This is a genomic window from Deinococcus maricopensis DSM 21211 (assembly GCF_000186385.1).
GTDB classification, from domain to species: domain Bacteria; phylum Deinococcota; class Deinococci; order Deinococcales; family Deinococcaceae; genus Deinococcus_B; species Deinococcus_B maricopensis.
Map to the genome: position 1 here is coordinate 645,001 of NC_014958.1, position 55,248 is coordinate 700,248.

Consider the following 55,248-nt stretch of genomic DNA (forward strand, 5'->3'; position numbering starts at 1 on the left):
TCGTCGTGCGCGACGTCAACGGAGTCAACGTCTACCGTTACATCACGCGTGGTGGCGTCTACACGCTCGGCACTGGTGAAACCATTGTTCGTGGCACCCCTGTGGTTGTAAACGGCGTGCCTTCCACGACCGTCTTCACGGGTCTCCCTGACAACACCTACTACCGTGGTGTGCGCGCGCAGATCACCCCGGTGGGCGGCCTGACCTTCGGGGCGCACGTTGCGCAGGAAGGCGAAGATGCCTTCTCCAACTACGCCCTCTACCCCTACCGCGACGTCACCGCCTATGGCGCCGACCTGCACGGCAGCATCAGCGGCTTCACGGTCGACAGCGAGTTTGCGCGCAGCAACCTCACGGCGCAGGACGGCACGGTCACCAACGCCCAGGCCTTCTACGCGAAGACCACCGGCAAGGTTGGCCCCGTCACCATTAACGACCTGAACTACCGTGCGATCAGCAGCAACTATGACCTCTTCGCGGGGATCAATGAAGCTGCGCCGCGTGACACGGCCAACGGCAGCACCGCTCCTTACGGTCGTAACCAGGTTGGCTTCGGCGTGAACGTCTCCACCACTCTCGGCCCCGTGTCGGTCGGTGGCTACTATGACCGCCAGACCAAGTGGGCGACGAACTTCACCACGTCCACCGAGCCTACCCTCAAGGTCGACCGTGGCGTCGCTGCGAAAGTCAACCTGTTCAGCATCGCCAGCATCCGTGGCGGCTACTACGAGTTCATGGCCAACGAAAACGCGGCCCTGAGCTACGGTACTGGCGCCAATGCAGCGACGCGCGCGACGGCCCGTGCTGACATTACCCCTGGCCTGGGCATCACCATCGGCGCGTACTACCGTCAGCTCAACCTCAACGGCGTTCTCAGCGAGGATGACAACGAGTACTTCCGCAACAGCAAGTACAACAGCTACTTCGATAGCGCCAATGCCTTCAAGAAGCAGGATGGCTGCGGTGACCAGCACCCCGGCTTCGACGGCACGGACACGGACGGCGTGGGCAGTGCCCTCACCTTCAGCACGGCGGACAGCACCGATGCGACCTGCTACACCGAGTACGGCGCAGAAATCGCGCATAACGGTACGGACGCAGCGGCACTCGTCAAGAACCTGGACCTGCGCTTCGGTTACGCGAACCGTTACAGCAACGCGACCACCAGCTACAGCAACACCTTCACGTACGGCAACGCGCTGTACAACGCCAAGCTGGGTCTGGCCAACGTTCAGCTGAAAGGCGTGTTCGCGCGCAGCACCTTCGATCTGACGCGTGAAGCTGCCACCGTCAACAACAACACGGTGACTGCGGCGGGTATCCGCGTGACGACCGATCCGCTCACGAGCCTCCCCTTCAACCCCAGCTTCGAAGGTGCGTTCGGCTACTACAGCAACAGCCACGACTTCGCGGCTGCAACGAGCGACTACACCAGCACCGCCATGAAGTACGTGGCTGGCGTGAAGCTCAACCAGTTCCTGCTGCCCAACACCAAGCTCGCCGTGTACTACGCGGGCCTGAACAGCACGAACCGTGAATACGTGCCCTTCGTCTACGCGGCGGCACGCACCACGGGCGCGTACTCCCGTTACCAGACGCCCTTCACGGCGGGCGGTACGAACGATGCTGGCTACTTCCAGGATGCCAACAACGGTGCGCGTATCAGCCAGAACGGTCTGTACGTGGAAGGGAACTACTACGACCTGGCCTTCGGCTACGGTATGTACAACCTGAGCGTCCTTGATCCTGCTGGCAACCAGATCGGCAGTGGGCTCGGCGACGGCAAGGCCGCCACCGGCCAGAGCTTCAAGATCAGCTACAAAGTCAACTTCTAACCCCGGTTGACCCCCGAAACCCCCGCCAGCGGCGGGGGTTTTCTTTTACACTTGTGGGCATGGTTGCTGTTTTTGGTCACTTGAATCCGGATACGGACGCGATCACGTCCGCGTTGGTGTACGCGAACTTCCTGCGCCGCACAGGGGTGGACGCCACGGCGTACCGCCTTGGCGAACTGAACCGCGAGACGGCCTTCGTGCTGAGTGAGGCGGGCGTGGTGGCTCCTGAGGTGCTGCCCGAGTTGCCGAAGGGTGCCCCCGTAGCCCTGGTGGACCATAACGAGGGGGCGCAGTCCGTCCCTGGCCTCGCGGATCTGACGGTGACGCGCGTGGTGGACCACCATAAGCTGGGGGACCTGACGACGAGCGTGCCGCCGTACCTGCGGTTCGAGCCGGTCGGCTGCACGGCGACGATCCTGACGAAACTGCACCGGGAGGCAAACGTGAGCGTGGAGCCGCAAGACGCTCGCCTCATGCTGAGCGCCATCCTCAGTGACACGCTGCACTTCCGCAGCCCGACGACGACGCCCGAGGACCGTGAGGTTGTGGCGTACCTCGCGGCCATCGCCGGCATCACGGACGTGACGGCGTACGCCCTGGCGATGTTCGCGGCGAAGAGCGACCTGGGGGACACGCCCGCAGATCAACTGCTGAAGATGGACTACAAGGTGTTCCCGTTTGGCGAGGCAAAATGGGGCATCGGCGTGATTGAGACGACGAACCCTGCGTACGTGTTTGGCCGCGCGGAGGCGTTGCGGCAGGCGATGGACGCGGAAAAGGCGAATGCGGGCCTGAATGGGGTGCTGCTGAGCGTCGTGGACATCCTGAACGAGACGAACCGGACCCTTGTGCTGTCTGCGACGGAAGAGAAGGTGCTGCGCGAAGCGTTCGGCGCGGAGAGTGCCGGGGGCGTAGCTGATCTGGGGGCGCGCATCAGCCGCAAGAAGCAGATCGTGCCGGCTCTGGAAGCGTACTTCGCGCAGTAAGAACCCCAGGACAAGAGCAGGCCCAGGAGGATTCCCCTGGGCCTTGCTCCTGTGAGCCGAGGCACGCGCCTGTGGATGCGGCGGGCGGTATCGTGCGGGCGTGAATGAGCAGGTGGCGTGGTTGGTAGGGCGGCAGCGGTTCGGCATGAACCCAGGCCTGGAGCGTGTGGAGGCCCTCCTTTCGCGACTGGAGGAGCCTCAGAGGTCGTTCCGGGTGGTGCTGGTGGGCGGCACGAACGGGAAGGGCAGTACGGCGGCGACGCTGGCGGCCATGCTGGAGGCGAGCGGGGAGCGGGTGGGGTTGTTCACCAGCCCGCACCTGACCCGGTTCGGGGAGCGGTTCCGCGTGAATGGCGTGGAACGTCCCAGCCCGGAAGTTGAGGCGGCCCTCGCGGTGGTGCGTCCGCATGCGGAGGCGTTGGAGGCCACCTTCTTCGAGGTGGTGACTGCGCTGGCGTGCCTGCTGTTCGCGCGTGCCGGTGTGGGCACCGCCGTGATGGAAGTGGGGCTGGGGGGGCGGTGGGACGCCACCAATGCCCTCAGCCCGGCGCTCAGCGTCATCACGAATGTCGCGCTGGACCATACCGAGGTGCTGGGCGACACGGTGGAGGCCATCGCCCGTGAGAAGGCCGGGATTCTGCGCGCAGGGCGTCCCGCCGTGACTGGCGTGGATCCCGGACTGTTGCCCCTGCTAACGCCTACTGGCGCTGACCTGTGGGCGCTGGGGCGTGAGGCGAAGCTGACATCGACCTCGCGGGGCTGGCAGGGCTGGCGCGTGCAGCTGCAGGCCCCGCAGGGGGCGTGGACGTTCCAGACGCCGCTGCTGGGGGAACACGGTGCCCGCAATGCCGCCCTGGCGGCCCTGGCGGCCGCGCGTCTGGGCGTTCCCGTGGACGCCATCGAGCGAGGCGCAGCGGGCACGGTGTGGCCGGGACGGCTGGAGCGCCTCACCTGGGGTGAACGTGAGGTGCTGCTCGACGGCGCGCACAACCCGGACGGCGCCAGGGCCCTGCGCCGCGCCCTGGCGACCCTGGGCGTGGGGCGTGTCCCTGTGGTGTTCGGCGCCACGGCGGATAAGGACGTCGCCGGCGTGGCGGGGGAGATCGCCGCGTTCGCGTCGGAGGTGGTGCTGACGCGCGCTGTCCTCAGTCCCCGCGCGGCCCCGCCGGTGACGTTGACGCGCTGGTTCCCACGCGTGCCTGTGCGCGTCGCGGAAACGCCCGCCGAGGCGCTCGCCAGCCTACCGCCGGGGCTGAGCGTGGTGTGCGGTAGCCTGTACCTGATCGGGGAGGTGCGCCCACTGCTGCTGGGCGAGGCGCCCGAACGTATGGAGCGCTGGCAGTGACGGCCCGTGCCGGTAGGCACAATGGCGGGGGTGGACGGGCCGGGCGGGCCGCGCGGTAGGCTGGGCGCGTGACACAACTGGATGACCTGAAGACGCTGCTCGGTCAGGTAAGTGACCTGAGCGCCGCCGCGAGCCTGATGAGCTGGGATCAGGAGACGTACATGCCGCCCGAAGCCGCGCGCGTCCGCAGCCTGCAGATGGCGACCCTCGCCGGCCTGTCGCACGAGACCTTCACGAACGAACGCACCGGCCAACTGCTGGACGCCGCCGAACGCAACACGCTCAGCGACACGGACGCCGCCATCGTCCGCGTGGCCCGCCGCGACTACACCAAGGCCACGAAACTCCCCACCAGTTTCGTGGAGGAGCTGACGCGCGCGCAGAACGAGGCGCACCACGCCTGGATCGAAGCGCGCAAAACCGACAGCTTCAACACCTTCGCGCCGTACCTGGAGCGCATGTTCGACCTGGCGCGCCGCCAGGCGGACCTTGTGGGCTTCGACGCGCACCCGTACGACGCCCTGATTGACGACTACGAGCCGGGCGCCCGCGCGGAACACATCCGCAGCGTGTTCGCGGACCTGCGCGACCGGACGCTGCCGCTGCTGCGCCGCATCACCGCTGCGGGGGACGCTACGGACTACGGCGTGCTGTCCCGTCCGTTCCCTGCGGAGGCGCAGCGGAACATCGCGCTGCGCCTCGCGGAGGAGGCCTTCGGGCTGAAGCCGGCGTTCTCGCGGCTGGACGTGAGCGCCCACCCGTTCCAGACGAACTTCAGCCGCTCGGACCTGCGCATTACCACGCGGTTCGACGAGACGTACTTCCCGACGAGCCTGTACGGCGTATGGCACGAGACGGGCCACGCCATGTACGAGCGGGGCGTCGGGGAACGCTGGGAGCGGACGCCCGTGTCGCGCGGCGCGAGCCTGGGGGTCCACGAGAGCCAGTCGCGGATGTTCGAGAACCTGTTGGGGCGCTCGCGGGCGTTCTGGCAGCGGTACTTCCCAACGCTGCAGGCCATCGCGCCCGACGTGGCCGCCGGTGTGGACGCCGAAGCCCTGTACCGCGCCGTGAACCGCGTGCAGCCCAGCCTGATTCGCGTGGAAGCCGATGAGGTCACGTACAACTTCCACATCATGCTGCGCTTCGAGCTGGAGCTGGCGCTGCTGGAGGGGACGCTGAAGGTCGCGGACCTGCCTGAGGCGTGGAACGCGAAGATGGGCGAGTACCTGGGGATCACGCCGCCGAACGACGCAGACGGCGTGCTGCAGGACGTGCACTGGTCCGCGGGCTTGATCGGGTACTTCCCGACGTACACGCTCGGAAACCTGCTGAGCGTGCAGTTGCTGAACACGGCGCGTCAGGACGCACAGATCGCGGCGGGGGTAGACCGCGCGGAGTACGGGCCGCTGCTGGCGTGGCTGGCAGAGCACGTGCATCAGTACGGGCGGAGCCTGACGCCGTCTGAGCTGACGGTGCGCGCGACGGGCCGTGAACTGCAGGCCGATGATTACGTGGCGTACCTGCATGCGAAGTACGAGGACATCTACGGCCTGAAGCCGGAGTGACGTGCGGAAAGACGAGGCCACCTCATCAGCGGCCTCGTCTTTGGGTTGGGCATCTGAATGTGCCCTCCTGCCGATGAGGGCGTCAGGGTGACGTGCTCTGGGGTCAGACGGCCTGTTTGCGGGTGGCGTTGACGAGCAGGTATGCGCGGGTCGCGTCCAGCCAGGTGCGGGCGACGTGGGTATGGGGGTGCTGGCGAGTCTGCAGGGCGTCGGCGCTGCGGCTGAGCTGCCGCTCAAGCTGACGCAGGGCGCCGCTGCCGCCCTGGTTCTCGGTTTCGATGAGGGTGTTCAGGACGACGGTGTGGTGCGCCTGGCCGGTGCGGATGGTCTCGGCGATGCATTCGAGGGTCCGTTGGTTGAGCGTGTGCATGCGTGCCTCCAACAAGGAAGACTTCCATTTTGGAAATTCCTGATCTGATTACGATCTTAGCGTACTCGTTTGGGGTTTGCAAGAATCGCCCCCGAGGAATTCTGTATTGACCGGATTGCGGGCCGGTGCTACACTCCGAGCCAGGGTGGGGGATTCTGCAAATACCCAACAGCAGCCATCCCCCCTTTAGGCGACCCGACACCACCCGGTCCGGACCTCGCCGCAGCCTAGGAGGTGAACCATGAAACTGCACGAACGATTGCGTGAACTGCGCAGCGAACGCGGGCTGCGGCTCAAAGACGTCGCGGAAACCGCTGGCATCAGCGTCCCGTACCTCAGCGATCTTGAGCGCGGCCGCACCAACCCCAGCCTCGACACCCTGCAGACCCTCGCGGGCGCGTACACCATTACCGTCCACGACCTGCTCGAAGGCGTCGAATTCTACGGCCAGGGCACCGACGGCAGCATGCCCAAGGGCCTTAGCGACCTGATCGCCGACCCCGTGCTCGGCGGCCAGATCACGCCCGACTGGGTGCGCACGCTTTCCCGCATCGAACTGCGAGGCAAACGCCCGCGCGACAAAGGTGACTGGTACGAAATCTACCTGCACCTTAAACGCATCCTCGACTAACCCAACCTCAGAGGGCGGGTCTTGATCATGAGATCAAGGCCCGCCCTCCACGCTTTTTGTCGATGCCACAAATTCGCTCTAGGAAGACTCGATCTCATGCTACCTTTACAACTGGTGAGATGATGATGAAGAAATTAAGTGTAATGCTGCCAGTAATGGCATTGATGGGCGCGTGCGCACCTGTAACTGCCGGGACTCAAGTTTCTGCACCTTTGGTTCAGGAGACTCCTTTTGCTCCTGTGGTGCTTGTGCCTGGACAGACCATTTACGTGCAGTATACGTATCCTGCCGGAATGTTGGGGATCCAGGATAAGTATCTTAAAGATTTGAAAATTGATTTTAATAACCGCGATAACGGAAACAATGTGCGGTCTGTCGAAAAATATGCAAGCTGGTTGATGATGACGCCGGAGAAGCTGCCGAAAGGTGTGGAAGTCAAGCTTGACCAAGCGTACTTGGTCAAAGACGTGACTGAAACAGATAACACACGTGACGCTACGGAGATTCGTTTTTTGGAGAAAGTACGTGTCATCTTAAAAATTACGGCAGCCGTTGATGCCGATCTCAAAGGCGTCGATCTTTTGACTTTGAAATTTATGAATGACAATGTTACCAAGGACATGTCTCTATTCCTGACGACAGAGTCTACCAAGGAATAAGCTTCCACCAAAAGCAATGGATGCGACAGAATCTACTTTATTCTGCCGCATCCACTGCGCTTTACAGGATCCGTTGGCCGAGCAGGCTGGCGGCCATGCCGACCATGACCTGCGCGGTTTCGTTGCGGACGTCGAGGATGGGATTGACTTCCACAATGTCCATGCTGGTGACGCGCTGGGATTCGCTGAGGAGTTCCATGAGCAGGTGGCCTTCGCGGTAAGTGAGGCCGCCGGGGACGGGCGTGCCGACACCCGGGCAGACGGTCGGGTCGAGGGCGTCCGCGTCGAAGGAGACGTGGAGGCGTTCGACGCCGAACAGGCGCTCCAGGGTTTCCTCGGCGATGCGGGTGATGCCGAGCTGGTCAACTTCTTTCATGGTGTAGACGGTGATGCCGTGCTCGCGGATCAGTTCGCGTTCGCGGGCGTCGATGCTGCGGATGCCGATCATGACGATGTCTTCGGGGTGGGCGTGCCAGCCGCCGCCGATGCCGGCGAGGCGGGCGTCGCCAAGGCCGGTGAGGTGCGCGACAGGCATGCCGTGAATGTTGCCGCTGGGGCTGCTGTCGGGCGTGTTGAAGTCGGTGTGCGCGTCGACCCAGATGACACCGGTGCGTTTGCCGCGCGCGGCGCCGGGGACGGTGCCCATGCTCATGCTGTGGTCGCCGCCCATGCTGATGCTGAAGGTGTCGTCGGGGAGGGCGCGCAGGCGGTCGTACGCGCCGGTGCAGGCGTCGAGGATGCTGTCGAGGAACACCAGGCCCTGCTGGGAGAGTTTGTCGGCGGTTTCGGGGATGGCGACGGGGACGTCGCCGAGGTCCGTGACGGTGTGGCCGAGGTCGCGGAGGTGGTGGGCGAGGCGCGCGTTGCGTAGGGCGCTGGGGCCCATGTCGACGCCGCGGCGGCCGGCGCCGAGGTCCATCGGGATGCCGAGAAGCGAGATGTTCATTGGCTTTCAACGTAACACCAGGATGGGCGTATGCCTTACGTCTGCAACTCTATTTTCGGGTTGTGCGGAGAACACGAAGGCCATGAGTATGCGCGTGAATATTCACTCAGGGGTGGACATTGCGACGCTTGACCTTCAGGGGCCTGTCAGGGCGCTCTATCATGCAGGCATGACCCTCACCGAACCCCGCATCAACCTCAGCGCGCTGCTCCGCGCGCCCGGCGACGCCAGCATCCGCGGCGAAACGCCGAACCTGCGCTACGAGCAGGGCGGCGAACTGCAGACCCTCACCTTCGCGGTACCCGCCCCCTTCCGAGTGGACGTCAACACCCTTCAAGGCAACGAGTTCTACCTGCAGGGCCGCTTCCAGCCGACCCTCATGATGGAATGCGCCCGCTGTCTGCGCCCGGTGGAAGTCCCCCTCGACGTGCCCCTCGGCACCCTGATGCGCTACGCGCCGAGCGTCGAGGAGCCGTACCTCGAGGAAGCGGACACCGGCGAGGAGATGCTGGTGTTCGGCCACCCGGACCTGGACCTCAGCGCGTACCTCGCGGAAACGACGCTGCTGGTCGCGCCGCTCAGCGTCCTGCACGACGAGGCCTGCAAGGGCCTGTGCCAGGTGTGCGGCACGGACCTGAACGAAAGCACCTGCGCGCACCAGGCGCGCGTGCCCGTCGAGGCGCTGCAGAGTGACATGGACGGCGACCCGAACGTGCCGCATGCGACCAGCCACCCGTTCGCGGCGCTGCGCGACCTGGACCTCCCGGACGAATGAGCGAGCGCGACGCGCCCGGCGCCACCCCGGAACTCACGCACTTCCGGGACGGCGCGCCGCGCATGGTGGACGTGACGGACAAGGCCGCCACGCACCGTGAAGCGACGGCCGAGGCGTGGGTGCGGCTCCCCACGGACGCGCGCCGCGCGCTGGAAGCCGGCGCGAACCCCAAGGGGGACCCGCTGGGCGTCGCGCGCCTCGCGGGCCTGAGCGGCCTGAAACGCACCGCCGACCTCGTGCTGCTGTGCCACCCGATTCCCGTGACGGGCGCGAAGGTGGACGTGCAGCTGCGCGAGCAGGGCGTGCACGTGACCGCCACGGTGCGCACCACCGCCCCCACCGGCGTGGAAATGGAGGCGCTCACGGCCGTGACGGTCGCGGCGCTCAACGTGTACGACATGCTCAAGGCCGCGAGCAAAGCCATCGAGATTACCGGGGTGCGCCTGCTGCACAAGAGCGGCGGCAAAAGCGGCGAGTACCACGCGCCCCGACCGTGAGGCGGATGCCCCCGCGCCGCGCAGTATCCTGAGGGCGTGAAGGTTGGACTGCTGGATTCATTTGGGGCGCGCGCCGTCCCGTACTGGGAGGCGTTCCTGCGCGCCCTCGAACTTGAGGTCGTGCGTCCCGCGCTCAGCGCGGAGGAAGCGTACGCCATCGGCCGCGACAGCCTCCCCGACGAGCCGCCGCACGTGCAGCTCGCGCTGGGCCGCGTGCTGGAACTCGCCCGCACCGACGCGGTCGTGCTGCCGGGCTTCGCCGGCGTGCACGGCGACCCCTGGGGCGAGGACTTCGCGGACGTGCTCACCCGCCGCGTGAGCGTGCTGCCGCCGCTCGTCACGACGCCCGCGCCCGGCACGGACCTGGCGCCCGTCGCCGCGGACATCGGGCAGCGCCTCACCCGCAATGCGGGTCGCGTGCGCCTCGCGCTGGACCGCGCGAAACTCTACGCCGGCACTGGCCGCGGCGCCATGCCGCCCCTGACGGCGGCGTCGCGCGCGACGGTCGCCGTGATCGGCCCGGACGCGCTGCTCGCCGACCCTTTCCTGAGCGGGCCGCTGCGCGCGCGCCTGCAGGACTTGGGCCTGCACGGCGTGTTCGCCAGCGACCTGCCCCGCGATCAGGTGGTCGCGCGCGCCGCGCGGTTCGAGGCGCGCAGCGCCGGCGAGGCGGAACTGCAGGGCGCGCTGGGCCTGTTGGAAGGCAAGAGCCCGGTGCGCGGCGTGGTGTTCGTCGCGCCCGCGCGTGACGCGGCGACACGCACGTACCTGAAAGGCCTCGCGGACCGCGTGCGCAAGCCCACACTCCTGCTGGACCTCGACCCGGACGATCAGGGCACGCTCGCGCCGCTGGACGGCTTCGCCGGACGGGTGCAGGTGGGCGCCAGCACCCGCGATGTGCACCCCGAGGACGACGCGTGACCTTCTGGCGCTGGCTCACCACACCGGACCCCTCGCCCGGCCTGAACGCCGCCAAGCTCGGGAAGCTGCTGCTCAAAGCGTTCCTGTTCGCGCTGGTGATCGTGGTGATTCAGGCGCTGCTCCGCGCGCTCGGCCTCAAGTTCGTGGACACCTGGTGGGGGTCGGCGCTGCTGGTCATCGCGCTGTACCTGCCGTTCGCGCGGTACCTGGCAGTGGACATGATGCCGCCCGCGCGGAGCACTGGCGCGGGCGCGGCGGGTGCGCGCAAGGGCGGCCGGGTGGACGCCCGGAAGTTCGCGGGCGTGAAAAAAGGCCCGCCGCGGCAGCGCCGCTGAGGGGTGCACGAGGGGGAAGCCCTGTGCTATACTCCCTCCTGTTGTCTCGCGCCCCGGCGCGAGAAGAAGCCGCCCCGCCCCAGCCGGAAGAGCGAAAGCGGCCCGAGGAGTGAACTGACATGGCCAAGCACCCCGTCCCCAAGAAGAAGACCAGCAAGAGCAAGCGCGACATGCGCCGCAGCCACCACGCGCTCGTCGCCCCCAACCTCGTCGAGTGCCCCCAGTGCCACAGCAAGAAACTGCAGCACCACGTGTGCGGCAGCTGCGGCTACTACGACGGCCGTCAGGTCCTGAGCGTCTGACGACGCCGAACGCGCGGGAGGGTATACACCCTCCCGCGCTTCTGTTTCCACTGTTTCCACCATGCGCACCGTCTACGGCACGCCCCAACCCCTCGACTGGCTCTGCCTCGCCCCCCATCCGGACGACGCCGAAATCGGCGCGGGCGGCACCCTGATCCGCCTCGCCCGCGCGGGCCGCGCAGTCGGCATCCTCGAACTCACGCGCGGCGAGAACGGCACCCTCGGCACCCCCGAACAGCGCGAAGCCGAATGCGTGGACGCCGCTCGCATCATGGGCCTCGCGTGGCGCGGGCAACTGGACCTGCCCGACGGCGGCCTGATGGACACGCCCGAGCAGGCCAGCACCCTCGCGCGCGCGCTGCGCCTCACCCGCCCGCGCGTGCTGGTCATCCCGCACCACCACGACCGCCACCCGGACCACTTCGGCGCGTACCACCTCGCCAAGCGCGCAGCGCACCTCGCCGCGCTGCGCAAAGCCCCCCTGGACGGCGACGTGCACCGCGTCAGCACCACGCTGCTGTACCAGGGCAACGGCGACATCAACGCCGACCTCGTCGTCGACGTCGAAGCGCACCTGCACGACTGGGCGACCGCCATCCGCGCGCACGTCAGCCAGTTCAGTGGCGAAACCGTCAGCGAAACCGTGACGCCCGAAGTGATCGAGCGGCGCACCGCCCGCCTGATGTACTGGGGCACCCTCACGCGCCGACGGTACGCCGAGGCCTTCGAACTGGACGCGCCCCTCACCCTCGACCCACTCAGCCTGTAACGCCGTGGGCGTTAACAAGGGGCGCGTGAGCTCCAGCGCGCCCCCCAACGTACGAAGTTCGCCACTCGAACGATCGGCCCGCGTCGAACAGGCGCGAGCAAAGCGGCTGGCACCTTCGTGATCCACACGCAACGCTTCGGGCTGTTCCTGAACACCCCGAGCACACCCGCCCTGAGGCGTCAGGTGATCGACGCCGTGCACGCATGCTGGTCCTCCACACGCACGCCGACGGGAACCTGCCGGGCGTGATCTCACCAGCGACGCCTGCGCTCGCCTGGGGCCCGCTCAGGCGAGCGCGTGGCGCCGGACTGCTGGTCTGCAGATGTGACCTTGTTCGACCCTGACGTGACGCTCCTGGGCACCTCGCGCTCCACAGCGGCGCCCTGACCCTCCAGGTGCTCCTGCTCCCCACGCCCGGGCACATGCCCGACCGCGTGGCCATGTGAATTCCGGAACTGTGCACCGTGCGCGTCGCCGAACGTTCGCGGCGGCGCGCCGCTGGACACCATCCGGGCGTCCATGGAGCATCTGCCCGCCCTCAATACTCACCCGCAACGCCGCGGACTTCGGGCGGCTCTGTGCGCACCTCCGCGCCCTGCCTGACCCGGATGGGTGGCTGGACTGCTGACGCTGCCGAGGCGACGGGCATCACGGAGGCGCAGGTGCTTGCTGAACGGAACGCCCACGTCCGGGCCAGGCTTCTACCGCGCGTTCCAGTGGTGACGCGCTCCACGCGGGCTTGGGGGCCCTGCGCACCACCGGCTGGACAGAGCCGCTCAGCTCAGCGGCTCTGCCTGCGCCTCCAGCACCTCCCCGCGCGCGAGTGCTTCATCCAGGGCTCGCAGCGCCGCCGGGAACACTGGCAGGTCCGGCAGGGCCGTCACCGGCACCCACCGGAATGCGTACGTGTTCCGCGCGCTCGCCCGCGCCGCTTCCGGGCTGTCCGGGTGCAGGGCCGCCTCGCCGCTCGCGGTCGCCAGGAAGTAGTGTTCCGTGCGCGCCAGATCCGGCACGTGCACCCGCGCCGCGAGGCGCACCAGCGTGACGTCCAGTGACAGTTCCTCGTGGGCCTCGCGGACCGCGGCGGCCTCCGGCACCTCCCCGGCCTCCAGTCCACCGCCCGGCACGATGTAGTACGCGCCGCGCCGGTACGGGCTGTGACGTTCCAGCAGCAGTACCTCCAACGCCGCGCGCTCCGCCGGCGACACCGGCTGCGTGACGTCCGGTAGCGGCCCCGAGGCCGCGCGGACGACCAGTACGCCCGCACGGTGCCGCCCGGGGCGTGGCAGCAGCCGCAGCTCCCCGTCACGCCACACGCCCGCGTCGCCGTCGCGGAGCTTCACGTGGTCACGGCCCCGCAGGCGCGCGCCCATGAACGCGAAGTCCGGCTGATCCGCATGCGGCCACGCCCGGCCCGGCCACAAGTGCCAGCCGTCCACGTTGCGCCCCTGATCGTCCACGCCGTCCACCCCGGCGAGAATGGCGCCCGCGCTGACGCCCACAAACACGCCCCCGCCCTCCACGAGCGCGCGCACGCGCCTCAGCAGTGCCGACCCGCGCAGCGCGTCCGCCAGCGTCCGGGTGTCCCCACCCAGCACGTACACGCCGCCCACGCCGTCCAGCGCGCGCAGCACAGCGGGGTCGTCCGCGTCGTCGTGCGTGCCGACCGGCAGCAGGAACGCCTCCACGCCGAACCCGGCAAGGTACGCGATCAGGTCCTCCACGAACCCCGTCAGGTCCGGACGCCCCCACGACGCCGTCGGCACCACCGCCACCCGCGGAGCGGGCAGCCATGCCGTCCACACCCGCTCCACGTGCGCCGTCTCCCCGCGCGCGGGGAGCCCCCCGCCGATCAGCACCACTGTTCCGGTCATCCGCGCAGCATACCGAGCCGCCCGGGCGTGGGGACGCTCAGGTGCCGGTGGGCGCGACCTGCTCGCCGGCCGCGATGACCGCGCCGTCCGCCACGGACGCCCCCTCGCCCACCACGACCAGGTCCCCCTGCGCCGCGCCTACCCGCGCGCCCGCTCCGATGCACGCGTCATTGTCCACGATGGCGCGTTCCACGGTCGCGCCCGCCCGCACCGTCACGTCGCGCAGCAACACGCTGCCGCGCACTGTCGCGCCCGCCTCCACGATCACGCCCGGCGCGAGTACGCTGCGCTCCACGGTGCCCGCCACCTCGCACCCGTACGACAGGATGCTGCCCCGCACCACGGCGCCATCCTCGATGCGCGCGGGCGTGCGCGGAATGCCTGCCGTGAGGATCGGCCAGTCCGGGCGGTCCAGCACCACCGACTGCCGGTCGAGCAGGTCCATGTGCGCGCGCCAGTACGCGTCCGGCAGGCCCACGTCCCGCCAGTACCCGTCGAACGCCCACGCGTACGCCCCGCCCCCCTCGACGAAGTGCGGCACCAGCCGCTCCCCGAAATCCCCCAGCGCCTCCGCGCCACCGTCCTCCGCGAGGGCCTGCAGGGCTGCCAGCAACGCCCGCGCGTCGTACGCGAACACCTCCGTCGTGACCGTGTCCGAGATCGGCTTATCCGGCTTGTACGCGAACTGCCGCACGCGCCCGTCCTCGCCGACCACCACGTTCCCGAACCGGGACGCGCGCTCGCCCGGCGGGACCGGCACCGTCACCATCGTGAGCTGCGCCGCGCGCGCCACGTGCGCGCGGATCACCTCGCCGTAATCCAGCGCGTACACGTGATCGGCACTCAGCACCAGCAGCACGTCCGGGTCGAACTCCTCGATCAGCTGCCGCTGCAGCCACAGCGCGTGCGCGTTCCCGCGCGCGAAGCCGCCCTCCTCGTCGCCGCCCGTGTACGGCGGCAGCACCTGCAGCCCCCCGTGCGTGCGGTCTAGGTCCCAGGGGCGCCCGTTGCGCAGGTGATCGTTCAGGGAGTGCAGTTCGTACTCTTCCACGACCCACACGTCCGACAGGCCGCTGTTCACGCAGTTGCTGAGCGCGAAATCAATCAGGTGGTACGTACCGCCGAACGGCATCACCGGCTTCGCGCGGTCCTCGGTGAGCACGCCCATGCGTTTCCCCTGGCCGCCCGCCAGAATCAGGGTCAGCACCGACTGGCCATCAACGCGGGTGCCGCGCGCACGTGGGGAACGACTCGCCATGCCCTCCAGTGTGCCGCGGGCACGTGCGAGCCGCCCTGCGTCCCGCTTAACGGCCCTTCACGCGCCGCACGCCCCGTTCGGTCGCGAGGAACGCCACTGGCACGTCATGCGCCGCGCGTGGCACGTCCGGCAGCACCAGCGCCTCCGGCGTGACGCCCACGGTCGGCACCGCCCAGCCCGCGAGGAGCCGGTCATAGAAGCCGCCGCCGTACCCCAGCCGGAACCCCACTTCGTCGAAGGCGAGTGCGGGCAGCAGCACCGCGTCCACGCGCGCGCGGTCCACGCGGGGCGCGTCTGCCGGGGGCTGCAGAGCCCCGAACCGGCTGCGTTCCGTTGCGGTTGCCCACGGGTGCAGCGTCAGGTGCGGCGCGGGCCGCCAGCGCGCGCGCGTGGTGAGCAGCTCGAACGCGTCCGCGAGGTCCCCCACGTCCACCTCGCCGGGCAGCGCCCGGTACGCGAGCACCACCCGCGCTCCCCGCGCTCGCAGGAACGCGCGCAGGTGCGCCGTCACCGCGCCGCTCACGTCCGGCAGTGCCGATCGCTCTGCCCGCACCCGCGTTCGCCACGCCGCCTTCGCCGCTTCCGTCACCCTCGCAGGGTAACGCGCGCGCTACCCTGGAGCGCGTGACCGCCAAGTACTTCCGCACGAACGCGCACCTGCTGGTGTGTCAGCACACCAACTGCGCCAGCCGCGGCAGCGCCCTGCTGCACCGCGCCCTGTGGAACGCCCTGGAACGCGACGGCCTCGCGTACTACAAGCGCGGCGGCAGCGTCCGCCTCACCAGCAGCGGCTGCCTCGGCGCGTGCAGCCACGGCCCCGTCCTGTGCGTGTACCGCGACGCCGGCGGGCGCCTCGAGGAGGGCTGGTACGCCGCCGTGGACTTCCCGCTCGCGCTGCAGGTCGCGCGCGCCGCGCACGAAGGTGCGCCCCTGCCCGCCGACCGCAAGTACGGCCCCGCCGAGTAACCCGTCAGGAAAGGGCCGCCCTTGGGGCGGCCCTTTGACGCGTCCGGACGCTCAGTTGCTCTTGTAGGTCAGGTCGTAGCCGGTGAGCGGCTGGTTCTGGACGGTGCCGTCCGCGCGGCGGATGTTCCAGCCCTGACGGTAGCTGGCATCGTTCGCGGTTTTGAACACCAGGCGTTTGCCGCCGTCGTCGCTGACGATGGTCTCGCCGACGTTGTACTTGCCGTCCTTGTTTGCGTCGAGGAACGCGATGACGGTGTAGTCGCCCGCCGCGAGGTTGCTGGGCAGGTCAAGGGTGTAGCCGTTCAGGATCTTGGCGTCCACGATCTGCGTGGGGCTGGAGTCCACGGTCGTGAAGTTGTTCAGGCTGCGGCCCGCCAGGGCGAGGCGCACGCTGCCGTCGGCGGGGAAGCCGCCGGTGAGTTTGCCACTCACGTCGGGGTTGTTGGGGTTGCCGAGCAGGCTGCAGCTGCTGAGCGCCACGGTCGCCGCGGCGGCCAGGGTCATCATCTTCTTCATGAGGTACCTCCTGAGCGTCAATGTAGTGGGCGGCGCATGACACGCGCAAAAACCGCGCGTTACGGCCCCTCTCACTCACCCTTCACGGTAGTGGCCGCGCGCATGTGAAGCCCGCGAGGTTCCTGACGCGGCCCTCATGGCCCGTATAGTGAAGGGGTGCAGCGCCCCCCCTTTACAGCCCTCGCCAGCGTGTACGACGCCATCATGGCCGACATCGAGTACGACGACTGGGCGGAGTTCGTGCTCACGTACCTGCGCGCCGAAGGCGTCACGCCGCGCCGCCTGCTCGACCTCGCGTGCGGCACCGGCGCGAGCAGCGCGCCGTTCGCCGCGCGCGGCCTGGACGTCACTGGCCTGGACTACAGCGCGGACATGCTGCGCGTGGCGCGCGAACGGCACCCGCACCTCACGTTCGTGCAGGGCGACCTGCGGGACTTCCAGGTGGACGGCCCGTTCGAGCTGATCACCTGCATCTTCGACAGCCTCAACAACCTCACGGACCCCGCTGACCTGGGCCGCGCACTCGCGCGGGCGCACGCGCACCTCGCGCCCGGCGGGTACCTCGCGTTCGACGTGAACACCCGCGCGGGCGTCCGCGACCTGTGGGAGGGCGACACCATCGAGGGCCTCACCGAAACGCCGGACGGCCGCGAGGTCCACTACCACTGGTCGCACCACTACGAGCCGGATACGGAACTGGGCGTCGTGCAGGCGTTCGTGCGCGTCGAAGGCGACGAGTTCGTGGAAGTGCACCGCGAACGCGGGTACGACCAGGCGGACCTCGACCCGCTGCTCGCCGCAGCCGGGTTCGCGGAGTGGACGTTCGTGGAGTACCCGGATTACGCGCCGCCCGCGCTGGACGCCACGCGCGTGTGGGTGTTCGCGCGTGTGGCGCCGGAGGGAGCGGGCGCGTGAGCGTGCTGGTGCTCGGCGCGGGCGGCTGGGGCACGGCCCTGGCCGTCATGCTCGCCCGGCACGGCACGCCCGCCACGCTGTGGGCGCGCCGCGCGGACTTCGCGGCGGAACTGCGCGGCGCGCGCGAGAACCGCGCGTACCTGCCGGGCGTGCCGCTGCCCGACGCCGTGACCGTCACGGAGGACCTGGGCGTGGTGAGCGCCTTCGCGTGGGCGCTGGTGGTCGTCCCATCGCGCGGCGTGGAGGAGCTGCTGGGCAACCTGCCGCGCACCCTCGGCGTGGTCCTGTGCGCCAAGGGCCTCGCGGAGGACGGCGCGCGCCTCACCACGCTCGCGGCGCGGCTCGGGTTCACGCGCGTGGCGGTGCTGAGCGGCCCGAACCACGCCGAGGAGGTCGCGCGCGGCCTGCCCGCCGCGACCGTCGTGGCCAGCAGCGACGCGGCGTTCGCGCAGGACGTGCAGCGCGCCCTGATGACGCCGTCCTTCCGCGTGTACACGAGCGCGGACGTGGTGGGCGTGGAACTGGGCGGCGTCCTGAAGAACGTCATGGCCGTCGCGGGCGGCCTCGTGGACGGCCTGCGCCTCGGAGACAACGCGAAGGCCGCGATCCTGACGCGCGGCCTGCGCGAGATGGGCCGTTACCTGATCGCCAGCGGCGCCGACGACGACACCCTGTACGGCCTGAGCGGCCTGGGCGACCTGATCGCCACGGCCACGAGCGTGCACTCCCGCAACCGCGCGGCCGGTGAGGCCATCGCGCGCGGTGAGCCGCCGGTGCAGGGCGGGAAGGTCGCGGAGGGCGTGCGCACGGCGGGCCTGCTGGCCGACTGGGCGCAGGCGCACGGGCACGACCTGCCCATCACGCGGGCGGTCGCGCGCGTCGTGGCGGGCACGTGGACGCCGCCGCAGGCCCTCGCGAGCCTGATGGAGCGCGGCGCCAAACCGGAGTAGGGCGCCGCGCCCCCCGGTCCTCAGCGGCCTTTGAACTCGACCGGGCCGGTGTTCATGGTGAAGGTCCCGTCGGCGTTCAGGGTGGGGCTGCGTTCCGTGCCGATGCGTGAGTAGCGCTCCACGTGCCGGATGGTGGGGCCGCTGGGGCTGGTGAAGTCGATGCTGGCGAGCGCCACCCAGAAGCTGAAGTGGTTGCGGTTCAGGACCGGCACGTCCACGCGCTGCGCGCCGCCGTCCGTGACGACCGCGCGCGGCTGGTAGCTCGCGAACGACCCGAGGCCGTTCTCCACGGCGCTGTACGCGCTGATCAGCACGTGCCGCAGCGCGTCCGGGCGGTGAATGACGATCTCCTCCCGGCCGGGCACGCGGCTGTCACCGGACAGCGTGATGTACGGCGCGCGGTCCTTGTGGCCCAGGTCGCGGTAGTACACCTTGCCGCTGGTGCCGTCCGCGAGGACGTAAAAGGCGTACAGGTCGAGGTCCCCCTGGCCTTTCCATTCCAGCGCGGCGCGGAGCGTGGCGGCCTTCTGGAGCTGCACGGCGCCATTCTTGCGCAGGCTGACGGCGGCGGTGGGCGCGGGCCGCGGCGTGGGCGCCGCCGGCGGCTGGAGCTGCTGCCAGGCCTTCCACCACCCCGCGAACTCGCTGAGCATGCGGTCGTACAGCACCTCGTCCGTGACCTGCGCGATGTCGTCCACCGCGAAGAAGCCGCTGTTGTCAATCACGCGGCCCTGCAGCGTGTCGAGTTGCCGCAGGATGCCGTAGTTCGCGTCGCCCAGGCCGATGAACTGCCAGAACAGCGGCTCGCTGCTGCTGCCTTTGATGAGCTGCGCGATCTTCTTGCTGCTGCCGCTGATGCCGCCGTCCGTGAGGAACAGCACCAGCGTCGGCATGATTCCCACGCCGGCCGCGCGGTCCTCCGCCTGCGCTTCGCGGTGCTGGCGCAACACGTCCTCCATGACGGGCGGTTCGTTGTTCCCCCCGCCGATGCTGTGCACGTGCGCCGGGAGGAGCGGGTTCTTCTGCGGCATGACGTCGCCGACCAGGCCGACGACGCTGTGCTGATCGAGGTCGCCCATCTGCGCGAACCGCTCCGCGTAGTACCAGAACTCCATCGCCTCGTTGTCATCGAGTTTCAGCGCCACGGGAATCAGGCGCTCCAGGGTGTCCTGCACGACGCCGTTCCGGTACAGGGCGCGCATGCTGCCGGACGCGTCCATCACGACCATCACGCGCGCCTTGACATGCTCGATGCCGGCGCGTTGCAGCACGGCCGTGACCTGCTGCTTGCGCAGGCTTACCTTTTCGGCGCTCGGTTCCGGCAGGGTGTCCGGTGCGGGCGCGGGAGCCGGGGCGGCCTCCTCGGCCTGACCGCCGAAGTGCTCTAGCAGGGCCTGCAGGCCACCGCCAAAGCCCTGCCCGACGGCGGCCACGCGCCACTCGCCGTTGTGGCGGTAGACTTCCGCGACCATCACGGCACGCTCCGCCCCGAAGTCGCTGCCGGCGTACGTGTACTGCGCGGCGGTCCCGCCGGCGTGCGTGAGGGTCCAGGTGCCCTGCGCGGCGGCGCTGAACGGCGTGTCGTCGTGCGTGGCGACGAACATCAGGCGCGTGATGGACGCTGGGAGGGCGCCCAGGTTGACCTCGAAGGTGCCGCCCGCGCTGCTGGGCTGCGCGGTGGTGGTCAGCGCGCCGTGCGGGCTGCGCGGCTGGTTGTAGAACACGAAGTACTGGTCGTCGCGCAGCTGGCGGTCGTCGTCCAGGCCGAACACGCTCACGTCGGCGCCGCGTAGGCCCGCGTCGAACTGCACGGTGAATGTCGTGGTGACGCCCAGATCGCCCAGGCGGCGTTTTTCCCCTCGTTGGAGCAGCATGGCCGCATTGTGGCGGCTGCCGGGCGCGCGCGGGTGCAGAGTTGCGCGCCCGGCAGCGCTCAGGCGTTCACTTCGCGGAAGCGCGCCTGCAGGTTCGGGAGGTCCGCCTGCACGAGCTGCAGGCGCAGGGGCGTGCCGACCGGGTGGGCGCTGTGCAGCGTCGTGTCGAGGGCGAGGTCGGGGATGAGCGCCACGGCCTGCGGGCCGCGGCGCTCCACGATGACGGCGTCCCAGACGCGTTCTGGGTGGTTGGCGAGGTGCTTGAGGGTCCAGTGGCGGCGGCTGGCGCGTTCGGCGGCGCGGACGGCGTCGGCGCTCATGTTCGCCTCGGCGGTGCGGGCGGCAATGTCGCGCCCGGCGAGGGGCTCGTCGCCGCGCAGGACTGCGCGGAGCTGCTGGTGCACGACGAGGTCGAGGTAGCGGCGCATGGGGCTGGTGGCCTGCGCGTACAGGTCGAGGCCCATGCCGCGGTGCGCGGCGGGCGCCGTCTGGAAGCGGGTGCGCGCGAGCGTCTTGCGGCGGGCCCAGTGCGCGGCAAGGGTGTCGCCGCGCACGTCGCGGTGCGGGGCGTCCTGCGCGGCGTAGGGGAGAGGCACTTCCTGGTCGTCGGCCCAGACGGCGGCGGCCCACCCGGCGAGCATCATGCATTCCTGCACGATGGTGCGCGCGGTGAGCGGCGGCAGGGGCGTGATGTGCACGTCGCCGTCCTGCGCGGTCACTTTCACTTCAGGGAGGGTGATGGTGACGGCGCCGCCGTCCTCACGGTACGTGCGGTGTGCGCCCGCGAGGGCGGCGAGGTCCACGAGGAGCGGGTCGCCCGCGTCGAGGCGGGCCTGCGCGTCGCGGTACGTGAGGCGCGTGACGCGCACCGTGGTGGCGACGACGTCCACGACGGTGGGTTCCCAGTGCCCTTCAAAGTCGATGCTGATGCTGAGTGCGGGGCTGGTGTCCTGCAGACCGAGGCCGAGGCGTTCCACGACGGCGGGGGGCAGCATGGGCACCGTGCCTTCGGGGAGGTACAGGGTGGCGCCGCGCGCGCGCGCTTCGAGGTCGGCGGGGCTGTCGGGGGGGATCAGGGCGGCGACGTCGGCGACGTGCACCCACAGGCGGCGTGTGCCGTCCGGGAGGGTTTCGAGGCTGAGGGCGTCGTCCGGGTCTTGGTTGCCGTCGTCGTCGATGGCGAGGGCGGTGAGGTGCGTGAGGTCGGTGCGGGCCTCGTCGGGGAGGTCCGGGAGATCATGTTGCGGGGGGGTGAGCTGGACGCCGCCGCGTTCGGGGTGAGGGTTGTGGTGGGTGGTCCAGAGGCCGAGCTGGAGCAGGAGCGCGTGGGCAGCTTCGGGCGTTTCGGGCAGGCCGCGTTCACGGAGGGTGCGGCTTTTCTGTTGTTTGCCGCGCGCGATGAGTTCCAGGTCGGTGCGCTGCGCGGCGGTGAGGGCCTCGGCGGTCATGTCGTCAGGATACCGCCCGCTCAGTCAGGCCGACGAGCTGACGATCTGGAAAGCTGAACTTGATATATAGAAAATGATATTTGACAATCTGTGATACCTGGGTTTACAACTAGTGACGAAGGAGGCACCATGACCACCCCCGAGGACTTCAACGCCCACGTCCGCCGCCTGATCGACGAAGGCAAACTCACGCCCGAGGATGCCCAGGCCCTGCTCAGCACCCCTGCTGCGCCCCACGCCCCCACCCCCCCACTGCCACCCCTCTCCCCGGTCGCCCCGGACGCCCCGCACCCCGAACCCGTCGCCGTCATCCACCCCGAACGCGTTCCCCTCGAAGGCGACGCCGAAGGCACCCCCGACGACCTGCACCTGCGCCTCAGCGGCTACGGCCTGCACGTCCTCATCGACAGCGCGCTCACCGTTCCGGAACTCACCGCCACCCACGCGCACCTGCTGCGCCTGTGCGCCACCCCGCAAGGCTGGCTCGTGGAACGCACCGAACAGCGCCCTGGCGTGCTCAGCGGCCTGCGCGCCACCCTCCGCCTCCCGTTCACGCCCCGGCACGTGCGCGCCAGCGTTGCCGGCGGCAGCCTGCACCTCCCCGACGTGACCGGCGACGTGTCCGTCGACGTCGGCGGCGGCAGCGCCACCCTGCGCGACACCGGCAGCCTCATCGCCAGCGTCGGCGGCGGCAGCCTCACCGCGCACAACACCCACGGGCCCGCCCGCATCACCGTCGGCGGCGGCAGCGTCCGCCTCCACGACGCGCACCCGCTGACCGCGCAGATCGGCGGCGGCAGCCTGCAATGGGCGCCGCGCCTGAACGAAGGCGACCACCACATCAGCGTCGCCGGCGGCAGCGCCAAGCTGCACCTGCAGCCCGGCAGCAGCGTCCGCGTGGACGCCAGCATCACCGCCGGCGGCTTCAGCGCCGACTTCCCCACCACCAAAAGCGGCAACTTCATCACCAGCACCCACACCGGCACGCTGCGCGACGGCGCCGCGTCCCTCACCGCCACCGTCGCCGGTGGCGCCCTGAAAGTGGTGAGCGCATGACCGAGCACCTGCACGGCCGCGTCCGCAAGATCCTCGACCTCGCCGCCAGCGGCAAACTCGCCGACGAGGACGCCGCGCAGCTCCTCGGCGCCCTCCACCCGCGCCTCGCGCCCGAAGGGGACGCCGTCACACACGTCCTCGCCCTCGCCCGCACCCCCGACTTCGGCCCGGACCTCATCGCCGGCCTGCTCACCGACCGCGCCCTGCCCGGCGCCCGTCGCCCGCCGCGTCCGCCCGGACCGCCCAGCTGGAACGGCATCGACGACTTCGTGGACCGCGTGACCACCAGCGTCGAAGGCGCCCTCGACTTCGCCCTTGACGGCCGCCGAGGCGGCAAGCGCGGCACGCCCGGACGGCCCGGCACGACCCTGCGCGTCGAGGTGGAAGACAGCCACGGCAACGACTACCGCCTGAACCTCCCGCTGGCCCTTGCGGAACACGCGCCGCGCCTGTTGCCGCCCGCCGCCCTCGGGGCCATCGAACGCGCCGGCCTGAACGAACACGCGCTCACGCTGCTGCTCAGCAGCCAGCCGGCGCCCGGCGAGATTCTCAGCGCCAACCTCGACGACGGCACCGAAGTGCGCCTCGTGGTCCAGTAAAGGAGCCGAGCCATGCCGCACCCCTCCTCGCCCGCCCGCCCCACTGGCCTCGCCTCGCGCCTCCCGCCATGACCCCCGCGCAGCGCTACACTGCCCGCATGCCCCGCCCGCTGCCCCTGCCCTTTCCCGGCGCGCAGGACGCCCCTATCGTCACCGAGCTGGAGTTCCGTGATGCGGGCGCCACCGTGCGCGGCGAGTTCACCCTCAACGAGTTCGCCACGCTCACCCCGGACAACCTGGAGTTCCTGCGCCTGTACATCAAGGTGCGCGGCAACCTCAAGGAAGTCGAGCGCGTCCTCGGCGTCAGCTACCCCACCGTCCGGGCACGTTTCGACACGCTGCTGCGCGCCATCGGGTACGAGCCGGAACCCCAGGACCCCCGCGACGAAACCCTCGCCCTGCTCGAACGCGGCGAGATCACCCCGGAAGAAGCGACCCGCCGCCTGCGCAAATGAGCGCCACCAACGCTCAAGACTCCATGAAGGTCAGGGCCTGCGTCGACTTTACCCCGACCAGCACGAGCTTTTCCGCAGCCTCGCCCTATACTCCTCATGAGATACTGCGCATTTTTGCGAACGTTTTAAGACGCGCCCGGTAAGGTCAGGGCATGCCTGCCCGCTCCACCCTCCTCGCGTCTGCTGTGCTCACCGTGTTCGGGATCGTCGGCCTGACCGTCGTCAGCGACGCCCGCCCGCTGCGCGCACCGACCGTGGTGCTGCTCGACCAGATGTACCACTCCGCGCCCGTGGTCGTGCCCACCCAGCCCGCCTGGCTGCGCACCAGCCACGACTGAACGCCCGACCAACGTCCGGAGGAACAGCCGGGCCCCCGCACGGCGCGTTGCCGTGCGGGGGCCCGGCCGCATGGACCCTCAGGGCGCCCGGACCGCGTTCAGCATCGCCCGCGCGTACGCGCGGCCCACGCGGCGCTGTACGGCGCGCATCACCGGCGCCCCCAAGTACGCTAGGGTCGCCTGAGGCCGCGAAAAGGCCAGCAGCGAAAACCGTACCGCGTCGTCCGCGCCGTGCGTCACCGAGAAAAGCTCCTCGCCCGCCGCGACGTGCCCGTGCAGCGCGCCGTACGCGAACCCGAACCGGCGCGGCTCATCCACGACGTACACCACCCGGTTCGCCACCAAGCTGTACACGCCCAGCGTCCGCACCCGCAGCACAACGGTCACGCCCGGCGCCACCGGCGCGGGCGTCCCGCACAGGGCCGGCCACCCGCCCGCGAACGGCGCCCACCCCCGCAGGGCCCGCCGCGCCCGCGCGAACACCGCCTCGCCATGCCCGAGCACCACCTCACGCCGGTCCAGGAAGTACCCGCGCACGGGCCCGCCGGCGCGCGTGCCGCCCACCGGAGCGTACGACCAGCCCGCCGCCTCCGCACGCGCGCGGAACGCCGCGACGCGCGCAGCCGTGGGGCGGCGCAGGCTGAACATCCCCCCAGTGTACCGGGCGGCACGAATTGACGCCCGCCTGGAGGGGGGCGGGCGTCTCGTGGAAGGGTGAGGTTAACGGACGAGCGTGACCTTGTCGATCGCGGCCGTGCCCGTGTAGGTGGTCTGCGCGTTCAGGTAGCCTTTCAGGACGACCTTCCAGGTGCCCGCCACCGGGTTCGGGATGCTGACGCTCTCGCCGGTGCTGGTGCCTTGCGCGCTGGAGCCGACCAGCACGCCCTGCGGGTTGTAGACCTCGAGGTCCAGGTCGTACGCGGGGTTGCCCCAGTCGGTCGAGACGCGCAGCGCTGACGCGCCACTCGGGACGTTCAGGAGGTGCTCGTCGTGCGCGGTCGTCACGCAGTTCACGAGCGGCGCGCACGCGCTCGTCGCGACCGTGCTGCTCCAGCCGGGCAGCGCCGTCGTCGTGACGGTGGTGCGGTTGGGGTTCAGGCGGGCCGCTTCGCGCACGGCGGCGTTCGCGTCTACGTACCCGTACCCGACTTCCCACAGTTCGCGTTTCTTCGTGATGACCTGACTGGGGTTCAGGCCGTCGTCCGCTGCGACGGTGTAGTACATGGGCCGCGAGGTCTTCTGGAAGATGCTCATGACGCTGTCGAGGTTCAGCTTCGGGTTCGCTTCGAGCATCAGCGCGACGACGCCGCTGATGTGCGGGGTGGCCATGCTGGTGCCGCTGATGGTCGCGTACAGCGGGTTGTCGGTGTCGGGCACGGTCGTCGCGGCGGCGCCGAGCGTGGCGCGCGCAGCGCTGATGTCCACGCCGGGCGCGGTGACGTCCGGGTGCACGTTCGCGTCGCCGGCGCGGCCGCGGCTGCTGAAGTCCGCGAGGTAACCCTTCTTGTCGCCGGCAGCGACACTGATGACGCACGGGCTCGCGCTGTACGGGTTGAGGGTGTTCGCGTCCGGCCCCTCGTTCCCGGCGGCGAACGTCACGATGACGCCCTGGTCGTACGCGCGTTTCGCGGCGAGGCTGATGGGGTTGTACGGCGCGAACTCGCCGCTGCTGCCCCACGAGTTGCTGATCACGCGGATGTTGTACGTGTCCTTGATGTCCGGCTTGAGCGCGAAGTCGAAGCCCTGCAGCGCGTACAGGATGCTGAGGCCCTCGCCGGCGCCGATGCCGACCAGCGTCGCGCCCGGCGCGACCCCCTGGCGCATGCGCGTGCTGCCGGCGGACGCTGCGCCGCTCCCGCCGATGGTGCTGGCGACGTGCGTGCCGTGCCCGCTGCTGGTGTCGCTGTCCGGCACGTCCGCGTACAGGTAGCCGCCCACGCCGACGTCCGTGACCGGCCCAATGATCTTGACGTTCTTGCCGACGTTCTTCAGGTCGGGGTGCAGGCCGTCCAGGCCGCTGTCGATGATGGCGACGCCCACGCCCTTGCCGTTCACGCCGTACGTGGCGCGCGCGGCGTCCGCCTTGATGTACTTCACGCTCTCCGCGAGGTTGTAGTGCAGGGGCGCGTCGGCGTACACGGACACGAGGCCCGGCAGGTTCGCCTGCAGCGTCTCGACGAGTTGCGGCGTGACGACCGTTTTTAGGGCGATGATCGGGAGGTTCTCCAGCGCGCCGAGGCCGCGCCCGAGGTCCACCGGGAGTTGCGCGTCCATCCAGTCGATGGCGCGGCCTTTGGTGACGTCGTCCGTGAACGACAGGATCAGCGTGCCGACCTGACCGTACCGGAGGTTGCTGTCCACCTGCACGCCGCTGGGCGCGGTGGCGTACAGGGCGCTGCACGCGGAGGTCGTGCTGCTGGTCGTCTGCGCGGCGACGGCGGCGGTCCCGGACGGGGTGGTAGGGGTGCTGGTGCTGCACGCCGCGAGCAGCAGGGTCAGACCGAGCCCGAAGGTGGACGTCTTCTTCATGATGTTCCTCCTGATGAGCGGCATTAGAGCAAACGCCTCTCAAAAAAACCGCAAAGCCTTCACATCGTCTCCTTCCCTTCAGGGACGCTCAAGGTGAGGTGCTCTTAACGGGAGGCGAACTCATGAAAACCGCGTGGCTTTCCATATCGCCTTCACCCCACGACAGGAGGCTCATGAGGGCGTGCTGGCATCACCGCCGGACGCGCCCTAGATTGATGTATGGTTTTGCTTCCCGCGCGGGTGCGCGCCCGCCTGGCCGTCCGGCCAACCGTGGTGGTTGCCCCCGTCGGCGTCGGGTTCGCGCAGGACGCGCTGCTCCAGTGGGCCACCGCGCACGGGTACACCGTCACCCGCGACCTCACGGGCGACGAAACCGGCCTGACCGTCTGGTGGCCCCGCTCACGCGGCGCCTTGGAAACACTCGGCAACCACGCAGACCCGCGCGCAGCCCTGCTGCTGGAGGAAGCGGACCTCACCTACCACCTGGAGGACTGGGCGAACGCGCTGCCCGGCCTGAGCGCCGACAAGGCCGCGGACAGCCACGCGCAGGCCGAAGGCTGGCCGGCGGCCCTCCCCCTCGCCGCGGCGCTCGCCGACCACCCGGCGACGGACCTCGCTGCGCACCCCCTCGCGCCTGCCCTGCTCGGACCGCTCCTGCCGCCCATGCCGCTGCGCTCGGCGTTCGAGCGCCTCGCGCCCGCCCCGCTCGTCACGCCCGACGTGGCGCGCCTTCTGGGAACCAGCGCTGACGACGTGCGCGCCCTCGTGGACGGAGGCTGGCTCACACCCATCCCGGGCGGCTGGCGAGCGCCGACGCTGCTGCGCCACCTCGCCGCACCCGCCGCGACCGCGCGCACCGCCGAACGCATCGCCCGCGCCCTGCACGACGCCGGCCACACCGACGCTGCCCTCGGCGCGCTCGCCCACGCGGGCGCGTGGCGGGCCTACCTGCGCCTCCTCGCCGCGCACGCCCGCGCGCAAGACGGCGAAGCGGCCCTGCGCGCCCGCCTGCGTCCCCTGCCGCCCGCCTGGGCCCAGCACCCCGACCGGCTGTACCTCGCGGGCCTGCTCGCCCGCGCTTCCGGCGACCTCGACGGTGCTGACGCCCTGTACCGCGCAGCCCGGCGCGGCGCCCGCGCCGGGCTGCGCCCCACCCTGCTGAACGCGCACGGCGTCGTGCTGGCCCTGCTGGACCGTGCGGACGAGGCGCTGCTCGCGTTCGAACAGGCGGAACGTGGCGCGCTCGGCGTTGTCGCCGGGGAGGCCGCGCACAACCGCGCCGGGCTGCTCACGCGCCTGGGCCGCCACGCTGACGCCGAAGCCAGCCTGCGCGCCGCCGTGGGCGCCTTCCGCGCGGCCGGGGACGCCACCCGCGAGGCGCGCAGCCTGGAGGTGCTAGGCACGCTGCTCACCGCGCGCGGCCTGCTCCGCGAGGCGCTCACGCCGTACGAAGGCGCCCTGCGGCTGCTGGACGCGCAGGGCGCGCACGCCAGCGCCGCGCTCGCGCGCGTGAACCTCGCGGAGGTGCACGCGCTGCTGGGCGACCCGGGCGCCGCCGAGCAGCACCTCGAGCGCGCCGACACGCCCGCAGGCCGCGACACGCACGGCTGGGCGGAACGCGGGCGCGCCCTCGTCGCCCTGCTGCGCGACGACCATGACGACGCCGCGCGCCGCCTCGCCGCCCTGCGCGCCGCAGCGCCCGCAGACCGCGCGCTGCGCGCCGAAGTGGCCCTGCTGCTGGCCCGCACGCACCGCGAACGCGGCGACGAGGCCGCCGCCCGCGCGGCCCTCGCAGACGCCCGCCCGCTCGGCTGGCGCGCGCGGCTCGAAGCGGCGCTGCTCGGCGACGGCGACCTCACGGCCGCCATTCAGGAAGCCCGCGCCGCGGACGCCCGCCACGAACTCGCGCTCGCGCTGCTGCACCGCGCGGACGGCGACGACCTGCACGAGGCGCTCGCGCTCATCCGCACGCACGGGTACGCCACGCTGCTGGGCGGCCCGCTCGCCACGCGCCTCGCCGGCATCGCGCACACCGACACGGCGCTGCGCGCGCTGTTCCCAATCAGCGTGGCGCTGCTCGGGCCGCTCACCGTGCGGTTCGCCGGGCAGACGCTGCGCCTCGCGGACTTCCCCACACGCAAGAGCGCAGCGCTGCTCGTTGCGCTCGCCGTCGCCGACCACCCGCAACCGCGGGAGGCCCTCGCGGACCGCTTCTGGCCGGACGCCAAAAACCCCCTCGCGAGCCTGCAGACCGCCGTGTACCACCTGCGATCCGCGCTGGGCGCGCCCGTCGTGCAGGGCGAGCGGGGCGTGCTGGCCCTCAGCTTCCCCGCGCGCGTCGACACCCGCCACCTCGAGGACGCCGTCGCCCGCGCGGACCTGACGGCCCTGCTGACGGCCCTGCCGCGCGGCCCTGAGGTGCCGGCGGTCCTGCCGGACCTCCCCGCGGACCTGGCCCGTGAACGCGAGCATGCCGAACGCACCCTCACAGACGCGTACCGCCTGCTCGCCGCCCACAGTCCCGCCAGCAGCGACGCGCGCCGCGACGCACTGCGCGCCCTGATCGCTGGCGACCCCTACGACCTCGACGCGCGTGAGCAGCTCGCCGCCCTGCACGACGCGCGCGGCGAACGCGAGGCCGCGGCGCAGGAACGCGCGCGCCTGCACGCGGCGCGCCACGAACTGCGCACGCGGTAGGGCCCGGCGCGTGTGGCCGGGCCCCGGTGGGTTTCAGGCGACGTCGTCCGGGTCCAGGTCCGGGACGTTCCCGATGGGCAGGCGCACGTGCACGGTCGTGCCGACGCCCACCTCGCTCTCCACCCAGATCTGCCCGTGGTGCGCGTCCACGATGCTCTTCACGATGGCGAGGCCCAGGCCCGCGCCGCCCTGATCACGCGAACGGGACTCCTCCACGCGGTAGAACCGGTCGAACAGCCGCCCGAGGTGTTCCGGCGCGATGCCGGGGCCGTCATCCTGTACGCTCAGGCGCACGCTGGGCGGCCCGGACGGGTTGGGGTCGCGCGCGCTGCGCAGCGTGATCGCGTGCGACCCGGCCTTCAGGGCGTTCGAGACGAGGTTGATCAGCACCTGCCGCAGGCGGTCCGGGTCGCCCTGGAAGGGAATCTCCTCGCCTTCGGGCGTGAGCGTCGCGCCCTGCGCCTGCGCGAGCGGCCGGAGTTCACGGGCGATGTCCTGCAGGAACAGGCACGACAGGACCGGCTGCAGGCGCAGCTGCAGCACGCCGCTGTCGCTGCGCGCGAGTTCCAGCAGGCTGCCGATCAGGCCGGTCAGGCGGTCCGCTTCGCTTTTGATGATGCCGAGGCTCTCGCGCTGCTGGTCGGTGGGTTGCGTGCGGCGCAGCAGGTACCCGGCGTGCCCGCTGATGGCCGTGACCGGCGTACGCAGTTCGTGGCTGGCGTCCGACGTGAAGCGCCGCTGCGCCTCGAAGCTGGCTTCGAGGCGGTCGAGCATGCCGTTCAGGGCGCGCGCGAGCGATTGCACCTCGTCGCCGGTGTCGGGTTCCGGCACGCGCTGCGCGAGGGTGCGGCCGCCGATGCCTTCGGCGGCCTGCTGCACCTGCCGCAGCGGCTTGAGCGCCTGCCCGGAGAACACGTACGCGCCGACGCCCGCGCCGAGCGCGCCGATCAGGAACACCACGAAGGTGATCAGGCGCAGGTTGTCGATGGTTTCGTAGACGTTCGTGAGGTCGCGCGCGACGTACACGACGGCGGTGGTCTTCTCGCTGCCGCTGCCGAGGCTGGCGCTCGGCGCGTAGGAGTAGTCGCCGAGCGCCACGAAAATCCGCACAGGCCGCGCCGCCTGCTGATACAGCGCGGGGAGCGCCGCCGTGAACTTCAGGTTCCGTTCCGGGCTGCGCTGCAGCTTCGTCCATTGCGGCCCCGTGAGCTCGATGGGGCGGTCCGGGTTGATCTGCCACAGCTGCCGGCCCTGCCGCGCGATCTGCTGCAGCAGGTCCACCGGGAGCGTCCGGACCGATTCGACGCTCTGGCCGATCAGGAGGTCCACCTGCAGGGGCGTGGCGGGGAAGGACGACTCGCCGATCTGCTGCAGGCGCGTCTGGTCGTCGAGCGGCTGGAAGGGGTTGCCGTTGGGCGGGCCGTAGGTGGGCTGGCTGGCCAGGTCGTTGAGGCGCATGAACTGGCCGTACGTTTCGAGCAGGTCGCTGTCGACGTTGTCGAGCAGGCGGCGCTGCATCACGCCGGTGAGGCTGACGCCCAGGACCACCAGCAGCGTCGTCACCAGCGTCGCGTAGAAGAACGTGAGTCGCCAGCGCAGGGTCATGCCCCACAGTGTAGAGCGGGGGGCGCGGTGCGCCGCGGAGTCTGAAGGTCACCCCGCGCGGCCCTCAGGAACGCTGGGGCGCGCGCGATATCGTGCGGGCCGAGGCCACCTGGCCCCGGCCCGGCGCGCGCATTTTATTCCTCGCGCAGGACGTAGCCGACGCCGCGCACGGTGTGGATCAGGCGGCGCTCGCCGCCCTCCTCGAGCTTGCGGCGCAGGTAGCCGATATACACGTCCACGACGTTGCTGCCGCCGGTGTACTCCGGCCAGACCTTCTCCTCGATCTCGAAGCGGGAGAAGACCTTGCCGGGGTTGCGGGCGAGCAGTTCGAGCAGCTCGAACTCCTTGGCGCTCAGTTCCACGCGGCGGCCCCCGCGGAAGATCTCGCGGCCGTCGAGGTTCATGACGAGGTCGGCGACGCGCACCTCGCCGGTCACGGCGGGGTTCACGCGGCGCAGGTGCGCGCGCACGCGGGCGAGCAGTTCCTCGATGCTGAAGGGCTTGACGAGGTAGTCGTCGGCGCCGCTGTCGAGGCCTTCGACCTTGTCCTGGATGTTGTCCTTGGCGGTGAGGATGATAATGGGAGTGTTGCTGGTCTTGCGGATGCGGCGGGCGACCTCCAGGCCGTCGAGGACGGGGAGCATGAGGTCGAGGATCACGAGGTCGGGGTTGACTTCGCGGAATTTGCTCAGGCCGGTCACGCCGTCGAAGGCGACTTCGGTGGCGTAGCCTTCGGCGGCGAGCTCCAGTTCGATGAAGCGGGCAATATCTTTTTCATCCTCGATCACGAGGACCAGGGGCTTGCGTTCCATGCTGCCCAGTCTATGGACGCTTCTCATGAGAAGACCCCCCGTTCACTTAACTGCTGTTCACTTGAGCCTGGACGCGCTTCCGCACGTCACTACGCACTCTCATGTGAACGGCAGGGACCGTATGGGCTCAGACAATCTTCATGTGAGATGAGTTTTGCAACCCGGTCACGCTCACGCCACTCGCGCTGGCCCGGTACGACAGGCACGGCTCCGGGAAACCGCGCAGCGGCAGCGGATCGGACGGCGTGAGCTCCGCGTGCGGTGCGTACAGCGGCGTGTTCGCGCACGTCAGCGTCCATCCGCGCTGCCCGGCATCGCACAGACGCCGCGCGAGGTTCACCGGCAGGCCGTACGCCGCCTCGATCCCGCCGATCACGCCCATCATGACCTCCCCGCACGCCACGCCGCAGCGCAGCTGCAGGTGCTCGCCGAGCAGCCGGGCGAGACTCAGGTCCGCGGCACGGGCGTGCGCCGTCAGGGCCGCTTCCAGCGCGTACGGCGTGTCCTCGATGTCCCACAGGCAGATGACCGCGTCCCCCTGGTGCTGCAGCACGTGGCCGCGCAGCATCTCTAGGTGCAGGTACAGCACCTGCATCAGCTCGCCCATCACGGCGGTGTAGTGCTCCAGCGGCAGCCGGTGCGCGAGGGACGTGCTGCCCGCCAGATCCACCACCACGGCGCAGACCGGGCGGCGGGCGCTGGGCGCACCAGGGGAGGAAGGCAGGAGGAGGGTCGTCATGGTGCGTCGCCGGAGCAACTCCTGCCTAGTCTAAAATGCCGCGGCGCGCAACACCAAATCCTCTAACAGAATTCTTACAAACGCCCCGCGGGCGCCTGTCATCCGCCAGGTGTCCCCCGTGCAGGCACACCTTCGGCCAGGAACCCATGCAGCGGCGGCTCCGTCTCGAACGCCACCCAGTCACCCACGCTTACGCCCGCCGCCCCGCCCAGCACGCCCAGCACCAGCGGCAGGCGCGCCTGCACCACCAGCACCTGCCGGGCCACGCTCAGCACCACCCCGACCCCCTCCACCGCCGACACGCCCACCGCCCCGAGCGCCTCCTCCCGCGCGTCCGACAGCGCCCAGCGGCGCGCCACGCCGTGCACGACGACGCGCGCAGGACCCGGCCGGGCCGCGTACGGCCCGGAACGGTCAAACAGGTACAGCACCCGCCCGCCCGCCGTGAACTCCAGCAGCGGGCTGCCTTCCGGCTGCGGGTACACCACGCCCTGCGCCGCGAACGCAGCGAACCGCGCCGCGAACTCTTCCGGAGTGGACTCAAGCGTCATGCCGCGCAGTGTACCGGACGCCCGCGCCCCCACGCCTCAGGGCAGGGGAGCGGCGCCGCCCAGCAGCGTCTCCAGGTCCGGACGCGGCCAACCGTGCGCGTCCAGCACGGCGTCCGCCCGCTCCAGCGCGAAGGTGCCTTCCACCTCCCGCAGCATGTGAATCAGCAGCACCCCAACCGCCCGCTCCAGCAGCGCCCACCCCGGCGAGCCCGGCACCTGCGCGTCCCGCGCGTTGCGCAGGCGTGCGAGGGCCGCGCGCTCCTCACCCGCCGCGAACGCCGCCCGCGCCGCGGCTGGCACGAGCGCCTCCCACCCGGCGGCGTGCGTCACGTCAGGTGAGCGTCCGGTACGTCACGTCCGCGATCACGCCCGCCAGCATCGTCAGCGCCAGCCACATGTTCGCGTCGAAGAACGCCACGTTCGCGCGCGTCAGGTCGTTCGGGTTCACCAGGCGGTGCTCGTACAGCAGAATCCCGCCCATCACCAGCACCGCCACGTAATACAGCGCGCTCGCGCCCACCACCACGCCCGTCGCGACCAGCAGCGCGAACGTGAGCGCGTGACTGCCCGCCGCGATGCCCAGCCCCCGCGGAATCCCGAAGCGCGCCGGAATGCTGCGAATCCCGTTCGCGCGGTCAAACGCGTAATCCATGGTCGCGTAGATCACGTCCAGGCCGATCATCCAGAAAATCACGACCGCCCACAGCAGCCACGCGCCCGGCGCGAAATGCCCTGTCACCGCAATCCACCCGCCCGCCGCCGCTGCGCCGTCCGTCACGCCCAGCCACGCGTGACACAGCCACGTGAACCGCTTCGTGTACGGGTAACCGATCAGGAACACCAGCGCGAGCGGCAGCAGCACCAGGCACAGCGGGTTGAGCTGCCACGCCGCGAACGCCATCACGACGACGCTCACGATCACCAGCGCCCACGCCTGCGCGGGCGTGACCTTCCCGCTGGGAATCTCCCGGCCCGCCGTGCGCGGGTTGCGCGCGTCAATGGCCGCGTCGATCACGCGGTTCGCGCCCATCGCCGCCGTGCGCGCGCCCGCCATCGCGAGCGTCACCCACAGCAGCACCTCCAGGCCCGGCCACCCCGTCCCGCGCGACTGCAGGCTCGCCAGCAGCATGCCCGCGTACGCAAACGGCAACGCGAACACCGTATGCTCGAACTTCACGAGGTCCAGGTACTTCTTCACCGCACCACTCTAGCGCCGCGCCGCGCGCGCAGGCCCGCCCGGGCTCACGCTTCCCGTGCGCTAAGATGCCCGCCATGCCGGACGCGCAGGTGCTGATCGTCTCCAACGGCGTCGCCGAAGACCTGATCGGCGCGCGCCTCGCCCACCACCTCCGGGGACGTGGCCTGCACGTCCAGGCGCTCACGCTCGTCGGCGCGGGCGGTGCGTACGCGGACGTCGCCGAACGCGTCGGCCCGGCCCTCGCGCTGCCGTCCGGCGGCTTCCCGTTCGGGAGCGCCGCGAACCTCCGCGCGGACCTGCGTGCCGGACTGATCTCCGCGTCGCTGCGGCAGTGGGCGGCCGGGTGGCGCGCCGGGCACGCCGCGCGCGGCGTCATCGCCGTTGGCGACGCGTACGCCCTGATGGTTGCGCGTCTCGCCGCGGGCGCCGCGCCCCTGTACCACGTGCAGCCGCTCGTCAGCGTCCACTACGGCGAGGGCATGACCGTGCGCGCATACCTCCGCGAACTCAACGCGCTCGGCGCGAACGCGTTCATGCCGTGGGAGGTCGCGCTGGCCCGCCGCGCCCGCCGGGTGTACACCCGTGACGCCGCCAGCGCCCGCTTCCTGTTCGCGCGCGGCGTGAGCGCCCGCCACTTCGGCAGCTTCGCCCTGGACGTCCTGCCCGATCCCGAACTTGACCTCACCCCCCTGCGGGATGGCCGGCCCGTGCTGGCGCTCGTACCCGGGTCGCGCGCCGACGCGCCCCTCAGCCTCCCCGTGATGCTCGCGGCCGCCACGCACCTCCCGGACCTGCAGGCGTTCGTCGCCTGGGCGCCGCCCTTGGACGCCCTGCCCATCCCGGACGGCTGGACCCGCGCCGACCGGAGCGCCGCGCACGTGACCCTCCAGCACGGCCACACCCGCGTGGAGGTGCTGCGCGGCGCGTTCGGCAGCGTCGCGCGCGCCGCGCGCGTCGCGCTCGCCACCGCGGGCACCGCCACCGAACAGCTCGCGGGCCTCGGCGTGCCCTCGGTCGCGTTCGTTACGGGCGGGCCGCAGTTCACGCCGACCTTCGCGGCCCGTCAGGCCCGCCTGCTCGGCGCGGCCCTCACGCTTACCCGCCCTGATCCGCACGCCCTCGCGCGGGCCGCGCAGCACCTCCACGCGCACCCGGCCGCGCGCGCCGACGCTGCCCGCGACGGCCGTGCCCGCATCGGGCAGGGCGGCGCCCTCCCGGAACTCGCCCGCGAAATCAGCCTCGACCTGCTGGGCCGCTAAGCGGAGGCGTGGGCGACCAGGGCCCCTTGCCCTGGCCGCCCACGCCTCCGCTCAGGCGGTGGACGTAGCCGTCCGGAAGCGGCTCAGGACGTACATCAACGCCACGCCGAACAGCAGCACGCTCGCCACGACGAACGGTCCGCTCAGGCCGAACTGGTCGTACGCGACGGCGCCCAGCAGCGGCCCGACACCCGTCCCGATGTTCTCCGCGCTCAGCACCGCGCCCCACGCGGTCGCGCGGTCCCGTTCCGGCAGCATGCGCGTCAGCAGCCCGCCCCAGCCGGGCACCAGGCCCGCGTACCCCACGCCGACCAGCGCGGCAATCGCGAAGTACGCCCACACCGGCGGTTTCAGCGCCAGCGCCGTCATGCCTGCCCCGGCCAGCACCAGCCCCACGATCAGCACCAGCCGCGGGTCGCGGCGGTCCGCGAGGCGCCCCGTGAAGTTCAGCAGCCCGTACGCCGCCGCGCCGCCGACCGCCAGCAGCGCTGGCAGCCCCCATACGCCCAGCGTGGACAGGCCCGAGTCATGCTTGAACCCGTCACTCTGCAGCAGCGGCCCCACCAGCGTTAGCGCGAGCGTCTGCACGACCGCGGCCGGCAGCAGGAACAGCAGCGTCCGGCGCACGCGCGGCGGCGCCTGCAGTGCCGCGTCCGGCGCGGGCGGCGCCTCCACCACGAGGTGACGGGGTGCACCCAGGGCCGCCAGCGTCGCCAGGCCCTGCATGACCATCAGCGTCAACCACGCGATGGGCAGGCCCCCGTGCATCTGCAGTTTCGTGAGCGGCGCGAGCGTCAGGAACGCCACGCCCGTGAACGGCGCGACGGCCATCGTCGCGAACCCCACGGCGCGCGCCTGCTCGCCCGCCTGCGCGCGCAGCGACGCGGTGGACAGCGTGCCCGGCCACAGCGCGCTGAAGCCCAGGCCGTGCAGCGCCGCCAGCACCAGCACCATCCACGGCACCGGCACCTGCGGCACCAGCCATACGGCCAGCAGCCCCAGCAGCCCACCGGCGAACGCCACGCGGTCCAGACCGTACTGCGTCACGAGCCGCCCGCCGAGCGCGCGCCCTACGGTGTCCGCCCCGAAGTGCACCGTCCACGCGAGCGCCACCAGCGACAGACTCATGCCGTGCCGCGGACCGTACGCGTACAGGAACGACGCGTACAGCCCGGTCCGCACGAACTCCGACAGGCACAACACCGCCAGCGCGGACGCGACCGTGCGGCGCGTGCCGTTCGGCCACGGCAGGGCGCTCACGCGCGCCGCCCGCATGCAGGTACGCTGAGGGCGTGTTCAGTGTCGTGGTGCCCGCCCGTAACGAAGCCGCCCACCTGCCCGCGCTGCTGCGCGCCCTCGCGGCGCAGACCCTGCCGCCCGCCGAGGTGATCGTCGTGGACAACGGCAGCAGCGACGCCACTGCCCGCGTGGCCCGTGCGGGCGGCGCGGTCGTCGTGCCGTGCGCCACGCCCGGTGTGGCCCGCGCGCGTCAGGCGGGCCTGGACGCCGCGCGCGCCCCGTGGATCGCCACGACCGACGCGGATTCCCTGCCGCGCCCCGACTGGCTGGAGCGACTCTCCGCGCACACGTCCGGCGCGGTCGCGCTGTACGGCCCCATGCGTTTCTCGGACGCCACGCCCGTGGACGCCGCCCTCAGCGAGGCCGGGTACCGGGTGTTCCTGCGCGCCGCGCACGCCCTCGGGCACGCGAACCTGGCCGGCGCGAACATGGCGTTCTCCCGCATGGCCGCGCACCTCGCCGGCGGGTACCCGGACGTGGAGGCGCGCGAGGACATCCTGCTCGGCGCGGCCCTCGCGCAGCTCGGCCCGGTGCGGTACGTGCCGGACGCCCTGGTGCTCACCAGCGCCCGCCGCATGCACGCGGCGGGCGGCTGGGCGCCCTTCCTGTGGCGGCACGTCAGGAACCTCGGCGGCCGAACAGCAGGGTACTTCGACGGGCGGTAACGTCGGGCGAGCGGTCCGTCCAGGGGCGCGCGCTCGCCCGCCAGAACGCCTCGGCGTACACGTCCAGCATGCGCGCCGTGACGCCCTCCACGGTGGACGCCCGCGCGAACGACCGCGCGCCCGCCGAGAAGGCCGTGTGCAGCGTGGAGCTGCTCAGCAGCTCGTGCGCGTGCCGCGCGAGGCCGGACGCATCGCCGGGCGCGACCAGGAAGCCGCTCTCGCCGTTCCGCACGCCGTCCAGCGTGCCCTGCGCGCCCACCGCGACGACCGGGACGCCCATGACCTGCGCCTCGTGCAGCACCAGCCCCTGCGTCTCGGTGTCACTGCCGAACAGGAACAGTTCCGCCTGGCGGTAGTACGCACCCATGTGCGCGAGCGGCACCGGCCCTACGAACGTCACGGCGTCCGCCACGCCCAGCCGCGCGGCGAGCGCGCGCAATTCCGAGGCCTGCGGGCCCTCGCCGATGATGGCGAGGTGCGCGTTGTGCTGCGTGCGCAACTGCCGCAGCGCCTCCAGCACCACCTCGAAGCGCTTCTCGTGCCCGAGCCGCCCCACTGACAGCAGGCGGCGCGTCCCGGCCGGCCAGGGGCCGGACAGCGGCGGCGCCGCTTCCAGCAGGCGCGGGTCGATGCCGGTCGGCACGACCCGCACGGGCCGCGTGACCCCGTACCCCTGCACGACGCGCGCGCTCTCGCTGCTGGGCGCCACGAGCACCTCGGCGGTCTCGTAGAAGCGCCGGGCGAGGCGCTGCACGGCCCGCACGCGGCGGTCCAGGCGCGACAGGCCCGGCACGTAGTGCGTGTACGCCTCGAGGTGCGTGTGGAACGTCGCCACGTGCGGCGCCTCCCAGCGGCTCGCGAGGCGCGCGCCCCACCAGCCCGCCACCCACGGCGTGTGCGTGTGAATCAGGTCAAAGCGGCCCAGCAGGCGCCGCTTGCCGGGCACGGCCATGCGTTGCCGCGGCAGCGCCGGGTTCGTGAAGCTCCGCAGGCGCACGATGCAGTCCTCCGTGTCCACGTACCCGGGCACCGCCGGCGTGATGATCCACGCGTCGTGCCCCTGGCGGCGCAGTTCGCGGGCGAGCAGCAGCACGCTGGTCGACACGCCGTTGTGGTCCGGCAGGAACACGTCCGTAAACAAGCCGACACGCAGGGGCCTCATCGCAGGCCACCTCCGTGCACGCGGCCCATCTTCTCGGTCCAATCCCGCTTCGCAGCGTTCATCGCCCCCACGATACCGCGAATGCTGTTCATGCGCGGCTCATTTGCTGAGCGTCGGCGATATATCCCATAGGGCATAGCCTGCGCGCCCACCCCGAGCGGCGCGTCCACCGAAAGGTGTGCGATGGTAAGGGCGCATGCGTCGCCGCACCCTCCCCCTGCTGCTCACCGCCCTCGCCGCCGTCACCCTGCCCCGGCTGCTGCACGGCCCACTCGGCCTGGGCGTCGTGCAGGGCGGCCACGGCGGCAAGAGCGAACTGGCCCTCACGTTCAACGGCGTGCCCGGCACGAACCTGCTCGCCGTCCTGCGCGCCGCGAACGTTCCCGCCACCTTCTTCCTGAAGCGCGAAGAGGCGCACCCGGAACTGCTCGCGCACCTGCGCGCCGAGGGGCACCAGGTGGCCCTGCGCGGCGGCACGTGGCGGTACGCCCCCATGGACGGCGTCACCCACGTCCGCCCGGACGGGTACACGCCGCTCACGGTCGCGCACGCCCGCCGCGCGCACCTTACGCCCACCACCCCGGGCGTACGGGTCACGTCCGCCGCGCACGCCCTGGACCGCGCGGAGCCCGGCGCCGTCCTCACGCTGCCCCTCGACCCGACTGGCCTCGCCGACACGCTGCAGGAACTCCGCGCGCGCGGCTACACGCTGCACACCGTCGACGCCCTGTACGGCCCGCGCCGCGGCACGCCCCGCGCCGCCGTGCTGCGCGCCTGGCGCGCCACCGTCGACGCGCGCTTCGACCGCCAAAAGAACCTCACGCCCCTGACGACGCGCGCCCGCGCGCTGTTCCGCCTCGGCGCCGCGCCCTACGAGGGCCCCAGCACCGTCAACGCCGAAGGGCGCCTCCTCCCGCACGGCGCGCCCGGTGCGGAACTGCACCTGCACAACGGCCGCTTCGTGGCCGTCGCGGACCTCAGCGCGATCACGGCCCTGCGCGCCATCCGCGACAGCCTCCGTGACGTCGCGCACGCCGTCCAGACCGACCCGCGCTACGCGGACACCCAGGTCGTGTGGGCGCTCACGCTCTTCCACGACGTGCTCGGCCCGCTCGGGTTCACCAGCGCCGACATGGCCGACCCACGCCAGGCGCGGCTGTTCGCCTTCGGCATGGACGCCCTGCGCCGCCTGTACGGCGCGCGCGCCACCGGCCGCACCATCCTGCCGAAGTACATCGTCATGGACCGCCAGACGCTGCTTGAACGCTACGGCCAGACCAGGGGCTGAGTGCCGCTCTCACCCCGGAGGGACCGCGCCCCGGGCCCGGCCGCGCGTCCCACTTTGCGCGCCCGCCCGGGCCGCTAGACTGTTTCGGTGAACGTTCGGAACTTCTCCATCATCGCCCACGTGGACCACGGCAAAAGCACGCTGGCGGACCGCATCCTGGAAAAACTGGGCGCGATGGGCGAGCGCGACAAGCGCGACCAGACGCTCGACACGCTCGAACTTGAGCGCGAGCGCGGCATCACCATCAAAAGCACCCCCATCCGCCTCAACTACACCCGCCCCAACGGCGACACGTACGTCCTGAACCTGATCGACACGCCCGGCCACGTCGACTTCAACTACGAGGTCAGCCGCAGCCTCGCCGCGTGTGAGGGCGTGTTGCTGCTGGTGGACGCGTCGCAGGGCGTCGAGGCGCAGACCATCGTGAACGCCTACCTCGCCATCGACAGCAACCTCGAGATCGTCCCGGTCGTGAACAAGATTGACCTGCCCGCCGCGGACCCCGAGGGCGCCGCGCAGGAACTTGAGGACGTCATCGGCATTCCCGCCGAGGACGCCATCTTCGCGTCCGGCAAGAGCGGCATCGGCATCGACGACATCCTCGAAGCGGTCGTGGAGCGCATCCCGCCCCCGCCCGGCGACCCGCAGGCGCCGCTCAAGGCGCTGATCTTCGATTCGTTCTACGACGCGTACCAGGGCGTGATCCTGTTCGTTCGGGTGCTGGAAGGCACCATCCGCGCGAAGGACGAGATGATGCTCTACCACACCGGCAAGTCCTTCGGCGTGGACAAGGTCGGCACCTTCTCACCCGGCCTGATCGTCGGTCAGAGCCTGCAGGCGGGCGAGGTCGGCTGGGTCGCCGCGAGCATCAAGGACATCCACGACGCGCAAGTCGGCGACACCATCACCCTCAAGGGCAACCCCACCCAGGAGCCGTTCCCGGGCTTCAAGCCCGCGCAGCCCGTGGTGTTCTCGGGGCTGTACCCCACCAACACTGAGGAGTACCGCAAGCTCCGCGAGGCCCTCGAGAAACTCAAACTCAACGACGCCGCGTTCACGTTCGAGCCGGAAACGTCCGAAGCGCTCGGCTTCGGGTTCCGCTGCGGCTTCCTGGGCCTGCTGCACGCCGAAATCATTCAGGAGCGCCTGGAACGCGAGTACGACCTTGACCTGATCGCCACCGCCCCGGCCGTCGTGTACCGCCTCACCCTCACCAACGGTGAGGTGTTCGAAACGCAGAACCCCGCCGAGTTCCCCACCCGCGACCGCATCGAGGTAATCGAGGAACCGTACATCAAGCTGAGCGTCATGCTGCCCGAGGAGCACGTCGGGCCGGTCATGCAGCTGCTGCAGGAACGCCGCGGCGTCATGCAGACCATGAACTACGTCGGCAAGCGCGTGGAGCTCATCTACGAGGTGCCGTTCGCGGAGATCCTGTACGACTTCCACGACCGCCTCAAGAGCATCAGCCGCGGCTACGCCAGCATGGACTACGAGATCATCGGCTACCGCGAGGGGGACCTCGTGAAGGTCGACATCTACGTGAACCAGGAAATCGTGGACGCCCTCGCGGTCATCGTGCACGAGGACCGCGCGTACGGCCTCGGGCGCAAGATCGTCGACCGGATGGCCGACGTCATCCCCCGCCAGATGTGGGCGGTGCCGGTGCAGGCCGCCATCGGCGGGAAGATCATCGCGCGCGCCACCGTGAAGGCCTTCCGCAAGGACGTCCTCGCGAAATGCTACGGCGGCGACATCAGCCGCAAGAAGAAACTGCTCGACAAGCAGAAGAAGGGCAAGGCCCGCATGAAGCAGATCGGCACGGTCGAAGTGCCGCAAGAAGCGTTCCTCGCGGTCCTCAGCACCGACGAGTAACCGCGCGCCGCCCCGCAAGGCCACAGCCGAAGCTGTGGCCTTCAGCGTTTCTTAGCGCGCCCGCGCCTTGACTGTCCGTTAAGTCGCCCGTACGCCCCCCGCTCATCTGCCCTGCGTACCGTACAGAGGCACATGCCCGGAGGAGGCCCAGCGATGACCCAGCAAGTCCCGCAAGTGTCCGTATTCGGCGGCACCCAGCTGCTCCGCCCGGACGTGATCCGCGTGCGCCTCCCCATGGTGAACGCCTACCTGATCGGCCCGCCCGGCGGAGACTGGGTGCTCATTGACGCCGGCATGGTCCTGAACACCCGCCTGATCCGCCAGGCCGCCCGGCAGCACCACGACGAACGCCCGCCGAGCGCCATCGTCCTCACGCACGGGCACCTCGACCACGTCGGTTCCCTGCACGCCCTGCTGCGCATCTGGGACGTGCCCGTATACGCCCACCCGCTCGAACTGCCGTACCTGACCGGGCAGCACCCCTACCCGTTCCCGGACCCCACCGTCGGGGGCGTCATGAGCGCCCTGTCCCCCGCGTTCGTGCCTGGCCCGTTCGACTTCCGCCCGAACGTCCGCACCCTCCCCGCCGACGGCAGCGTCCCGCACCTGCCCGGCTGGCGCTGGCTGCACACGCCCGGCCACTCGCCCGGCCACGTGTCCCTGTGGCGCGCGCAGGACCGCACCCTCATCGCCGGGGACGCGTTCGTCACCACCCGGCAGGAAACCGTGAACGGCGCGCTGCGCCTGCGGCCCATGCGCGTGCACCGCCCGCCCGCGTACTACACCCCCAACTGGGACGCCGCGCGCGAAAGTGTCCGCGTCCTCGCGCGCCTGCACCCGGACACCGCCGCCACCGGCCACGGCCACCCCATGAGCGGCGAACGCATGGCCCGCGCGCTCACGCGCCTCGCCCGTGACTTCGACCAGATCGGCCGACCCGAACGCGGCTGGTACCTGCGGCACCCCGTGCCCATCGCGCTGCCCACCACGCGCCTCACCGCGCCCACGCTGCGCCGCGCCGCGCTGCTCGGCGTCGCCCTCCTGGGCGCGGGCGCGCTGCTCTTCCGGCGCGGCGGGCGCGCCCATCCCGCGTAGGCGCCCCGAAACGGTGAGGCCTCTCTAAAGCCCTATTCGGGTATGCCGTATAAACCTCGCCGGCGGGTCGGCGATGATGAGCCGGTATGAATCGACGCGTGCGCGCATTCCTCCAAGGTGGCGGCAGGGTGCGCTGGCACCTCGTCACCCTTCTGATCGCGTCCGCGCTGGTCCTGCTCGCGTATGTCGCCCGGGAGGGCCTCTACCAGTTCGCGCCGGGCAGCGCGCCGTTCATGATGTTCTTCGCGTCCATCGCCGCGAGCGCCTACGCCCGCAGCGCCTGGGGCGGCGTGTACTCCACCCTGCTCAGCGGCCTCGTGGTGCTCCTCACCAGCACCCAGGGGCAGGCGCAGTCGGAACTCACGTTCGCGCTGTTCGCCCTGCAGGGCGGCATCATCACCGCCTTCGCTGCGCGCATGCACGGCCTCAACCAGCGCCTGCGCAGCAGCCTCCGCGAAGTCCGGAGCATGAACGAGGCGCTCGGCGACCTGCAGGCGGAACTCAGCATCGCCGCGTTCAGCGACCCGCTCACGCGCCTCGGCAACCGCCGCGCCTTCGACGAGGACTTCCACGGCACCTGCCAGGCGGCCCTCAGCGGCCAGCACCCCTTCAGCGTCGCCCTCATCGACCTCGACGGCCTCAAGCAGATCAACGACGCCGAAGGGCACCTGCGCGGCGACGCCCTCATCAAAACGTTCGCTGCGTGCCTCCAGAGCGCCCTCCCCGCCGACGCGCGCGTGTACCGCTTCGGCGGCGACGAGTTCGCGATCATCTGGCCGGGCCTCACCACCGCGAACGCCCGCCTCGCCACCGAAAGCGTCGCGCAGGCCGCGCGGTTCACCCGCGACCTCGGCTTCCCGGCCGCGGGCGCCAGTGTCGGCGTCGCGTGCATCCCCGACGAAGCCCGCGCCGAATCCGACGCGCTGCGCCTCAGCGACAGCCGCCTCTACCAGCACAAACGCGGCCGCCGCACCCCCGAACCCGACCGCGACGCCTTCCTGCGCCCCGCCCACGCCTGAACGCGCCCGCGCGGGGCGGCGCTGTGAAATCCCACGCGCACGCCCCACCACCCCGCCCCTACACTGAGGAGCGTGCGGCCCTTCCACTCCCTGCGGGCGCAAGTGACGCTGGTGGTGTTCCTCACGGCGTTCATCCCGAACGTCGCCGTGTCCCTCACGCTCGGCCTGTTCCACTTAGACGGCCGCCTGCTCGCCTGGCTCGCCCTCGTCGGCCTCATCAGCGGCGTCAGCGCGTACATCGTCACCGGCGCGCTCCTGCGCCCCGCCCTGCGCCTCCGCGCCGAAGTCGACGCCGGCACGTTCGCCGCGAGCCTCCCCGACGACCCCAGCGAAGTGCAGGCCCTGCGCAGCGCCTTCACCCGCCTCGTCGCGCGCGTCCACGCCGAACAGGCCCGCCGCGCCGCCTTCATGGCCACCCTCGTCCACGACCTCAAAACGCCCCTGATCGCCACCGGGCACCTCGCCGGCGTACTCGCTAGCCCCGACCTGCCCCCCGCTGAACGCACCCACCTCGTCCGCGAAATGCAGGCCGAAACGGACCGCCTCCTCGCGCTCGTGCAGCAGATGAGCGACGCGCACCGCTTCGAACGCGAAGACGTCCACCTCAACCGCGCGCCCACCGACCTGCGCGCCCTCGCCGAGCGCGTCGCCACCCGCGCCCGCCAGAGCGCCCCCCGCCTCACCGTCACCGTCACCGGCGACGCCCACGCTCACATCGACGCGCGCGTCCTCGAACGCGCCGCCCTGAACCTCACCGACAACGCCGTCCGCTACGCCACCCGCACCGTCACCCTGCACGTCACCCCGCACCACCTGTGCGTCACCGACGACGGTCCTGGCCTCAGCGCCCCCCTCAGCACCCTCGCGCAACCCTTCAACGCGCAACCCACCACCATCGCCGGGCACCAGTACACCGCCGGCACCGCCGGCCTCGGCCTGTACATCGCCCGCCGCATCGCCGAAGCGCACGGCGGCACCCTCGCCTACACCCACGACGACACCGGCACGCACTTCACGCTCAGCTGGGCGGAGGAAACCGCATGAACGTCCTCATCGCCGACGACCACCCCCTCTTCCGCATGGGCCTGCGCTACGCCCTCACCGCGCAAGGCTTCACCGTTATCGCCGAAGCCGCCGACGGCCACGCCGCCCTGCAGCTTGCCCTCACGCACCGCCCCGACGTGGCCCTGCTCGACGTGAAAATGCCCGGCCTGACCGGCATCGAGGTCGCCGAACGCCTCCGCACCACCGCTCCCGGCGTCCTCGTCGCCCTGATCACAACCTTCCAGGAGCCCGCCATCATCCAGTCCGCGCGCCGCGCGGGCGCCCGCGCGTACCTCAGCAAGGAAACGCCCCCGCAGGACCTCGCGCGGCAACTGCGCGCCCTGATGGACCGCCCGTTCGACGACCACCTCCCACACGTGACGGTCCCCACGCTCACGCCCCGTGAAGGGGACGTGCTGCGCCTCCTCGCGGACGGCCAGAGCAATAAGGAAATCGCCCGCAGCCTCGGCGTCAGCCCCGAAACCGTCAAGGAGCACCTCGCGCGCATGTACGTGAAACTCGACGCGCCGGACCGCGTGAGCGCCCTCAACAAAGCCCGCACCCTCGGCCTCATCGAGTGAGCCCCGTACCAACAATGCAGAAAAGACCCCCACCGAAGTGGGGGGTCTTTCTTTGGTGTGCCCGAAGGGATTCGAACCCCTGGCCTTCTGATCCGTAGTCAGACGCTCTATCCAGCTGAGCTACGGGCACTTATGGCGGAGAGGGAGGGATTTGAACCCTCGGTACCCTTTTGGAGTACGCAGTCTTAGCAGGACTGTGGTTTAAGCCGCTCACCCACCTCTCCAGGTGTGGGTACTGCTTGTTGGCGGAGGGTGAGGGATTCGAACCCCCGGTAGGTTGCCCTACTACGGTTTTCAAGACCGTTGCCTTCAACCACTCGGCCAACCCCCCGTGCGGGCGGGGTGCGCTGCTTGGCTTCCTTCAGCGCGAGAAGAAGTATATGGCTGAGGGTCGGGGATGTCAACCGCCGCTCAGCGGAGGGCGAGCAGCGCCAGCGGAACCGTGAGGGCGAGCAGGGCGGCGCGCCGTCCAGGACGGGCCGCGAGGGCCGTGGCGACCAGCAGCGCGGCGGGCCAGAGGACGCGCGCGGCGCGCGTGGCCGGGGGGGTGGGCAGGGTGGCTTCACCGCGCAGGTACGCGGCGAGGGCCACTTCGTGCGGCGTGGGGGGCGGCGTAGAAACGCGGCTGGGGGGGAGGGTCACGTCGGCGTGGAGGACGCCCGTGCGATACTGGTTCTCGTGCGGGTGAGCGCTGCGCGCACTGAGGGCCTGCCCGGCGCGCCGCAGGGTGGGCGGGTCGGCGTGATCGCGCACCCAGGGCATCAGCGCGAGGAAGCCCGGGCGGGGCGGCGTGAGGACGTAACTGCGGGCGCGTGGGGCCTCCTCGGCGGGGCCGGTGATGGCGCTCTGCCCGTCGAAGGTGAGGTCCAGCAGGTTCCCGACGCACATGGGGTTCACGGCGTAGCGGATGCTGTCGCCGCGCTGCGTGACCTGCCAGGCACTTTCCAGCCACGCGACCGGCTGGTCGCGGATGCACGTGGGGTCGGGTGGGAGGCCTTCGGGGGCGGTCCAGGGGCTGCCGTTCGCGTCGGGTTGCAGCATGACGGTACAGCCCTGCGCTTCGAGTTGCTCGATGACGTCGGCGCGGAAGGCGTCGAGGCTGGTGGCGACGCCGAGGTCCCCGACGGGTGTGGGGACGACGCGCACGTCGCGCAGGGCGCCGGGAGTGAGGTCGAGGCCGCCGCGTTCCTCGTCGGGGGTGAGGTGCACCTTGTCGGTCGCGCTGATGAGCTGGCCGTGCGGGTCGAGGAGGATCGCCTGGTTGTACAGGCCCGGGCCGTGGCGGCGCAGGGTGCGGTCCCGCTGCTGGTAGTGGGGGAGGGTGGTGCTGCCGCAGGCGAGGTACACGCCGTGCGTGCGGGCGAGGTCGCGGCAGGTGTCGAGGTACAGGCGCGCGTTCGCGTCGATGCGGGCGAGCTGGACGGCGCGGATGGGGGAGACGCGTTCGCGGACCATAAGGGTCAGCACGACGGGGAGGTGTTTGAGGGCGAGCAGCGCGGCGGCGGTGCGGAAGCGGCCGCTCAGGACGGCGAGGGGGGCGTCGCGCAGGACGAGGGGCATGCCGTTGAGTTCGGTGAGGACCACGAGGTTCGGGCGGTCCAGCGCGAGGTGCGGCTGGGCGGCGTGGAGTTGGGCGTGCATCCAGCGGCGGAAGGCGCGGGCGCTGATGAAGTCGCGGGCGTGCCATTTGGGTTGTACGGCGATCAGGCGCGCGGGGCGTGGAGTGGTAGAGGGCGGGGCGCCGTCGGGCATGCGGGGAGCATAGCGGGGCGTGCGGGAGTGGGCGCGCGAAAACCGTGAAGTGCGGGTGAGCGGGCGTCATAAGGCGCGCCCCGCACGCGTGGGCGTGCGGGGCGCGGTGGGCCGCTGTGGGTTAGCGGACGATCTTCTGGCCGCGGCGGATGCCGAGCTTGTCGGTGAGGGCGATGTACGCGTCGTAGTCGCTGCGCTCGAGGTACTTCAGCAGGCGGCGGCGCTTGCCGTTGAGGATCTGCAGGCCGCGCTGGCCGTGCTTGTCCTTCTTGTTGGCCGTGAGGTGGCCGCTGAGGTTCTGGATGCGCGCGGTGAGCAGCGCGATCTGGACGGCGGTGCTGCCGGTGTCGTTGGCGGCGGTGGCGTTCGCCTTGATGACTTCAGCTTTCTGTTCAGCAATCGACATTGATGGATACCTCTAGTGTTATAAGTCTCGCTCGCTTGAGCACCCGGACTCCCGGACCCTTGCGGCGGCAACGAGCAGTGTACCACGCGCGCGCGGGTTGACAAGTTCGCGCGTTCCCACTATCCTTTTTCTCGCTGACCCCGCTGGGGTGGCGGAATTGGTAGACGCGCACGTTTGAGGGGCGTGTAGAGAAATCTGTGTGGGTTCAAGTCCCATCCCCAGCACCACGCGTTGCGGCCCCCGTAAGGGGGCCGTTTCCATTGCGCCGTCCGTGCAGGCGGTATTCTGCGCGCGTGAACGCGTCTCCTGGCACCGACCGCCGCATTCCCGTCACCGTCATCGGGGGGTTCCTCGGCGCGGGCAAGACCACCCTCGTGAACCACCTGATCCGCAGCGCCCCCCGGCACTTCGGCGTGATCGTGAACGAGTTCGGGCAGACCGGCGTGGACGGCGGCCTGATCGAACAGGTCCGCGACGACGACATCACCGAACTCACCGCCGGGTGCCTGTGCTGCGCCGGCCGCGACGACCTGCTGCGCGCCCTCGTGACCCTCGCCATGCGCGCCGAGCCGCCCGCGCACGTCCTGATCGAACTGAGCGGCGTCGCGGACCCCGTGCCGGTCCTCGCGACGCTGCTGGAACCGCAGGTGCGCGCCGCGTTCCGCACCGACGCGCTCGTGGCCGTCGTGGACGCCCGTCACGCCCTGCGGACGCTCACCGAGAACCCCGAAGCGGCCATGCAGCTCGCGTACGCGAACGTCGTCGTGCTGAACAAGGCGGACCTCGCCACCGAGGAAACGCTGTCCGTCGCCGACACAACGCTGCGCGGCCTGAACCCGCTCGCGCGCCTCGTGCGCGCCACGCACAGCCGCGTGGACCCTGCCGATCTGCTCGACCGGCACGACTACGACCCGACCCGCGTGCCGGAACTGCACGAGACGCGGCACACGCCCGGGCTGAAAAGCTTCACGCTCACTGCGCCCACGCCCCTTGATCCGGCGCGCTGGCATGATTTCCTCACGGGCCTGGTTCTGTCCCGCCCGGCGGAAGTGCTGCGCCTGAAGGGCCGCGTCAGCCTCAGCGGCCTGGAGGACCTCGTGCTGTTTCAGGCGGTGCGGGACGTCTTCACGGTGGACCGCGCCCGCGAGGAGAACGACGGGCGCAGCCAGCTCGTCGTGATCGGCCGCGGCCTGGACGCCGACGAGTACCGCGAGGCGTTCGCCCGGTGCGTCAGCCCGGAAGTGACGAGCGCCTGAACAAGCAACGGGGGAGGCTTTCAGCCTCCCCCGTTCGTTCACTGTTCGTTCGGGTCGGCGGGGAGCTGCCAGTCGATTGCCCCGCGGCCCGCTTCGTCGAGGGCGGCGTTCACCTGACTGAACGGCTTGGTACCCAGGAACTTCGCGACGCTCAGCGGGCTCGGATGGGCACTCTCGATGATCACGTGCTGCGGCGCCGTGATGAGCTTCGCCTTCTTGCGCGCGTACGCGCCCCACAGCACGAACACCACCCGCTCCTCCCTGGCGTTCAGCGCGCGGATCACGGCGTCCGTGACGTGCTCCCAGCCGCGCCCGGCGTGGCTGTTCGGCTCGCCCGCGCGCACCGTGAGCACCGCGTTCAGCAGCAGCACCCCCCGGCGTGCCCAGGCGGTCAGGTGCCCGTGCTTCGGTGGCACGAACCCCACGTCCGCCTGCAGCTCCTTGTAGATGTTCTTCAGGCTCGGCGGCACCCGCACGCCCGGCTGCACGCTGAACGCCAGCCCGTGCGCCTGCCCCGCACCGTGGTACGGGTCCTGCCCGAGAATCAGCACCTTCACGTCCTCCAGCGGCGTGAGGCGCAGCGCGTTGAAGACGTCCGCCTCGGGTGGGTACACGGCGTGCTCGGCGCGCTCCTGCACCACGAAGTCCATCAGCGCCCGGAAGCGCGGCGAGTGCAGTTCGTCCACCAGGACCGCCGCCCACGACGGCGGCAGGTCCGGAAGGGCGGGGCCAGGGTTGAACAGGTCCGGTTGAGTCATGACGCCTCCTTGGTGCCTTTCAGGCTAAAGCGCCGCGCATGAGGGCGGGCGCCGCCACCCTTCAGGCGTGCTCGCCGAGGGCGTCCATGAATTCCAGCGCGAACCGCACGCCCGACTCGAAATCGCGCCGCAGGATGTTCTCGTTCGGAGCGTGCACGCGCCCCCCGACATTCCCGATGCCGAGCGCCACCACCGGCGCGCCCACCGCCGCCATGAACGGGTGCATCGGGCCGCTCCCGCCCGAGGAGGGGTTGAGCAGCGGCGCCTGCCCGTACACGCGCTCCGCGACGCTCACGGCCGTACGCACGAACGGGTCGGCGAGGTCGCTGCGCGCCGGGAACTGGTGCGATTCGAGCTCCACGATCTGCACGTCCCCGAGGCCCTGCGCGTCCAGGTGCGCGCGCAGCAGCTGCACGACGCGGTCCGGGTCCTGGTCCGGCACGAGGCGGAAATCGAGCTTCACGACCCCCTCGGCGGGCAGTACGGTCTTGCTGCCGGCGCCGCCGTACCCGCCGTGGAAGCCGTTCACGTTCACGACCGGCATCAGGTTCAGGCGCTGATGGTACTCCTCGGGCGCGCCGAGCGGGCGCGTGACGCCGTACGTGCGCGTGAGCGCCTCGCCCGCGCCTGGCAGCGCCGCGATGGCCGCCTCGTCCGCCGCGCTCGCGGGCCGCACGTCGTCGTGGAACCCGGGAATGGTCACGCGACCCTGCTCATCGCGGATGGACGCCACCGCGCGCGCCAGGCGCCACAGCGGGTTGTCCACCACCGCGCCGTTGCTGGAGTGCAGGTCGCTGTCCGCCACGCGGCAGCGCAACTCCACGCACACGATGCCTTTCAGGCCGGCGTACAGCACCGGGCGGCCCTCCGGCGTGATCGACCCGAACTCCCACCACACGCCGTCCGCACGCAGCTCTTCGGCGTGCGCCCGCACGAACGCGTCCAAGCTGGGGCTGCCGACCTCCTCCTCGCCCTCCAGCAGCCACTTCACGCGCAGCGGCAGCGTCCCACCGTGCCGTGCGCGCAACGCCCGCAGGCCCGCGAGGCGCGACATGAACTCTCCCTTGTCGTCCGACGCGCCCCGCCCGTACAGGCGCCCGTCCCGCGCCGTGAGCGTGAACGGCGGGCTGTCCCACAACTCCACGGGGTCTTCGGGCTGCACGTCGTAGTGGTTGTAGATCAGCAGCGTGCGGGGGCCCTCGCCCGCCTCCGCGATCAGCACCGGCGCGACCTGCCCCGCGTACCGGCGCACCGTGAACCCCTCGGCCTCCAGCAGGCGCGTGACGGCGTCCGCCGCCTCGGGCAGCATGCGGCCCTGCGCGGACACGCTCTCCAGGCGCACCAGCGCCGCCAGATCCCGCAACCCACCCTCAATGAACGGCGTCAGATCCTCATTGTTCATGCGCGGAGCATACCCCTCCCGCGTACACTGCGCGCATGCCCCCGCGCGCCGCGCTGCTCGCCGCCCTGAACGCCGGCGTGCGCGCCGCCGCGCCCAGCGACGCCCTCGCGCGTCACCTCCCGCCGCGCCCGCGTGGCCGCGTGCTGGCCCTCGCGCTCGGCAAGGCGAGCGTACCGATGGCGCGCGCGCTGCACGCCGCCTGGGGCGCGCCCGACGCAGGCCTGATCATCACGCCGCACGGCACCGGCGCAGCCATTCCCGGTTTCCGGGTGATGGAGGCCGCGCACCCCGTCCCGGACGCGCACAGTGAAGCGGCGGGCGGCGCCGCCCTGCGCCTCGCGGCGCACGCCGGGGCGGGGGAGACGCTGGTGGTCCTGCTGTCCGGCGGCGGCAGTGCCCTCGCGTGCGCGCCGCTCGGCGTGACCCTCGCCGAGAAAGCCGAAACGACCCGCGCGCTGCTCGCATGCGGCGCGGGCATCCACGACGTCAACACCGTGCGCCGCCACCTGTCCGCCCTCAAGGGCGGCGGGGTTCTGCGCGCCGCGCACCCGCAGGCGCGGGTCGTCACGTACGCCCTGTCCGACGTGGTCGGTGATGACCCCGCCACCATCGCTGGCGGACCGACCGTGCCGCCCCCCACGGCGCCCGGCGACGCCCTCACGGTCCTCGACCGGTACGGGCTGGCCTTGCCACGCGCGCGCGGTGCTGCACGCCCCCGCGGCGCTGCTCCCCCCCAGCCGGAACGCCGCGTACCACGTGATCGGCAGTGGCCGCCTCGCACTCGACGCCGCCGCGCGCGCCCTCGAGGACGCCGGGTACGCCGCGCGCGTCTGGCGTGACGACGTCACCGGCGACGCCCTCACCGCCGCGCACGACCACGCCCGCCTCGCCGCGGACCTGCAGCCCGGCGAGGCCCTCCTGAGCGGCGGGGAAACGACCGTGACCGTCCCCGCCGCCGCCGGGCGCGGCGGACGCAACACCACCTTCCTGCTCGCGCTCGCCCTCGCCGCGCCGCCCGGCCTGTACGCCCTCGCCGCCGACACGGACGGCGTGGACGGCACCGCGGGCGCGGCCGGCGCGGTCCTCACGCCCGACACACTCGCCCGCGCCGCCCACCTCGGCCTGAACGCGCCCGCGCACCTCGCCCGCGGCGACGCCGGCGGCTTCTTCCACGCGCTCGGCGACGCCCTCCTGACCGGACCGACCGGCACGAACGTCAACGACCTGCGCGTGCTGCTCCGCACGCCCTGATCCGCCAGGTGGCGCTCCCCACCCGCGCGCGCGCTCAGGCATCCTGCAGGGCGTGACCCACGACGCCCTGATCACCGCCGCGCTCCACCCCTACGGCCTGAGCGGCGCGCCCTTCACGGTCCTGCGGACGCTCGGCAACGTCGTCGCCCGCGTGGACACTCCGGACGGCCCGCGCGGCCTGCGCGTCTGCCGCTCCTCCGTGACACGCGAGCGCCTGCACGAGGAATTCCGCGTCCTGGCGGCTGCCCGCGCCGCCGGACTGGACGTCCCCGAACCCCTCCCGGACGTCACCGGCGACCCCCTCCCGCGCGCGCAGGGCCGCGACGTCGCGCTGTTCCGCTGGGTGCCCGGCGAGGGCGCCGGCGCGCACATGAGCGAAGCGGTCGCCGCGCAGCTCGGCACGCTCAGCGCGCACCTGCACGCGGCCCTGCGCGCGCTCGGCCAGCCGCACCCCTGGTACGGCCCCACGCATGACGCCGCGTGGCTGAGCGGCCCGGCTTCCTGGTGGGCCACCCGCGCCGACCGCGACCTGGGCGCGCACGCCTGCGCGCGCATGGCTCCCGCCATTGCGGCGTGCGCGCAGCACCTCGCCCACCACGCCGCCGAAATGCAGGTGATCCACGCCGACCTGCACTTCGGGAACGCCCTCGTGCGCGCGGACGGCACCGTCGCCGCCATCGACTTCGACATGTGCGCCGTTGGCCTGCCCGCCTTCGACCTCGCCGTGACCGAGGGGGAATTCGAGGACTTCGATCACCCGGACGCCCTGAAAGCGGCGTTTCGCGGCGCGTACGCCGCCGCGAGCGGCGCGCCCTACCCGCAGGGTGTGGCGCTCATGCGGGTCGCCGCGAGCGTGGCGTTCCTCGAATGGGTGTTCACGAGCGCGAACGACGAGGTCCGCACCCAGAAGCTCCGCTGGGTGCCGCGCCTCATCGACCGCGTCGCCGCCCGCGCCCCCGGGGCGCGGCAGGGTGGACCGACCGGCTCTGCAGGACCGCGTCCGTAATGGCCGCTGCCACGGCGTCCTGCACCAGCGCGCCCAGCAGCATCGGATCGGCGGGCGGCTGCGTGCCTGCACTCAGCACGAACGCCGCGTCGCCGTCCCAGGCGGTGTGGCTGGGGCGGATTACGCGCGCCATGGCGGTCTGCGCGGCGTCCGCGAGGCGCCGCGCCTCGGCCTTGCCGAGCAGGTGCGCCGTGACGACCGCCACCAGCGTCGTGCTCTCCACGTCTCCCGGCGTGAACGCGGCCGCGCCCGGCCCCACGCCCGGCCCGCCGATCACGCGGCCCGCGGCGTCCAGCACGTCGCCGATGGGGTTCACGACCGCCAGCGCGCCCACGCGGACGCCATGCCGCTCCACCAGCACACTGCCCAGCCCGCCCGGCGCGGTGTGCGCCGGACCCAGGTACTTCCCGCAGGTGGCGCCCGTCCCGGCGCCCACCTGCCCGCGCGGCACGGGCGCGTCCGACGCGGCGCGCGCTGCCGCCTCGCCACTCGCGGCGTCCGGGCGGGCAGCCGCGCTGCCGACCAGCAGGTCGTAGATCACCGCGGCCGGCACGATGGGCACCCGCGCCGCCGGGGTGGGGTGGCCCACGCCGCGTTCCTCCAGCACGCGCACCACGCCCGTGGCGGCGCTCAGCCCGAACGCGCTGCCGCCCGTGAGCAGCAGCGCGTGCACGCGCTCCACCTTCTTTTCCGGCGCGAGCAGCACGCCCTCGCGCGTGCCGGGGCTGGGCCCCAGGAAACTGCCGCTCGCGACCGCGCCCTCGTCCGGGCACAGGATGACGGTGCAGCCCGTGCGGCCCACCGGGTCCGTCCAGTGCCCCACCCGGAAGCCGGGAATGCCGGTCAGCGTGGTGTTCGTCATGCGCGCATCGTAATCCGGGTGGGGCGTGGGCGCTGCGGGCGGCCGCGCGTCAGTTCGCGCGGTAGATGGCGGCGGTGCGCGCGGGGACGCTGACGTTCAGCTTCCCGCCGCTGACGGTGGTGGTGGCGGGCGCGCCGCGGCCGAGCAGGTCCGTGAAGGTCCTGCCGTTCACGAGGTACGTCTTGTCGGTGCTGCTGATGCCGCCGTTCCCCTGGAGGTCAAGGGGGAGGTTCGCGGTCGTGTCGCTGAGGTTCAGGACGACGACCATGCGACTCGCGCCGCTGCTGCGGTAGAAGGCCAGGGCGTTCTGCCCGCCGTTAGGGCGCCACAGTTCCGCGTATCCGCCCTTCCAGAGGGCCTCGTTGCCGGTGCGGATGCCGATGAGTTGCTTGGTGAGGTCGTAGGTGGTTTTGGGCGTGCCGCCGCCGGCAAGGTAGCCGCTCTGCGCGGTGGCGCGCCCGGCGTCCGTCCAGGCCCAGGCGGGCATGTCGCGGCGGTTGTCGGGGTCGTTGCCGCCGTACATGCCGAGTTCGTCGCCGTAGTACAGCTGGGGAATGCCGGGGATCGTCATCAGGGCGGTGAGGGCGAGGCTGTAGCGCGCGCGGATGTCCGTTTCGGGGACGCCGTAGCCGGGTTCGTTCAGGAAGCGCTGCACGTCGTGGTTGTCGAGGAGGTTCACCTGCAGCAGCGCGCGGTTCAGGCCGAGCGTGCCGAGGGTGTCCTGCACCTTCCCGGCGAGCAGGTCGAGGCTGCCGTTCCTGGCGACGCTGCTGACGAGGGCGCTGCGGGTGGGGAACGCGAAGGTGCTGTCGAAGCCGGCGTCGAGGAAGGGGCGCAGTTGGCTGGCGCTGCCGTCGAGGAACGCCTCGGCGAGCAGGAAGGTGTTCGGGCGGGTCTGGAGCACGCCGGGCACCCAGCTGGTCTGCCAGTAGTTCAGGGGGACGTGTTT

Annotated in this window: 56 protein-coding genes and 4 tRNA genes (2 of these 60 cut by a window edge); 33 read left to right on the top strand and 27 right to left on the bottom strand. The window is 71.2% G+C overall.

The window, feature by feature from the left end:
• From DEIMA_RS02820 to DEIMA_RS02835, 4 genes are all read left to right on the top strand, one after another.
• On the top strand, positions 1 to 1,835 hold the 3' portion of the coding sequence (locus tag DEIMA_RS02820; protein WP_013555719.1) for an S-layer homology domain-containing protein. Its footprint begins 1,459 nt before the window's first position; the window shows 1,835 of its 3,294 coding nt (coding positions 1,460-3,294); the start codon falls outside the window, past its left edge; the stop codon is at positions 1,833 to 1,835.
• Positions 1,836 to 1,894: 59 nt separating this feature from the next.
• Entirely contained in the window at positions 1,895 to 2,821 is a 927-nt protein-coding gene (locus DEIMA_RS02825) for a manganese-dependent inorganic pyrophosphatase (protein WP_013555720.1), read from the top strand.
• A gap of 100 nt (positions 2,822 to 2,921) precedes the next feature.
• Positions 2,922 to 4,166 carry a bifunctional folylpolyglutamate synthase/dihydrofolate synthase gene (locus DEIMA_RS02830; RefSeq protein WP_013555721.1) on the top strand — a complete coding sequence of 415 codons (1,245 nt, stop codon included), beginning with the start codon at positions 2,922 to 2,924 and terminating at the stop codon, positions 4,164 to 4,166.
• Between the two features lie 68 nt (positions 4,167 to 4,234).
• On the top strand, positions 4,235 to 5,734 hold the full coding sequence (locus DEIMA_RS02835) for a carboxypeptidase M32 (RefSeq protein WP_013555722.1): 1,500 nt from the start codon (positions 4,235 to 4,237) through the stop codon (positions 5,732 to 5,734).
• A gap of 103 nt (positions 5,735 to 5,837) precedes the next feature.
• Here DEIMA_RS02835 and DEIMA_RS02840 read toward each other — a convergent pair whose 3' ends face one another.
• Positions 5,838 to 6,104, bottom strand: a complete 267-nt coding sequence (locus DEIMA_RS02840) for a hypothetical protein (RefSeq protein WP_013555723.1) — start codon at positions 6,102 to 6,104, stop codon at positions 5,838 to 5,840.
• Positions 6,105 to 6,345: 241 nt separating this feature from the next.
• Here DEIMA_RS02840 and DEIMA_RS02845 point away from each other — a divergent pair, with 241 nt between their 5' ends.
• A complete protein-coding gene (locus tag DEIMA_RS02845) occupies positions 6,346 to 6,735 on the top strand; it encodes a helix-turn-helix domain-containing protein (RefSeq protein ID WP_013555724.1) in 390 nt (129 codons plus the stop codon).
• A gap of 119 nt (positions 6,736 to 6,854) precedes the next feature.
• The gene (locus DEIMA_RS17725) at positions 6,855 to 7,394 is read left to right on the top strand and encodes a hypothetical protein (RefSeq protein WP_148234882.1); all 540 of its coding nucleotides are present in this window, start codon (positions 6,855 to 6,857) and stop codon (positions 7,392 to 7,394) included.
• Between the two features lie 61 nt (positions 7,395 to 7,455).
• On the opposite strand, the gene rocF is transcribed toward DEIMA_RS17725, so the two are convergent.
• Entirely contained in the window at positions 7,456 to 8,340 is an 885-nt protein-coding gene (gene rocF, locus DEIMA_RS02850) for an arginase (protein ID WP_013555726.1), read from the bottom strand.
• A gap of 169 nt (positions 8,341 to 8,509) precedes the next feature.
• Here rocF and DEIMA_RS02855 point away from each other — a divergent pair, with 169 nt between their 5' ends.
• From DEIMA_RS02855 to bshB1, 6 genes are all read left to right on the top strand, one after another.
• Positions 8,510 to 9,115 (top strand): YceD family protein, encoded by a 606-nt coding sequence (locus tag DEIMA_RS02855; protein ID WP_013555727.1) that lies wholly within the window; start codon positions 8,510 to 8,512, stop codon positions 9,113 to 9,115.
• Positions 9,112 to 9,612: a cyclic pyranopterin monophosphate synthase MoaC gene (gene moaC / locus DEIMA_RS02860; protein ID WP_013555728.1), complete on the top strand. Its 501-nt coding sequence runs from the start codon at positions 9,112 to 9,114 to the stop codon at positions 9,610 to 9,612. The genes DEIMA_RS02855 and moaC overlap by 4 nt, the downstream gene beginning before the upstream one ends.
• Positions 9,613 to 9,648: 36 nt before the next feature.
• On the top strand, positions 9,649 to 10,533 hold the full coding sequence (locus tag DEIMA_RS02865) for a hypothetical protein (RefSeq protein WP_013555729.1): 885 nt from the start codon (positions 9,649 to 9,651) through the stop codon (positions 10,531 to 10,533).
• Positions 10,530 to 10,868, top strand: coding sequence for a hypothetical protein (locus DEIMA_RS02870; RefSeq protein ID WP_013555730.1), 339 nt, complete (start codon positions 10,530 to 10,532; stop codon positions 10,866 to 10,868). The genes DEIMA_RS02865 and DEIMA_RS02870 overlap by 4 nt, the downstream gene beginning before the upstream one ends.
• 119 nt (positions 10,869 to 10,987) lie before the next feature.
• Positions 10,988 to 11,170 carry a 50S ribosomal protein L32 gene (gene rpmF / locus DEIMA_RS02875; protein ID WP_013555731.1) on the top strand — a complete coding sequence of 61 codons (183 nt, stop codon included), beginning with the start codon at positions 10,988 to 10,990 and terminating at the stop codon, positions 11,168 to 11,170.
• A gap of 61 nt (positions 11,171 to 11,231) precedes the next feature.
• Positions 11,232 to 11,939, top strand: a complete 708-nt coding sequence (gene bshB1, locus DEIMA_RS02880; RefSeq protein WP_013555732.1) for a bacillithiol biosynthesis deacetylase BshB1 — start codon at positions 11,232 to 11,234, stop codon at positions 11,937 to 11,939.
• Between the two features lie 776 nt (positions 11,940 to 12,715).
• On the opposite strand, the gene DEIMA_RS17500 is transcribed toward bshB1, so the two are convergent.
• From DEIMA_RS17500 to DEIMA_RS02895, 3 genes are read right to left on the bottom strand one after another with little or no spacing between them, the layout of a single operon-like run.
• Positions 12,716 to 13,813 carry an NUDIX domain-containing protein gene (locus tag DEIMA_RS17500; RefSeq protein WP_013555733.1) on the bottom strand — a complete coding sequence of 366 codons (1,098 nt, stop codon included), beginning with the start codon at positions 13,811 to 13,813 and terminating at the stop codon, positions 12,716 to 12,718.
• Between the two features lie 37 nt (positions 13,814 to 13,850).
• Positions 13,851 to 15,071, bottom strand: coding sequence for a glucose-1-phosphate adenylyltransferase family protein (locus tag DEIMA_RS02890; protein WP_013555734.1), 1,221 nt, complete (start codon positions 15,069 to 15,071; stop codon positions 13,851 to 13,853).
• A 46-nt stretch (positions 15,072 to 15,117) separates the two neighbouring features.
• Entirely contained in the window at positions 15,118 to 15,660 is a 543-nt protein-coding gene (locus tag DEIMA_RS02895) for a 5-formyltetrahydrofolate cyclo-ligase (RefSeq protein WP_013555735.1), read from the bottom strand.
• Between the two features lie 35 nt (positions 15,661 to 15,695).
• Between DEIMA_RS02895 and DEIMA_RS02900 the strand changes: the two genes are divergently transcribed.
• Positions 15,696 to 16,037, top strand: a complete 342-nt coding sequence (locus tag DEIMA_RS02900) for a (2Fe-2S) ferredoxin domain-containing protein (protein WP_013555736.1) — start codon at positions 15,696 to 15,698, stop codon at positions 16,035 to 16,037.
• Positions 16,038 to 16,088: 51 nt separating this feature from the next.
• Here the strand turns inward: DEIMA_RS02900 and DEIMA_RS02905 are convergent, their stop codons facing one another.
• Positions 16,089 to 16,553, bottom strand: coding sequence for a hypothetical protein (locus DEIMA_RS02905; protein WP_013555737.1), 465 nt, complete (start codon positions 16,551 to 16,553; stop codon positions 16,089 to 16,091).
• Between the two features lie 156 nt (positions 16,554 to 16,709).
• Between DEIMA_RS02905 and DEIMA_RS02910 the strand changes: the two genes are divergently transcribed.
• Complete coding sequence (locus DEIMA_RS02910) at positions 16,710 to 17,468, top strand: class I SAM-dependent DNA methyltransferase (RefSeq protein ID WP_013555738.1); 759 nt, start codon at positions 16,710 to 16,712, stop codon at positions 17,466 to 17,468.
• Positions 17,465 to 18,418 (top strand): NAD(P)H-dependent glycerol-3-phosphate dehydrogenase, encoded by a 954-nt coding sequence (locus DEIMA_RS02915; RefSeq protein ID WP_013555739.1) that lies wholly within the window; start codon positions 17,465 to 17,467, stop codon positions 18,416 to 18,418. Before DEIMA_RS02910 ends, DEIMA_RS02915 begins: the two co-directional genes overlap by 4 nt.
• A gap of 20 nt (positions 18,419 to 18,438) precedes the next feature.
• On the opposite strand, the gene DEIMA_RS02920 is transcribed toward DEIMA_RS02915, so the two are convergent.
• Both DEIMA_RS02920 and DEIMA_RS02925 read right to left on the bottom strand, forming a co-directional pair.
• The gene (locus DEIMA_RS02920) at positions 18,439 to 20,292 is read right to left on the bottom strand and encodes a VWA domain-containing protein (protein WP_013555740.1); all 1,854 of its coding nucleotides are present in this window, start codon (positions 20,290 to 20,292) and stop codon (positions 18,439 to 18,441) included.
• A 59-nt stretch (positions 20,293 to 20,351) separates the two neighbouring features.
• Positions 20,352 to 21,740, bottom strand: coding sequence for an RNB domain-containing ribonuclease (locus DEIMA_RS02925; protein WP_013555741.1), 1,389 nt, complete (start codon positions 21,738 to 21,740; stop codon positions 20,352 to 20,354).
• A 129-nt stretch (positions 21,741 to 21,869) separates the two neighbouring features.
• On the opposite strand from DEIMA_RS02925, the gene DEIMA_RS02930 reads away from it, so the two are divergent.
• From DEIMA_RS02930 to DEIMA_RS02945, 4 genes are all read left to right on the top strand, one after another.
• A complete protein-coding gene (locus tag DEIMA_RS02930) occupies positions 21,870 to 22,796 on the top strand; it encodes a DUF4097 family beta strand repeat-containing protein (protein ID WP_013555742.1) in 927 nt (308 codons plus the stop codon).
• Positions 22,793 to 23,395: a hypothetical protein gene (locus DEIMA_RS18145; protein ID WP_013555743.1), complete on the top strand. Its 603-nt coding sequence runs from the start codon at positions 22,793 to 22,795 to the stop codon at positions 23,393 to 23,395. Before DEIMA_RS02930 ends, DEIMA_RS18145 begins: the two co-directional genes overlap by 4 nt.
• A 98-nt stretch (positions 23,396 to 23,493) precedes the next feature.
• Entirely contained in the window at positions 23,494 to 23,850 is a 357-nt protein-coding gene (locus tag DEIMA_RS02940; protein WP_043816408.1) for a DUF2089 domain-containing protein, read from the top strand.
• Between the two features lie 152 nt (positions 23,851 to 24,002).
• Positions 24,003 to 24,188, top strand: coding sequence for a hypothetical protein (locus DEIMA_RS02945; protein WP_013555745.1), 186 nt, complete (start codon positions 24,003 to 24,005; stop codon positions 24,186 to 24,188).
• A gap of 78 nt (positions 24,189 to 24,266) precedes the next feature.
• Here DEIMA_RS02945 and DEIMA_RS02950 read toward each other — a convergent pair whose 3' ends face one another.
• Entirely contained in the window at positions 24,267 to 24,836 is a 570-nt protein-coding gene (locus DEIMA_RS02950) for a DUF1990 domain-containing protein (protein ID WP_013555746.1), read from the bottom strand.
• Positions 24,837 to 24,908: 72 nt separating this feature from the next.
• Positions 24,909 to 26,717: a S8 family serine peptidase gene (locus DEIMA_RS02955; RefSeq protein ID WP_013555747.1), complete on the bottom strand. Its 1,809-nt coding sequence runs from the start codon at positions 26,715 to 26,717 to the stop codon at positions 24,909 to 24,911.
• Positions 26,718 to 26,936: 219 nt separating this feature from the next.
• Here DEIMA_RS02955 and DEIMA_RS02960 point away from each other — a divergent pair, with 219 nt between their 5' ends.
• Entirely contained in the window at positions 26,937 to 29,414 is a 2,478-nt protein-coding gene (locus DEIMA_RS02960; protein WP_013555748.1) for a tetratricopeptide repeat protein, read from the top strand.
• Positions 29,415 to 29,447: 33 nt separating this feature from the next.
• On the opposite strand, the gene DEIMA_RS02965 is transcribed toward DEIMA_RS02960, so the two are convergent.
• The 6 genes from DEIMA_RS02965 to mqnP all read right to left on the bottom strand — a co-directional run bounded on the left by DEIMA_RS02965 (position 29,448) and on the right by mqnP (position 34,319).
• Complete coding sequence (locus DEIMA_RS02965; RefSeq protein WP_013555749.1) at positions 29,448 to 31,019, bottom strand: sensor histidine kinase; 1,572 nt, start codon at positions 31,017 to 31,019, stop codon at positions 29,448 to 29,450.
• Between the two features lie 134 nt (positions 31,020 to 31,153).
• Positions 31,154 to 31,831: a response regulator transcription factor gene (locus DEIMA_RS02970; RefSeq protein WP_013555750.1), complete on the bottom strand. Its 678-nt coding sequence runs from the start codon at positions 31,829 to 31,831 to the stop codon at positions 31,154 to 31,156.
• Positions 31,832 to 31,958: 127 nt separating this feature from the next.
• Complete coding sequence (locus tag DEIMA_RS02975; RefSeq protein WP_013555751.1) at positions 31,959 to 32,570, bottom strand: adenylate/guanylate cyclase domain-containing protein; 612 nt, start codon at positions 32,568 to 32,570, stop codon at positions 31,959 to 31,961.
• Positions 32,571 to 32,668: 98 nt separating this feature from the next.
• A complete protein-coding gene (locus tag DEIMA_RS02980; RefSeq protein WP_013555752.1) occupies positions 32,669 to 33,121 on the bottom strand; it encodes a hypothetical protein in 453 nt (150 codons plus the stop codon).
• 36 nt (positions 33,122 to 33,157) lie between these two features.
• Positions 33,158 to 33,451, bottom strand: a complete 294-nt coding sequence (locus tag DEIMA_RS02985) for a hypothetical protein (RefSeq protein WP_148234884.1) — start codon at positions 33,449 to 33,451, stop codon at positions 33,158 to 33,160.
• Between the two features lies 1 nt (position 33,452).
• Positions 33,453 to 34,319: a menaquinone biosynthesis prenyltransferase MqnP gene (gene mqnP / locus DEIMA_RS02990; RefSeq protein ID WP_013555754.1), complete on the bottom strand. Its 867-nt coding sequence runs from the start codon at positions 34,317 to 34,319 to the stop codon at positions 33,453 to 33,455.
• A 74-nt stretch (positions 34,320 to 34,393) separates the two neighbouring features.
• Here mqnP and DEIMA_RS02995 point away from each other — a divergent pair, with 74 nt between their 5' ends.
• Positions 34,394 to 35,578: a lipid-A-disaccharide synthase-related protein gene (locus DEIMA_RS02995; RefSeq protein ID WP_245528343.1), complete on the top strand. Its 1,185-nt coding sequence runs from the start codon at positions 34,394 to 34,396 to the stop codon at positions 35,576 to 35,578.
• 51 nt (positions 35,579 to 35,629) lie between these two features.
• Here the strand turns inward: DEIMA_RS02995 and DEIMA_RS18150 are convergent, their stop codons facing one another.
• Entirely contained in the window at positions 35,630 to 36,853 is a 1,224-nt protein-coding gene (locus DEIMA_RS18150) for an MFS transporter (protein ID WP_013555756.1), read from the bottom strand.
• Positions 36,854 to 36,870: 17 nt separating this feature from the next.
• On the opposite strand from DEIMA_RS18150, the gene DEIMA_RS03005 reads away from it, so the two are divergent.
• Positions 36,871 to 37,542, top strand: coding sequence for a glycosyltransferase (locus DEIMA_RS03005; protein ID WP_013555757.1), 672 nt, complete (start codon positions 36,871 to 36,873; stop codon positions 37,540 to 37,542).
• On the opposite strand, the gene DEIMA_RS03010 is transcribed toward DEIMA_RS03005, so the two are convergent.
• Positions 37,496 to 38,704: a glycosyltransferase gene (locus tag DEIMA_RS03010; protein ID WP_013555758.1), complete on the bottom strand. Its 1,209-nt coding sequence runs from the start codon at positions 38,702 to 38,704 to the stop codon at positions 37,496 to 37,498. The two genes, DEIMA_RS03005 and DEIMA_RS03010, sit on opposite strands and share 47 nt — an antisense overlap.
• Positions 38,705 to 38,900: 196 nt before the next feature.
• Between DEIMA_RS03010 and DEIMA_RS16710 the strand changes: the two genes are divergently transcribed.
• From DEIMA_RS16710 to DEIMA_RS03040, 6 genes are all read left to right on the top strand, one after another.
• The gene (locus DEIMA_RS16710; protein ID WP_013555759.1) at positions 38,901 to 39,992 is read left to right on the top strand and encodes a YkoP family protein; all 1,092 of its coding nucleotides are present in this window, start codon (positions 38,901 to 38,903) and stop codon (positions 39,990 to 39,992) included.
• 87 nt (positions 39,993 to 40,079) lie between these two features.
• The gene (gene lepA / locus DEIMA_RS03020; RefSeq protein WP_013555760.1) at positions 40,080 to 41,867 is read left to right on the top strand and encodes a translation elongation factor 4; all 1,788 of its coding nucleotides are present in this window, start codon (positions 40,080 to 40,082) and stop codon (positions 41,865 to 41,867) included.
• A gap of 153 nt (positions 41,868 to 42,020) precedes the next feature.
• Positions 42,021 to 42,962 (top strand): MBL fold metallo-hydrolase, encoded by a 942-nt coding sequence (locus tag DEIMA_RS03025; RefSeq protein WP_013555761.1) that lies wholly within the window; start codon positions 42,021 to 42,023, stop codon positions 42,960 to 42,962.
• An 86-nt stretch (positions 42,963 to 43,048) separates the two neighbouring features.
• A complete protein-coding gene (locus DEIMA_RS16715) occupies positions 43,049 to 43,981 on the top strand; it encodes a GGDEF domain-containing protein (protein WP_013555762.1) in 933 nt (310 codons plus the stop codon).
• A 72-nt stretch (positions 43,982 to 44,053) separates the two neighbouring features.
• The gene (locus DEIMA_RS03035) at positions 44,054 to 45,025 is read left to right on the top strand and encodes a sensor histidine kinase (protein WP_013555763.1); all 972 of its coding nucleotides are present in this window, start codon (positions 44,054 to 44,056) and stop codon (positions 45,023 to 45,025) included.
• Entirely contained in the window at positions 45,022 to 45,606 is a 585-nt protein-coding gene (locus DEIMA_RS03040) for a response regulator transcription factor (RefSeq protein ID WP_013555764.1), read from the top strand. The genes DEIMA_RS03035 and DEIMA_RS03040 overlap by 4 nt, the downstream gene beginning before the upstream one ends.
• Positions 45,607 to 45,659: 53 nt before the next feature.
• Here the strand turns inward: DEIMA_RS03040 and DEIMA_RS03045 are convergent.
• From DEIMA_RS03045 to rpsO, 5 genes are all read right to left on the bottom strand, one after another.
• Positions 45,660 to 45,736, bottom strand: a tRNA-Arg gene (locus tag DEIMA_RS03045).
• A gap of 3 nt (positions 45,737 to 45,739) precedes the next feature.
• Positions 45,740 to 45,830 (bottom strand) — tRNA-Ser (locus DEIMA_RS03050).
• 19 nt (positions 45,831 to 45,849) lie between these two features.
• Positions 45,850 to 45,937: transfer RNA gene (locus DEIMA_RS03055), tRNA-Ser, on the bottom strand.
• A gap of 80 nt (positions 45,938 to 46,017) precedes the next feature.
• Positions 46,018 to 47,358 carry a nitrilase-related carbon-nitrogen hydrolase gene (locus DEIMA_RS03060; RefSeq protein WP_013555765.1) on the bottom strand — a complete coding sequence of 447 codons (1,341 nt, stop codon included), beginning with the start codon at positions 47,356 to 47,358 and terminating at the stop codon, positions 46,018 to 46,020.
• Between the two features lie 121 nt (positions 47,359 to 47,479).
• Positions 47,480 to 47,764 (bottom strand): 30S ribosomal protein S15, encoded by a 285-nt coding sequence (gene rpsO / locus DEIMA_RS03065; protein ID WP_013555766.1) that lies wholly within the window; start codon positions 47,762 to 47,764, stop codon positions 47,480 to 47,482.
• Positions 47,765 to 47,906: 142 nt separating this feature from the next.
• Between rpsO and DEIMA_RS03070 the strand changes: the two genes are divergently transcribed.
• A tRNA-Leu gene (locus tag DEIMA_RS03070) sits at positions 47,907 to 47,991 on the top strand.
• Positions 47,992 to 48,057: 66 nt separating this feature from the next.
• Positions 48,058 to 49,020 carry a CobW family GTP-binding protein gene (locus DEIMA_RS03075; RefSeq protein ID WP_013555767.1) on the top strand — a complete coding sequence of 321 codons (963 nt, stop codon included), beginning with the start codon at positions 48,058 to 48,060 and terminating at the stop codon, positions 49,018 to 49,020.
• 38 nt (positions 49,021 to 49,058) lie between these two features.
• Here the strand turns inward: DEIMA_RS03075 and ung are convergent, their stop codons facing one another.
• Entirely contained in the window at positions 49,059 to 49,778 is a 720-nt protein-coding gene (gene ung, locus DEIMA_RS03080) for a uracil-DNA glycosylase (protein ID WP_013555768.1), read from the bottom strand.
• A 61-nt stretch (positions 49,779 to 49,839) separates the two neighbouring features.
• A complete protein-coding gene (locus DEIMA_RS03085; RefSeq protein WP_013555769.1) occupies positions 49,840 to 51,180 on the bottom strand; it encodes a M20/M25/M40 family metallo-hydrolase in 1,341 nt (446 codons plus the stop codon).
• Positions 51,181 to 51,215: 35 nt separating this feature from the next.
• Here DEIMA_RS03085 and DEIMA_RS03090 point away from each other — a divergent pair, with 35 nt between their 5' ends.
• Genes DEIMA_RS03090 through DEIMA_RS03095 form a run of 3 tightly spaced genes read left to right on the top strand, consistent with a single transcriptional unit; the run spans position 51,216 to position 53,437 of the window.
• On the top strand, positions 51,216 to 52,019 hold the full coding sequence (locus tag DEIMA_RS03090; RefSeq protein WP_052303276.1) for a glycerate-2-kinase family protein: 804 nt from the start codon (positions 51,216 to 51,218) through the stop codon (positions 52,017 to 52,019).
• The gene (locus DEIMA_RS18570) at positions 51,937 to 52,431 is read left to right on the top strand and encodes an MOFRL family protein (RefSeq protein ID WP_052303277.1); all 495 of its coding nucleotides are present in this window, start codon (positions 51,937 to 51,939) and stop codon (positions 52,429 to 52,431) included. The genes DEIMA_RS03090 and DEIMA_RS18570 overlap by 83 nt, the downstream gene beginning before the upstream one ends.
• A gap of 52 nt (positions 52,432 to 52,483) precedes the next feature.
• Positions 52,484 to 53,437, top strand: a complete 954-nt coding sequence (locus DEIMA_RS03095; protein WP_013555770.1) for a phosphotransferase enzyme family protein — start codon at positions 52,484 to 52,486, stop codon at positions 53,435 to 53,437.
• Here the strand turns inward: DEIMA_RS03095 and DEIMA_RS03100 are convergent.
• Both DEIMA_RS03100 and DEIMA_RS03105 read right to left on the bottom strand, forming a co-directional pair.
• Positions 53,361 to 54,299, bottom strand: a complete 939-nt coding sequence (locus tag DEIMA_RS03100) for a P1 family peptidase (protein ID WP_013555771.1) — start codon at positions 54,297 to 54,299, stop codon at positions 53,361 to 53,363. The two genes, DEIMA_RS03095 and DEIMA_RS03100, sit on opposite strands and share 77 nt — an antisense overlap.
• Before the next feature lie 49 nt (positions 54,300 to 54,348).
• Positions 54,349 to 55,248: the 3' portion of an alpha-amylase family glycosyl hydrolase gene (locus DEIMA_RS03105; RefSeq protein ID WP_013555772.1), read on the bottom strand. 705 nt of this gene lie beyond the right edge of the window; the window shows 900 of its 1,605 coding nt (coding positions 706-1,605); the start codon falls outside the window, past its right edge; it ends in the stop codon at positions 54,349 to 54,351.

Bases quoted from the DNA above. Each gene is read 5' to 3' on its own strand.
- DEIMA_RS02825 (WP_013555720.1), top strand. From the start codon at position 1,895: ATGGTTGCTGTTTTTGGTCACTTGAATCCGGATACGGACGCGATCACG.
- DEIMA_RS02840 (WP_013555723.1), bottom strand. From the start codon at position 6,104: ATGCACACGCTCAACCAACGGACCCTCGAATGCATCGCCGAGACCATC.
- DEIMA_RS02845 (WP_013555724.1), top strand. From the start codon at position 6,346: ATGAAACTGCACGAACGATTGCGTGAACTGCGCAGCGAACGCGGGCTG.
- DEIMA_RS17725 (WP_148234882.1), top strand. From the start codon at position 6,855: ATGATGATGAAGAAATTAAGTGTAATGCTGCCAGTAATGGCATTGATG.
- rocF (WP_013555726.1), bottom strand. From the start codon at position 8,340: ATGAACATCTCGCTTCTCGGCATCCCGATGGACCTCGGCGCCGGCCGC.
- DEIMA_RS02855 (WP_013555727.1), top strand. From the start codon at position 8,510: ATGACCCTCACCGAACCCCGCATCAACCTCAGCGCGCTGCTCCGCGCG.
- moaC (WP_013555728.1), top strand. From the start codon at position 9,112: ATGAGCGAGCGCGACGCGCCCGGCGCCACCCCGGAACTCACGCACTTC.
- rpmF (WP_013555731.1), top strand. From the start codon at position 10,988: ATGGCCAAGCACCCCGTCCCCAAGAAGAAGACCAGCAAGAGCAAGCGC.
- bshB1 (WP_013555732.1), top strand. From the start codon at position 11,232: ATGCGCACCGTCTACGGCACGCCCCAACCCCTCGACTGGCTCTGCCTC.
- DEIMA_RS17500 (WP_013555733.1), bottom strand. From the start codon at position 13,813: ATGACCGGAACAGTGGTGCTGATCGGCGGGGGGCTCCCCGCGCGCGGG.
- DEIMA_RS02890 (WP_013555734.1), bottom strand. From the start codon at position 15,071: ATGGCGAGTCGTTCCCCACGTGCGCGCGGCACCCGCGTTGATGGCCAG.
- DEIMA_RS02905 (WP_013555737.1), bottom strand. From the start codon at position 16,553: ATGAAGAAGATGATGACCCTGGCCGCCGCGGCGACCGTGGCGCTCAGC.
- DEIMA_RS02920 (WP_013555740.1), bottom strand. From the start codon at position 20,292: ATGCTGCTCCAACGAGGGGAAAAACGCCGCCTGGGCGATCTGGGCGTC.
- DEIMA_RS02925 (WP_013555741.1), bottom strand. From the start codon at position 21,740: ATGACCGCCGAGGCCCTCACCGCCGCGCAGCGCACCGACCTGGAACTC.
- DEIMA_RS02930 (WP_013555742.1), top strand. From the start codon at position 21,870: ATGACCACCCCCGAGGACTTCAACGCCCACGTCCGCCGCCTGATCGAC.
- DEIMA_RS18145 (WP_013555743.1), top strand. From the start codon at position 22,793: ATGACCGAGCACCTGCACGGCCGCGTCCGCAAGATCCTCGACCTCGCC.
- DEIMA_RS02940 (WP_043816408.1), top strand. From the start codon at position 23,494: ATGCCCCGCCCGCTGCCCCTGCCCTTTCCCGGCGCGCAGGACGCCCCT.
- DEIMA_RS02945 (WP_013555745.1), top strand. From the start codon at position 24,003: ATGCCTGCCCGCTCCACCCTCCTCGCGTCTGCTGTGCTCACCGTGTTC.
- DEIMA_RS02950 (WP_013555746.1), bottom strand. From the start codon at position 24,836: ATGTTCAGCCTGCGCCGCCCCACGGCTGCGCGCGTCGCGGCGTTCCGC.
- DEIMA_RS02955 (WP_013555747.1), bottom strand. From the start codon at position 26,717: ATGAAGAAGACGTCCACCTTCGGGCTCGGTCTGACCCTGCTGCTCGCG.
- DEIMA_RS02960 (WP_013555748.1), top strand. From the start codon at position 26,937: ATGGTTTTGCTTCCCGCGCGGGTGCGCGCCCGCCTGGCCGTCCGGCCA.
- DEIMA_RS02965 (WP_013555749.1), bottom strand. From the start codon at position 31,019: ATGACCCTGCGCTGGCGACTCACGTTCTTCTACGCGACGCTGGTGACG.
- DEIMA_RS02970 (WP_013555750.1), bottom strand. From the start codon at position 31,831: ATGGAACGCAAGCCCCTGGTCCTCGTGATCGAGGATGAAAAAGATATT.
- DEIMA_RS02975 (WP_013555751.1), bottom strand. From the start codon at position 32,570: ATGACGACCCTCCTCCTGCCTTCCTCCCCTGGTGCGCCCAGCGCCCGC.
- DEIMA_RS02980 (WP_013555752.1), bottom strand. From the start codon at position 33,121: ATGACGCTTGAGTCCACTCCGGAAGAGTTCGCGGCGCGGTTCGCTGCG.
- DEIMA_RS02995 (WP_245528343.1), top strand. From the start codon at position 34,394: ATGCCGGACGCGCAGGTGCTGATCGTCTCCAACGGCGTCGCCGAAGAC.
- DEIMA_RS18150 (WP_013555756.1), bottom strand. From the start codon at position 36,853: ATGCGGGCGGCGCGCGTGAGCGCCCTGCCGTGGCCGAACGGCACGCGC.
- DEIMA_RS03010 (WP_013555758.1), bottom strand. From the start codon at position 38,704: ATGAGGCCCCTGCGTGTCGGCTTGTTTACGGACGTGTTCCTGCCGGAC.
- DEIMA_RS16710 (WP_013555759.1), top strand. From the start codon at position 38,901: ATGCGTCGCCGCACCCTCCCCCTGCTGCTCACCGCCCTCGCCGCCGTC.
- DEIMA_RS03025 (WP_013555761.1), top strand. From the start codon at position 42,021: ATGACCCAGCAAGTCCCGCAAGTGTCCGTATTCGGCGGCACCCAGCTG.
- DEIMA_RS16715 (WP_013555762.1), top strand. From the start codon at position 43,049: ATGAATCGACGCGTGCGCGCATTCCTCCAAGGTGGCGGCAGGGTGCGC.
- DEIMA_RS03040 (WP_013555764.1), top strand. From the start codon at position 45,022: ATGAACGTCCTCATCGCCGACGACCACCCCCTCTTCCGCATGGGCCTG.
- DEIMA_RS03060 (WP_013555765.1), bottom strand. From the start codon at position 47,358: ATGCCCGACGGCGCCCCGCCCTCTACCACTCCACGCCCCGCGCGCCTG.
- rpsO (WP_013555766.1), bottom strand. From the start codon at position 47,764: ATGTCGATTGCTGAACAGAAAGCTGAAGTCATCAAGGCGAACGCCACC.
- ung (WP_013555768.1), bottom strand. From the start codon at position 49,778: ATGACTCAACCGGACCTGTTCAACCCTGGCCCCGCCCTTCCGGACCTG.
- DEIMA_RS03085 (WP_013555769.1), bottom strand. From the start codon at position 51,180: ATGAACAATGAGGATCTGACGCCGTTCATTGAGGGTGGGTTGCGGGAT.
- DEIMA_RS03090 (WP_052303276.1), top strand. From the start codon at position 51,216: ATGCCCCCGCGCGCCGCGCTGCTCGCCGCCCTGAACGCCGGCGTGCGC.
- DEIMA_RS03100 (WP_013555771.1), bottom strand. From the start codon at position 54,299: ATGACGAACACCACGCTGACCGGCATTCCCGGCTTCCGGGTGGGGCAC.